Source organism: Micromonospora sp. NPDC048842 (assembly GCF_040649935.1).
In the GTDB taxonomy this organism is placed as follows: Bacteria; Actinomycetota; Actinomycetes; order Mycobacteriales; family Micromonosporaceae; genus Micromonospora; species Micromonospora hortensis.
This window is the reverse complement of the sequence record NZ_JBEZGK010000015.1, coordinates 1-56,919: the sequence shown is the minus strand read 5'-3', so window position 1 is coordinate 56,919 and position 56,919 is coordinate 1. Positions and strand designations below refer to the sequence as shown.

Below are 56,919 nucleotides of genomic sequence, written 5' to 3'. Positions count from 1 at the left end.
GTTGCTTGTACCCAACTTACCGTGCGGCTAGTAAGGTGACTAGCCGGGCGGCAAGTAAGTACGGCAATCTTCGGGGGGAGCTTACCCATGACTCAGGCAACCCAGGCCGGCACGCGACCCAACAACATCAGGGTCGTGCTGTTCGGGCTGATGATCGCGATGATGCTCGCGATGCTCGACAATATGATCGTCAGCACCGCGTTACCGCGGATCGTCGGCGAGTTCGGCGGGCTCAACCACTTCACCTGGGTGGTTACCGCGTACGTCCTGGGCACCACCGTCTCCACCCCGATCTGGGGCAAGCTCGGTGACCTCTACGGCCGCAAGTCGGTGTTCCTGACCTCGGTCGTCGTCTTCCTGGTCGGCTCCGCCCTCTGTGGCATGGCCGGCTCCGGGATGCTCGGCGGCCCAGAGGACGGCATGGTCCAGCTCATCGCCTTCCGGGCCGTGCAGGGCCTCGGCGCCGGCGGCCTCATGGTCGGCGTGATGGCGATCATCGGTGACCTGGTCCCGCCCCGCGAGCGCGGGCGCTACCAGGGCATGATCGCCGGCATCATGGCCATCGCCATGGTCGCCGGCCCGCTGGCCGGCGGGTTCATCACCGACCACCTCTCGTGGCGCTGGGCGTTCTACGTGAACCTGCCGCTGGGCGGAATCGCGCTGCTCGTGCTGATCACCACCATGCACCTGCCGAAGTACCGCACCGAGCACCGGATCGACTGGCTCGGCGCCGGGCTGCTCTCGGTCGGCATCACAGCGATCGTGCTCATCACCACCTGGGGTGGCAACGAGTACGACTGGGTGTCACTGCCGATCCTCGGCCTGGCCGTGCTGGCTCTCCTCTCGTTGGCGGCGTTCGGCCTTGTGGAACGCCGTGTCCAGGAGCCGATCCTGCCGCTGGCGCTCTTCGCCAACCGCAACTTCGCGCTGATCTCGGTGATCGGCTTCCTGCTCGGCTTCGCGATGTTCGGCGCGATGAACTTCCTGCCGCTCTACCAGCAGACGGTGCAGGGGGCGTCGGCCACCAACAGTGGTCTGCTGCTGCTGCCGTTGATGTTCGGCATGCTTGTCGTCTCGCTGGTCATCGGCCGGGCGATCACCCGCAACGGCAGGTACCGGGCGTACCCGATCATCGGTGGCGTGACGATGACGGCGGGCATGGCGCTGCTGTCCATGCTCGACACCGACACCAGCAAGCTGATGTCCTCGCTCTACATGATCGTGCTCGGCGTCGGCATGGGCTTCCTCATGCAGACGTCGATGCTGATCGCGCAGAACAGCGTCGAGCAGAAGGACCTCGGCGCGGCCAGCGGCGCGGCCACCTTCTTCCGGTCGATCGGCGGCTCGTTCGGCATCTCGTTGTTCGGCGCGATCTTCGCCAGCCGGCTGGCCAGCTCCGAGGGCGGTCGGGCCTTCGGTGGCGAGTCCGGCGGCTCCGGGATGGACCTGGAGAAGCTCAAGGAACTGCCCGCCCAGGCGCGCGAGGCGGTGCTCGGTGGTCTGTCCGACGCCATCTCGCACGTCTTCCTCTGGGCGGTGCTGTTCACCATCGTGATCCCGGTGCTCGCCTGGTTCATCAAGGAGATCCCGCTGCGCACCGCGAACGAGGCGCCGCCGCAGGCCACCCCGGAGGAGGACGCCGAGGTCGCCCTCGGCAAGGCCCCGGTCGCCTGACCCACGAACCTCCGCGATCTTGCACTTTGTGCGCGTGCATAAGCACTGTTTCCGACAAAACGGCGACAGTAAGTGCAAGATCGCGGGGTGGTGGGAGTCAGCGGCGGAGCAGGCGTTGCCAGAGCCGGCGTAGAGGGTTGCGGGGGCGGGGAAGCCGCGGGGAGTGAGTGGCCAGCAGTTCGGTGGCCAGTGCCGCCGTCGCCGGATCCAACTGCGGGGCGGCGAGTGCCAGGTGAGCGAGCGAGGCGGCGATCGGGACCGGTCGGCTCCGCGCCACGGCAGCCGCGTCGGCCAGCCGCTCCGCCACCACCCGGGCCACGTCCGACCGCACCGTCGGATCCACCCAGGCGGCGGTGACCAGGGCGAACAGCGCCGCCTCGGTGACCCAGTCCTCGACGCCCCAGATCAGATCGAGCAGCACCCGGCGCCGGGTCGAGCCCTCCCACGGCTCGTCGGTGCGGTGGTGCAGCAGCCCCAGACAGGCCCACACCTGCACTCCACGGACCCAGACCGACGGGTCGTGGGCCGCCAGCAGCCGACCCACCGCGTTGGCCGGTGCCGCCGGCGGGTGCACCAGCAGACCGAGCAGGTCGCCCAGGTCGAGGCCGGCCAGGCCCACCGCCGCGTCGTACGCCGCTGGTGGGTGCGCCCACGCCGGGTGGGCGATCTGCCCGATCCGTTCGACAGCCGTCGCCGAGGGCGCCGCCAGCGCGGGTGTGGGGACTGCGTCCGCGTAGTGCCACAACCGCTGAGCGGTCTCCCGCCGGGGCTCGCGCGGGTCGGGCTCCAGCGTGCCGACGACCTCGATCCGCAGCCCGGGGGCGGTGGAGATCGCCGTCCCGACCGCGCTCGGCGGGGCGGCGGCGGGCAGGCGTACGGCACCGCCGAGACCAAGTTCGTCATCGGCCACCGCCTGGCGCATCGCGTCGACCAGGGGCCCACCGGCCGGGGTGAGTTGGCCGAGCCAGGGACGGCCTCGGCAGCACTGGGCCAGGTCGCCGTGCTCGTGGCTGTCGTCCGGGTGGTCCCGCACGAAGTCGGCGAGCGCGACAAGGTGGGCGAGGTCACCGTCGCGCAGGTGCCGTAGGCGGTGGGCGGTGTGCACCGCGCAGTCGAACGACGGATCGCGCGCCAGCGCCCGCTCGGTCCACTCCAACGCCTCGTCCAGCCGGCCGATCTCGGCCAGGGTGCCGGCGATGTCCGCGTAGATCGCCAGGTCGTCGGGGTCCAGCTCGACGGCCCGACCGAGTGCCGCGAGGCCGTCGCGGGTCCGGCCCGAGCTGCGGTACGCGTACCCGAGCCACACCTCGCCCATCTTCGAGGGCTGTGCGCGTACCCCTCGGGTGGCCCAGCGGACCGCCAGCTCGACCTCGCCGAGGCGCCGGGCCAGCGCGGACGCCGCGCCCAGCAGCAGGCCGTGTTCGGGGTGCACCGTGGCCGCGTTGCGGGCGAGCGTGAGGTACGGGGTCAGCGGGGCCCGGCCGATCCTCGGCACCGGGTCGGGCAGTGCGGCACAGACCTGCATGAGGACGCGGGCGATGTGCTCCGGTTCCAGTCGTTCGGCCAGCTCGGGCGCGGTGACCCAGGGCACGCCGGCCCACTCGGTGCCGGGCGCGTACGACGTCGCCGCGGCCAGCAGCTCCAGCCCTTCGGCGGGGCGCCCGGCCGTGGCGAGGAGGTGGGCGCGGGCGACGACAGCACCGACGAACGTGTGGTGGTTGATCGGGAAGAGGTCGAGGCCGCCGCCGCTCGACACGGCGAGCCGGGCCAGCGTCTCGTGCACCTCCGGCAGTGTGGGGGCCCGCGCCAACGCGCCGGCGAGGTGGCCGGCGGCGTGGTGCAGGTCGCCCTCGTCGAGTGCCAGCCGGGCCAGCGCCAGCTCCTCCGTCGCGGAGAGCGCGGGATCGTCCGTTCCCTCGGGCACGTCGTCCTCTCGTGGCAGTTAGACCGGGTGTAACGGGTAAAGCGTAGTTGATGTTGAGATCAACTGGTGATCACGTGCGCAGTCCTGCTCGTTCGATTGCTGAGATACGCTTAAAAGTGCAAGACTGAGCAAGAATCGCGCGGCAACCGCGCAGGGGGAGGGGTTTCCGTGACACGTGCAGGGGCTGGAATGGCCGCCGACATCGACGAGCAGCCGGCTGGCTACGCGCGCCTACTCTCGGCTGCCAACGCCGCCGAGATCGCCCGGGTGGCGGCGGTCATCGCGGAACGTCGGCCACGGCACGTGGTCTTCACCGCGCGGGGCACCTCCGATCACGCGGCGCTCTACGGGGCCTACCTGACCGAGATCCGGCTCGGCCTGCCCGCCGGGCTCGCCTCGCCCAGCGTCGTCACCCTGTTCGGTGCCCGCCCCGACCTCTCCGACGCGCTTGTCGTCGGGGTCAGCCAGAGCGGCGGCTCGCCCGACCTGGCCGAGGTGCTGCGCGCCGCCCGGGCCTCCGGTGCGCTGACCCTCGCGGTGACAAACGCCCCCGACTCGCCGCTGGTCGACGTGGCCGAGCTGAGCGTCGACATCGCCGCCGGGCACGAGCGGGCTGTGGCTGCCACCAAGACGTACACCGCCGAGCTGCTCGCCCTGCTGATGCTGGTGGAGGGCATCCGGGCCGGCGACGGCGTGCTCCCGAAGGCCGAACGGGAGGCGCTCGACGCACTGCCCGAGCTGGCCGCCCGCACCCTGGCCGACGGCACCCCGGCCCAGCTCGCCCCGCGCTACCGGTTCGCCCGTCAGCTTGTCACCACCGGCCGGGGCTACGCCTACCCCACCGCCCGGGAGGCCGCGCTGAAGCTGATGGAAACCTCGTACCTGCCGGCGCTCGCCTTCTCCGGCGCCGACCTGCTGCACGGCCCGCTCGCGATGACCGACCCGGAGGTCCCGGTGCTCGCCGTGGTCGGCTCCGGTCCCGGCGGCCGGTCGATGGGTGAGGTGCTGCCCCGCCTCGGCGAACGCCGCGCCGACGTCGTGGTGGTCGGCTCCGCCGACGTGCCGGGCGCCACCCGGCTGGCCGTCCCCGAGGTCGACGAGCGGTACGCCCCGCTGCTGGACATCCTGCCGATGCAGCGGTTGGCGCTGGCCCTGGCGCTCACCCGAGGCGAGGACCCGGACGCGCCGCGCGGGTTGAAGAAGGTCACCGCGACGATGTGAGGCGCGGCGTGGCACCCTGGTCACCGTGTCCACGCTGCGCGACCTCGCCGAGGAGCACACCCATCTCCGTCCGGCCGACATCGACCACCTGCACCGGATCGCCGGCGACTGGCAACTGCTCTCCGATCTGTCCTTCGCCGACCTGCTGCTCTGGGTGCCGGTCGACGCCGACGGCACGTTCCTCTGCGTCGCCCAGGTGCGCCCGACCACCGCACCGACCGCCTACCAGGACGACCAGGTGGGTCGGATCGTCGGCGGGCCGGAGGTGGCCCACCTGGGAGTGGCGTACTCCCAGGGTCGGATCTGGCGCGAGGGTGACCCGGTCTGGTACGGCGACGTGCCGGCCCGGCACGAGGCGATCCCTGTTCGGCTGCGTACCGCCGAGGGGGAGGCCGGCGAGGTGATCGCCGTGGTCGGGCGGGACACCAACCTCTCCACCGCGCGTACGCCCAGCCAACTGGAGCTCAACTACCTCACCACCGCCGACGACCTGGCGCAGATGATCGCGGACGGCACCTTCCCGCCGCCGCGGCATCCGGGCGAGACCACCTCGGCGCCCCGGGTAGGCGACGGCCTGGTCCGGCTCGACGCCGGCGGCAAGGTCACCTACGCCAGCCCGAACGCGCAGTCCGCGTACCGCCGACTGGGCTACGCCTCCCACCTGGTGGGGGAGGACCTGGCCGCGTTGCACCGCCGGTTGGCCGGTGACCCGCTGGACGGCACCGAGGCCTCGAACGGCATCCTGGCCGCGCTGCGCGGTGAGGCGCCACCCCGCCGTGAGATCGACGCACGAGGTGCCACGATGCTCACCCGGGCGCTGCCGCTGATGCCGGCCGGGGTGCCGATCGGAGCGTTGGTGCTGGTCCGGGACATCACCGAGGTCCGCCGCCGGGACCGGGCACTGATCACCAAGGACGCCACCATCCGGGAGATCCACCACCGGGTGAAGAACAATCTCCAGACGGTGGCCGCGCTGCTGCGGTTGCAGGCCCGCCGGGTGGCGATGCCGGAGGCCCGGGTCGCGCTGGAGGAATCGGTCCGTCGGGTCGCCTCGATCGCCCTGGTACACGAGACGCTCTCGATGTCCAGCGACGAGGCGGTGGAGTTCGACGGCATCGTCGACCGGGTGGCCAGCGCGGCGACCGAGGTCGCGGCGACCGAGGTGAGCGTCGGCATGCGGCGGCGGGGCAGCTTTGGCGTACTGCCGGCGGAGATCGCCACCTCGCTGGTGATGGTCCTCAACGAGTTGCTGCTCAACGCCGTCGAGCACGGCTTCCCGCCGGCCGACGAGGCGGAGGAGACCCCGGCGGCCGCGGCTTCCGGCATGGTGCCGGTCGCCCCTCCCGAGATCGACCCGTCACTGCGGCCCGAGGTGGTGGTCTCCGCGCACCGCTTCCGCAAGATGCTGCACGTCTCGGTGACCGACAACGGACGCGGCCTGCCCCCGGACTTCGACGCCGAACGCGGCAGCCGGCTCGGCCTTCAGATCGTCCGAGCCCTGATCACCGGGGAGTTGCGCGGCACCATCGAACTGCGTGCCGGCGCCAACGGTGGCACCGAGGCAATGCTGGTCGTCCCGCTGGCCCGCAACACCCACGACGGCCGCTCGCAGACCTGAGCCGCCGCCCGCCGGCCTGCCCATGGACGGACCGGTCAGCGGTCGGGGCGGTTGGTCAACAGGGCGACTGTGAGGCCGGGGCGCTGCCAGACCTGGGCGACCGTGAAGTCCGTGCGTAGTGCGTCGCCCTTGGCGCCGGGCACGGCGGCCAGCGGCTCGGCGTGCCGGCCGGAGACGACGAGCCACACCCGTGTCGTACCGGCCAGGCACGGTGCTGGCTGGGGACACTCGGCGGCCCACAGGTCGCCGCGGCGGACCTCGTCCTCGGTGACCAGCACGTCTCGGGGTGGGTCGCTGATGTGGTACTCGATGCCGAGGTCGAGGAAGAGCCAACTGTGCCGGGGCGAGTAGACCACAGCGTCCCCCGGGCGTTGGCCGTCGGCGATCACCCGGGCCGCCCCCGCGTAGTCCACCGGCGCGCTGCGCGGCCACTCGTGGGTCCGTCGCAGCGCCGCCTGGTCGGGTAGCCCGAGCAGCCCGGCCAGGACCACCACGACGAGCGCGGCCGGAGCGGCCACGGCGGCCAGCGCCGCGCCCGCCAGCAGGCACGCGAAGGGCACCACGAAGACCAGGTACCGGGGCACCCACAGCGGTACGACAGTGCCGGCGGCGAAGAGCAGCAGTACGGGCAGCAGCACCGCGCCGACCGGCAGCAGAGAGCGCCGCCCGAGCCGGGCCGCGCCCAGCGCGGCGACCCCGAGCAGCAGGCCACCGACCACACTGCTCTGGGCCACGCCGCCGGGCAGCGCGGTCAGGTCGTCCAGCCGGGCCAGGTGGACCCAGTTCAACTGCCGGGACTGCTGGGTGCGGGCCTTGACCAGCAGCGGGCCGGCCAGCAACGCGACCGGCACCACGGCGACCAGCCACCGCCACACCCGCCGGTCCCGCTCGGCGTCGGGCTGGGCCGGGGTGGCGATGCCGGCCGGGGCCGGGCCGCGCCACCAGACGATGAGGACGACCAGCGCGTGGGCGGCGAGCAGTGTGAGCGCGATCAGGTGGATGAGACCGAGAGCAGCGACGGCGGCGGCGTAACCGGCCCAACGGGCCCAACTCGGTCGACGCAGCGCGACCACCAGCAGCACTGTGGCGAGCACGGCGAGCATGGTGGCCAGCGCGTAGGGGCGAGCCTCCTGCCCGTAGCGGGAGGTGCCGGGGAGCACCGCGAACAGCAGCCCGGCGAAGAGGCCGGCGCGTCGGTCGACGAGCAGCGCGCCGAGCACGGCGAGCAGCCCGGCGGCCACTGTCATCGCCAACACCGCCGGTACGCGCAGGGCGATGGTGGAGTCGCCGAAGACCCCCGTCCAGAGATGCATCAGCAGGTAGTACGGCCCGGTGGCGGCGTCGATGGTGCCGGCCAGTCGGGCCAGGTCGCCGAGCGACCGCGTGGCAGCGCTCCACGTCGCCAGTTCGTCGCGCCAGAGCTGGGCGGAGCCCAGCCCGGTCACTGTCACCGCCACTGTCAACAGCGCCGGCGCGAGCCAGACCGGCAGGCGGCGCAGGTGCTCCCACGCCGCGCCGGCCGACCTCTCGGACAATTGCCGCACGGTCCGAGCCTGCCACGACCACCCCCTCCGTGGGCGTCACCGGCGCTCTCCCCGTTATGCCCGAACTGTCCTTGGTGACCAGCTGGTCGGCTGAGCTCCGGCCCGTGATGTGGGATCCAGCACGCGGACATTGGCCGGCCCCCATGGGGTGTGGCAGCATGGGCCCATGACCGCCGCAGTCGTCCGCCGCTTCGTGGCACGTCGCCACGTCGATTACGGCCGCGTGCGCAGCGCGATCTGTCCGGCCTACTGACGACGCCCGACCATTCTGTCTCGGGCGCGCTCCGCGCCGGCTGTCTGAAGACACCGTTGTCCCGCCCGCTTCGCCGGGCCGGCCGCCGCGCCCCGCGTATCCCGAGGCACAGCAGACAACGGAGGACGCCGCGATGGCGGTCAGCAGCATCCCGGCCCGTTCCGAGGACCCGACGGCTCGCCCGACCCGAGCGCCGCGCCGGCCACGGGGTGAGGGCCAGTGGGCGCTCGGCCACCGCGAGCCGCTCAACCCCAACGAGCGGATCAAGAAGGACGACGACCCGCTCAACGTCCGGGCCCGCATCGAGACCATCTACGCGCACCGCGGCTTCGCCTCGATCGACCCACAGGATCTGCGGGGGCGGTTCCGCTGGTGGGGCCTCTACACCCAGCGCAAGGCGGGCATCGACGGCGGGCGTACCGCAGTGCTGGAGCCGCACGAGCTGGAGGACGAGTTCTTCATGCTCCGGGTCCGCATCGACGGCGGGCAGCTCAGCCTTGCCCAGCTGCGGGTGATCGCGGACATCTCCCGGGAGTTCGCGCGGGACACCGCCGACATCACCGACCGGCAGAACATCCAGTACCACTGGATCCGGGTCGAGGACATGCCGGAGATCTGGCGCCGGCTGGAGTCGGTCGGCCTTCAGACCACCGAGGCGTGCGGCGACTGCCCGCGGATCGTGCTGGGCAGCCCGGTCGCCGGGGTGGCCCGCGACGAACTGCTCGACCCGACACCGGCGATCGACGAGATCGTCTCCCGGTACGTCGGCGACAAGCAGTTCTCCAACCTGCCCCGCAAGTTCAAGACGTCGATCTCCTGGCTGGTGGACACCCCGTACGAGTCGAACGACATCGCATTGCTCGGTGTCGACCACCCGGAGCACGGGCCCGGCTTCGACGTGTGGGTCGGCGGGGGCCTCTCCACCAACCCGATGCTCGCGAAGCGGCTCGGCGTCTGGGTGCCGCTGGCCGAGGTGCCGGACGTGTGGGCCGGGGTGGTCGGGATCTTCCGCGACTACGGCTACCGCCGACTGCGCAACCGGGCCCGGTTGAAGTTCCTGGTGGCCGACTGGGGCGTGGAGCGCTTCCGCGAGGTCCTGGAGAAGGACTACCTCGGTCGTACGCTGCTCGACGGCCCGGCACCGGTCCTGCCGTCGAAGCCGGTCGACCACGTGGGCGTGCACGAGCAGGCCGACGGGCGGTACTACGTGGGCGCCGCTCCGGTGGTCGGGCGGGTCTCCGGCGCGCAGCTCAGCCAGTTGGCCGACGTGGTCGAGGCGCACGGCAGCGACCGGGTGCGGCTCACCCCGTACCAGAAGCTGCTGGTGCTCGACGTGCCGTCGGAGCGGACGGAGTCGCTGATCGACGCGCTGCGCGGGATCGGTCTGGAGGCCCGGCCGTCGGCCTGGCGGCGCGGCACGATGGCGTGCACCGGCATCGAGTACTGCAAGCTCGCCATCGTCGAGACGAAGGCCCGCGGCGAGGAGTTGGTGGCCCGGCTGGAGCAGCGGCTGCGCGACTTCGACGCGGACATCTCGATCCACATCAACGGCTGCCCGAACGCGTGCGCACGCACCCAGGTGGCCGACATCGGGCTCAAGGGTCAACTGGTGGTCGGCCCGGACGGCCGGCAGGTCGAGGGTTTCCAGGTGCACCTGGGCGGCGGGCTGGGCATGGCCCAGGGGCAGACCGCCGGTTTCGGCCGCAAGCTTCGCGGCCTGAAGACCACCGCCGACGAACTTCCGGAGTACGTGGAACGGCTGGCCCGTCGCTACCTGGCCGGTCGGAGCGAGGGCGAGACGTTCGCCAACTGGGTGATCAGAGTCGACGAGGAGGAACTGCGGTGAGCAGCGAGAACCGAGCGGCACCTCTGTACTGCCCGTACTGCGGCGAGGAGGACCTACGGCCGCACGAGGCGGGTCACGGCGCCTGGGAGTGCCACGCCTGCACCCGGGTCTTCTCGGTGAAGTTCACCGGGTTGCTGAGTCGGGCGGTGACCTCATGAGTCTCGTCTCGGCCGCGAGCCTGCGCCTGGTGGGCCCGGGCGGCTCGACGCCGGCCGACCCGGCCCGGCGCGACCCCGCCGAGCTGCGGGCCCTGGCCGAGCAGGCCGCTCGGGACCTGGAGGGCGCCCCGGCACTGGAGATCGCCCGCTGGGCGGCGCAGACCTTCGGTGACCGGTTCTGCGTCACCAGCTCGATGGCCGACGCCGTGCTGGCGCACCTGGTCTCCCGGGTGGCCCCCGGGGTGGACGTGGTCTTCCTCGACACCGGCCTGCACTTCCCGGAGACGCTGCGGGTACGCGACGAGGTCGCCCGGACGCTGCCGGTGAACGTCAGGTCGATCCGGCCCCGGCTCACAGTCGGCCAGCAGGACGGCCAGTACGGCCCTCGGCTGTTCAACAAGTCGCCGGACGACTGCTGCCAGTTGCGCAAGGTGGAGCCACTGGAGCGGGCGCTGACCGGGTACGACGCCTGGGCTGCCGGTCTGCGCCGGGACGAGTCGCCGAGCCGGGCCAACACACCTGTGGTCACCTTCGACGCGCGTCGGGGCAAGGTCAAGGTCAACCCGATCGCGGCCTGGTCGCAGAAGGATGTGGACTCCTACATCGCCCGCTTCAACGTGCCTGTCAACGAGCTGTTCAAGCAGGGTTACGGCTCGATCGGCTGCTGGCCGTGCACCCGCCGTACGAAGGCCGGCGAGGACGCGCGAGCCGGCCGGTGGGCCATGTTCGAGAAGACCGAGTGCGGGCTGCACGTCTGACCTCCCCGGCGGCGCCCCTGATCGGTCCCGGTGCGGCCGGCGGGGCGGACCCGGTGGTGCTTGTCGCGCACGGCAGCCGTGACCCACGAGCCGCCGATGCCACCCGGGCGCTGGCTCGGGCGGTGTCGGCGGCCCGGCCGGGCACACCGGTGTGGGCGAGTTGGCTGGACCACACCGCGCCGGGGCCGACCGAGGTGCTGCGCGACCTGGCCGTGGCCGGCCACCGCCGGGCTGTGCTGGTGCCTCTGCTGCTGACCGCCGCGTACCACAATCGGGTGGACATTCCGGCGGCGGTCGCCGCGGCGGCGCGGTCCGGGCCACCCCTGTCGGTACGGGTGACCGATGTGCTCGGGCCGGCGGGGGGCACACCCGACCCTGGACTGCTGGCCGGGCTGTGCCGACGGCTGGGCGAGACGCGTCCCGGTCGCTTCGACGCGTTGGTGCTGGCCGCGGCGGGCACTCGGGACGCGCGGGCGCGACGATCGGTGGGCCGGGTCGCCGACGCGCTCGGCGTGGAGTTCGGGGTGCCCTGCCGGGTGGCGTACGCCTCGGCGGCTCCACCGGCGGCCGGTGTGGCGGTGTCCCGGTTGCGGGCGGCCGGCGCGCGCCGGGTCGCGGTGTCCGCGTACTTCCTGGCGCCGGGGCTGTTCCACGACGCGGTGACCGAGGCGGCCGGGGTGGCGGGTGCGGTGGCGGTAGCCGCGCCGCTTACCGACGCACCGGAGCTGGTCGAGTTGGTGCTACGTCGGGTCGACGACCGGCCCGTGCTGGCGCCTACGGGCTGACCCGTGCCGGCACTGTCTGATCGGTGCCGTGACAGCAGAACGCCCCGGTGGGCGAACCCACCGGGGCGTACAGCTGTGTGTTGGGAATCAGGCGGAGTGAGCGCGCAACACCCGGAGACCGCCGCGCCGCTTGACGGCGCGCCGCTCCTCCTCGCTCATTCCGCCCCAGACGCCGGCGTCCTGACCTGACTCGAGTGCCCACTGCAGGCACTGGTCGGTCACGGAGCAGCGCCTGCAGACGGCCTTGGCCTGCTCGACCTGCAGGAGAGCCGGACCGGACGTCCCGATCGGGAAGAACAGCTCCGGGTCCTCGTCACGGCAGACACTATGGTGACGCCAGTCCATGGCGGCAACACTCCTCATTCTGGATGGGTGGCAACAATTGCTTGGTCGTGCTTTTCCTATATGCATCCGCGTGCCGATGGTGACAGTTAGCGTCCGTCCATTCGGCAGTGCGTGAGCAGGCAGTTAGCCCCGGGGGCCTGCTGGAACAGCTCAACCTGACGAGCGTATCCAGGCAATGTCCCGGTAACTCAAGTTCGCTTGTGAATACTTTCACGAACAAACGCGATGTCAAGGGTGACGCTCGGAAAAACTCCGGGCGGTGAGCAAGCCCACAACCCATTTGTCCGGGTTCCAGTGCTTTCCTGGTTACCCGCCGTGCCACAGTCGAGGATCAATATAGTACAGTCCGCGTGACATTGCTGACATTTCCGGCACCTGCCCCTCGGTGTGGCGGCGACCAAGTCGATCGGTTGTGGCCACCGTGTCGACCAAGGGCAGTACCCGAGACCTAGCAGATTACTCTCAGTGCGGCCGGAACGGAGGTGAATCTGACTTTCTCCCGCTCGCCGAGATAGTCCCCGTCCAGCTGGAACGCCTGCGGACGGCTGGAGACCAGCGTGAACTCCGCCGTGTCATGGAGTCGTAACACCTGTCGGCCACGTGGATCCGGTTGCCGGGACAGGAACTGCGTCACTGTCCGTGTTGTGCTAGCCACCCGGAGCTGACGCAACGCCAGCACATCCAGCCCGAGATCGAACGACGCCGCCGGGTTCGGGTTGACCTCCCGGTCGCCCAGGTACGTCCACGGCGCCGTGTTCTGGATGATGACGGTCGCCAGCTCGGCCTCCGCCGGCTCGCCGGGACGCTCCAGGACGATCGCCGGGTGCCGCCGGTCCGAGGCGAAGAAGTACTGATTCATGATCGAACGCAGATAGAGCGACGGTGTGGAGACCCGCCCCTTCCGCCGGGCCTGCTCCACCCGGTGGATCACAGCGGCGTCCAGGCCGAAGCCAGCGCAGAAGGTGAAGTAGCGGTCGTCGGCGAGGCCCAGCCCCACCGTCCGGCTCCGGCCCAGCCGCAGCCCTTCCAGGATCATGCTGGTCGCCTCCGGCCACTCCCGGGGCAGACCCACAGCGCGGGCGAACACGTTTGTCGAGCCACCGGGGACGGTCGCCAGCGCGGGCAGTCGCTCGGCCATCGGCGCGTCGTCGGCGCGAGTCGGCGGCTCGGCCGTCATCAGACCGTTCACCACCTCGTTCACAGTGCCATCGCCACCCAGGGTGACGACCAGGTCGACGCCCTCGGCGGCTGCCTCCCGGGCCAGCGCCACGGCGTGTCCACGCCGACGTGTGTAGCGCACGCTGAGATCGACTTCGCTGCGCAGCGCCCGGACGAGCACGTCCCGGCTGCGTTCGCTGGTGGTGGTGGCCTTCGGATTGACCACCAGGACGGCCCGCATGGGCGGCACTGTACCTTCCGGCAGCCCGGGTATCGTGGCGCGCGTGACCATCGACTCGGACCCGATCCCCGTCACGCTCCGCTGGGCGGTCCGGCTGCTGTGGGCGGAGGCGGCCGTCGTCGGGCTGATCGCCGTCTGGCTGGTCTGGGCCGACCTCACGGCTACCCGCACCGACCTGCTGGTGGCATTGCTGGTGACAGTGTTCGCCATCGGGGCGGCCGTCGTGCTCTGGGCCCTGGGCCGCGCGCTGCTGCGCCGTCAGGCGGGCGCACGAGCCCCCGCGATAGTGCTTCAGCTGATGCTGCTGCCGATCGGGTGGTTCATGATCCAGGCCGGCCTGGGCTGGCTGGGCGTGCCGCTGATGGCCCTCGGCCTGGGCGTGGCCTGGCTGCTGATCTGCCCACCGACGACCCGGGCCCTCGGCTTCGAGTGACCGCGCCGGTGCGTCGAACCGGTCAGTAGCCGCCGGAGCGGCGGGTGAGCAGCGCGATAGTGGCCCGATTGTCGGCGGAGGTGGCGGACGCCGAGGTGGTCAGTGCGGTGAGCACCTTCCAGGCGAAGGACGACTCGGCGGGCAGGGTGGCACCGCGCACGGTCGGCACCGTCACCTCGACGGTCAGCGCGTCCTCGGTGACCGCGAAGCGGCACTCCAACTCGGCGTCGCGGGTGGCGATGGCGAGCAGCATGGCGCACGCCTCGTCGACAGCGATCCGCAGATCCTCGATCTCGTCGAGCGCGAACTGCAACCGGGCCGCGAGACCGGCGGTGGCGGTGCGGAGCACGCCGAGGTAACCGCCGTCGGCAGGCACCGTGAGGTGCACCACGTCGTCGTCGGTCGCTGGCTGGCCAGTCAGTTGAGTCACGCCTCATCCCCCCGGTCGGGGACTCTACCCGGTCAGTCGCCCATACGCGTGCCGGCGGTGGTGGCGTGCTCGGCCAGCTCGCGGAGCGCGGCGCCGCTGAGTCGGTAGGGAACCCACTCGCTCATCTGTTCGGCACCGATCGAGGCGTAGAAGCCGGCGGCCGGATTCCAGTCGATCATCCACCACTCCAGCCGCTGGTAGCCGCGTCGCACGCAGATGTCGGCCAGCGCGGCGAGCAGCAGTCGACCGGCTCCGGTGCCCCGGACGGCCGGCCGGACGTAGAGGTCCTCCAGGTGGATGCCGTGCACGCCGGCCCAGGTGGAGAAGTTGAGGAACCACAGCGCGAAGCCGACCGGCTCGTCGTGCGCGTCCACAGCGACGTGACCGTAGAGCGCCGGAGCGGTCGTACGACCGCTCCAGCTTGGCGCGTCTGACGCCACGCCGCGACCTGGAGCAGTCGTAAAGAGCGCCGAGGTCAGCTGCTCGGTGGTGAGGTGGCACTGCTCCGGGGCGCGCTCGTACTCGGCCAACTCGTGCACCATGGCGACGACGGCCGGCACGTCCTCGGGACGTGCCGGCCGGATCGTCGGGATGACCGGGGAGGTCACGCCTTCTTGGTCTCCCAGAAGATCTTCGAGATCTCGTCGATCTTCGCGAGGAGCTTGTCGGCGGTGGCCGGGTCGAGGCTGCCCTTGACGCCACCGGCGCCGGCGAGCTTGGTGGCCTCGTTGAACAGGCTGTGCAGGTTCGGGTACTTCTCGAAGTGCGGCGGCTTGAAGTAGTCGGTCCACAGCACCCAGAGGTGGTGCTTGACCAGCTCGGCGCGCTGCTCCTTGATGATGATGGCGCGGGTACGGAACTCCGGGTCGGTGTTCGCCTGGTACTTCTCGCAGATCATTTTGACCGATTCGGCCTCGATCCGGGCCTGAGCCGGGTCGTAGACACCACACGGCAGGTCGCAGTGAGCGCTCGCGCTGACGCGGGGCGCAAGGATGCGCGGAAGTCGCATCGGGATCCTCCATGGGAAGTTTGCGATGATCAAAGGCGACATTACTCCTGGGAATGCTCCCCGAACGGGGTGGAGGTGAAACCAGTGGCCGCCGATCACCCGGCTGAGGTGCCCCGGTTGCGCAGGCCGCTGACCGCCGTTCTGGTGACCGGCCCGTCCATGGCCCCGACCCTGCGGCACGGCGACGCGGTGCTGGTTCGTCCCGGTGGTCGCCCGATCCGTGCCGGTGACGTGGTGGTCGCGGTCTTCCGGACCCGGCCCGATCTGCTGGTGGTGAAGCGTGCGGTCCGGCCGCAGGACGGCGGCTGGTGGCTGCGCGGCGACAACGACCTGATCACCGATGACTCCCGAGCGTACGGCGTGGCCGACGTACGAGGACGGGTGGTGGCCCGCTACTGGCCCCGCCCCGGACGGGTACCTCGACGTCAGTTATGACCCTGCTCACATCCGGGGGGTGGTGCCGACACTATGCTCGGAAAGTGCCCGGGTGACCCCCCGCACCGCGTGCCACAGCTCGCCGCCCACCTCGCGGCGGGGCCGGCCGCCTCACATCTGCTCGACAGATCCTGGAGTCACCACCATGTCTTCGTCCACCGTGGACCCCGCTGATCCCGTCTTCCTACTGCACCGGGGCGGCAAGATGGCCGTCACCTCGACAGTGCCCCTCACCAGCCGGGAGGACCTCTCCCTGGCGTACACCCCGGGGGTGGCCCGGGTGTGTGAGGCGATCGCCGCCGACCCCGCCCTGGTGGACGACTACACCTGGGTGTCGCACACGGTAGCGGTGGTCACCGACGGCTCGGCGGTGCTCGGGCTGGGCAACATCGGCCCCCGGGCCGCGCTGCCGGTGATGGAGGGCAAGGCGGTGCTGTTCAAGCAGTTCGCCGGGGTGGACGCGGTGCCTGTGTGCCTGGACACCCAGGACGTGGACGAGATCGTCGCGGTGGTGCGGGCGCTGGCGCCCTCGTTCGGTGGGATCAACCTGGAGGACATCAGCGCGCCGCGTTGCTTCGAGATCGAGCGTCGGCTCGACGAGGCACTGGACATCCCGGTCTTCCACGACGACCAGCACGGCACCGCCATCGTGGTGCTGGCCGCGCTGCGCAACGCCGCGATGTTGCTCGACCGCAAGCTCGGTGACCTGCGGGTGGCGGTGAGCGGCGCGGGCGCGGCCGGCGTGGCAGTGACGAAGATGCTGATCGCCGGGGGCGTCAACCCCGACCAGGTGGTGGTCTGCGACTCCAAGGGGATCATCGGCCGGCACCGCACCGAGCTGACCGGCACCAAGGCCGAGCTGGCGGCGAGCACCAACGCCGACGGCCGCCACGGCGACATCACCGAGGCGTTGCGCGACGCGGACGTGCTGGTCGGGGTCTCCGGCGGGCAGATCCCCGAGGCCGCGGTGGCCGGGATGGCGCCCGGCGGGATCGTGTTCGCGCTGGCGAACCCGACCCCCGAGGTGCACCCCGAGGTGGCCGCCCGGCACGTCGCTGTGGTCGCCACCGGGCGCAGCGACTACCCCAACCAGATCAACAACGTGTTGGCCTTCCCCGGTGTGTTCCGCGGCGCGCTGGATGCCGGCGCCACCCGGATCACCGAGGCGATGAAGGTCGCCGCCGCGGACGCCATCGCCGGTGTGGTGGCGGAGTCCCTGACCGCCGACGCGATCGTTCCGTCCCCGCTCGACCCGCGCGTCGCGCCGGCCGTGGCCGAGGCCGTCGCCGAAGCCGCCCGCCGCGACGGCGTCGCCCGCCGCTGAGCGCACGCGTGGGCCGGGGGCGCCCCGGCGCAGCATGCGCCGCTGGTGTGCGCGCACGCGTGGGCCGGGGGCGCTCCGGCGCAGCATGCGCCGCCGGCCTGCGCGCACGGCTTCTTAACGAGCGCTCAGCTTGTTACCGTGCCGATCATGCGTGCTGCCTTTGCCTCCCGTTTCGACGACGCCGATCCGCTCGCCGCGCTCACCGTCGGCGAGCGGCCCGAGCCGACCCCTCCGGCCGACGACTGGGTGACCGTGCAGTTGCGGGCCACCTCGCTCAACCACCACGACCTCTGGTCGCTGCGCGGGGTGGGTCTCACCGAGCCCCAGCTGCCGATGATCCTCGGCTGCGACGCGGTCGGGCTGGACCCGGAGGGGCGCCCGGTGGTCGTGTACCCGGTGGTCGTCACGCCTGGTGACCCGCGCGGGGTCTCCATCCTCTCCGAGCACTTTGCCGGGACGCTCGCCGAGCGGGTGGTCGTACCCCGATCGAATCTGATCCCGCTGCCCGACGGCATGGCGGCTACCGACGCGGCGTGCCTGCCCACGGCCTGGCTGACCGCGTGGCGGATGCTGACCACAAAGGGCCGCGTCGCGGACGCCGACAGCGTGCTGGTCCAGGGCGCGGGCGGCGGCGTGGCCACAGCGGCCGTCGCGCTCGCCGTCGCGATGGGCAAGCGGGTGTACGCGACCAGCCGCGACGCCGTCAAGCGGGACCGGATCTCGGCGCTCGGCGCCATCGCAGTGGAGCCCGGTGCCCGACTGCCGGAGCGGGTGGACGTGGTGATCGAGACGGTCGGCGCGGCGACCTTCGACCACTCGCTGAAGTCGGCCGCGCCGATGGCCCGGATCGTGGTCTCCGGCGCGACCGCCGGGCACGAGCCGTCGGTCAATCTGCGCCGGGTCTTCGCCATGCAGTTGGAGATCCTGGGCACCTCGATGGGCACGCCCGGCGAGCTGTACGAGCTGCTGGCGTTCTGCTCCGACAACGAGGTCCGCCCGGTGGTGGACAGCGTGATCCCGTTCAGCCGGGTCGAGGACGCCTTCGCCCGACTGCATTCCGGCGACGCCTTCGGCAAGGTCGTCATCGACCACACCGCCTGACGCGCACCGCATCGCTGCGGCAAGATCCGCACAACATCAGGTAAACTGCTGCCTCTCGCCGTGCCGAGGCAGCAACATCCCCGATGTTGCGCGGATCTTCGCTTGGTCGGCGGCGGGCCTCAGAGGTGGTCGTCGAAGGTGGCGATGTCCCCGCGCGTCGCGTCGGTGGGAATGCGCTTCTTGGCGTCCGCGTCGCCGTAGAGCGACCAGCGCAGGAACTCGACAGACGTGTCCGAGACGACCCGCAGCGTCGCGCCGTCGCTGAGCAGCGCCCGCCCGTGGTCGCCCTTGGGCAGGCTCAGCATCGCCTTCGGCCAGGGCACCTTGTCGTACGCGGCCCTGCCCGCCGCGTACTCGACCACCTCGTCCAACTCGCCGTGCACGAACAGTTGCGGTGCGGCCGCACCGGCGAACGCGGTGCCCACGCCGAGCGCCGTGCCCGCGAACACCACACCCGCGTCCAGCCGCTCGTCCCGGCTCGCGGTGAACAGGCCGATGGTGGTCACCCCGCCCGCGGAGTGCCCGGCGGCGGCCACCCGCTCGCCGTCCAACCGGCCGCGCAACGCGTCGCCGGCCTTGCCGTCCAACGCCAGCACCTGGTCCAACGCGTACGACACGTCGGCGGGTTGGTTGAGCACGTCGAGGACGTTGTTGTCAGCGCCCCGCGAGGTGTGCGGGAACGTCGGCGCGGCCACCACGAAACCCGCCGCCGCCCAGCGGGTCAGCAGCGTGGCGTAGTCGTCCGGTCGCCCACCCAGGCCGTGACTGAACATCACCACCGGGAACCGGCCCTGCGCCGCAGTCGCCGACCGCTTGGCCGCGCCGCCGGACTGCCCGGCCGCCGGGTACCAGAGCGTCGTCGGCAGCGCACGGCCGTCCCGGTTCAGCTTGAGCTGGCGTACGCCGACCGCGAAGGCGCGTTGCGGGGCCTTGCCGGCGGGGACCTGCGGTGTCGGCGTGGCGGCGGGCGGTGGTTCGACGGGCGCCTGCTGGCTCTCGGTCTTCCTGGCGTCCGCCGAGCAGCCGACCAGACCGGCCATGAGTACGGCGCTGGCCAGCAGGGCGGGGGTGACGCGACGTGGCATGAATCCGATTGTGCCTTGCCCGACGGACGTGCCCGGTGGACTTCGACGCGGTGTGCCCGTCGACTCACCTAGCGCTGCGCGGCCGGTGTCAGGCCGCAGCACGTTCGGCGAGCGGGCGTCGCCGCCGTGCGGTGTCGGTCAGCGCGCGCGGAGGGAAGGCGGCGTTGGGGTTGTACCGGTTCGTTCCGGGCGGAACGATCTCGTCGATCCGGTCGAGGGTCGCGTCGTCCAGGATGAGCGTGGCGCCCTTGAGCAGGTCTTCCAGTTGCGGCATGGTTCGCGGTCCGATGATCGCCGAGCTGACGGCCGGATGGGCCACTGTGAAGGCGATGGCGAGCTGCGGGAGCGTGCAACCGATGCTCGTGGCGAGGTCGACGAGCTGTTCCACGATGTCGAGCTTGGCGGCGTTCTCGGCGATCGTGGGGTCGAACTGTGCCGGCCGGAGCACGGCCCGCCCGGTCGACAGGTCGATCGGCTGGTCCCTGCGGTACTTGCCGCTGAGGAACCCGAAGGCGAGCGGGCTCCAGACCAGCACCCCCATGCCGTAGCGCTGGCAGACCGGGAGGGTCGACGCCTCGACGCCGCGGGCCAGGATCGAGTACGGCGGCTGCTCGGTGCGCAGGCGTCCGAGGCCACGACGCTCGGACACCTGGTGCGCCTCGACGATCTCCTCGGCCGGGAAGGTCGAGCAGCCGAAAGCGCGGATCTTCCCGTCGCGGACGAGGTCGGTGAGCACCGAAAGGGTCTCCTCGATGTCGGTCGAGGGGTCGGGACGGTGGATCTGGTAGAGGTCGATCCAGTCGGTGTTCAACCGCCGCAGGCTGCCCTCGACGGCCTTGAGGATCCACCGCCGCGAGTTGCCGCCCTGGTTGGGCCCCTCGCCCATCGGAAAGTGCACCTTGGTGGCCAGCACGACGTCGTCCCGGCGCCCCCGCAGCGCCTTGCCCACTATCTCCTCGGACTCGCCCCGGCCGTACATGTCGGCGGTGTCGACGACGTTGATGCCCTGGTCGAGAGCGGTGTGGATGATGCGGACACAGTCGTCGTAGTCGGGGTTGCCGACGGCGCCGAACATCATGGTCCCGAGGCAGTGGGTGCTGACCTCGATGCCGGTGCCGCCGAGCGTGCGATAGCGCATGTAAATGCTCCCTTGGGTGATTCACTAGCGATCACCGCGCACCCTAGGAGCTTGAGTCGGCTCTAGGTCAACCCCTCGTTACCCTGCTCGGCATGCCTGAGGTCACCGCGAGTCTGAGCATCGGACAGATCGCCGAACGCACCGGCTTGAGCGTGCACACCCTCCGCTTCTACGAGCAGGAGGGCCTCTTCGTCAGTCCCGTACGCCGGGGGCCGGGCGGGCGTCGCAGCTACACCCAGGACGACGTGGACTGGCTGACCGTCTGCATCATCCTCCGCGCCTCCGGCATGCCCCTGCCCGCGCTCCGCCGCTACACCGACCTCGTTCGGGAAGGCGCCGGCAACGAGGAGGAACGGCTCGCGCTCCTGCGCGAGCACCACTGTCGCGTCACCTCCCAGATCGACAGGCTCACCCAGAGCCTGGACCTGATCACCTTCAAGGTCGGGATTTACGAGGATCTGCTTGAGCAGGACCGGCGCGCAGCCGGGCCAGGTCGTCAGCGTCCTTCGGGCGGCGGGGACGTTCCGGCATCCAGACCGGGTACATCTGCTTGAACTCGATCTGGGCCGCCACCGAGATGGTCGGCGCGGTGAGCGGGCCGATCCGGCCGGGTGGGGCGTCCAGCATCCCGGCTGGCAGCGAGGTGCCGGCCCAGGACCCGGCACCCACCGTCGGTCGGCCGGCGGCATCACGACCCAGGTACGCGAAGCTGACCTCCACGTCGGCGGCGAACAGGTCGAGCTGCGACTCCACCGGCATCCGCGGATCGGGAAGCCAACCCCGGGCCAGCAACAGGGTGGCCAGCCGGTCGGCGTCGTCGCGCCAGCAGTACCAGTCGACGTCGACGTGCGGGCGGGTCACCGCGCCGAGCTGGAAGTCCATCGCCCAGCCGCCCCGCAGCCAGACCGGGATGCCGTCCGCCCCGGTCACCGCGATGACCTCGGCGATGCTCGCCAACTGCCGGCGCGCAAGCTCGTCCACCGGAAGACCGTACCGGTGTCGGTCGGGTCAGTGGGCCGGGCGGAATTCAGGGGGCGCGCCGAGCGCGGATCGAGGGTGAGCGTACGCACGCCGACGGCGTACGACCCCTCGGGCGCCCGACGCGCCGACACCGGCCCGGTGGCCCCGCCAGCCACGGCGGTGGCCGGCGCAGAACCGGCCAGCAGCGCTGGCACCAGTACGGCCAACAGCCGGCCCGCCCCCATCGTTCCACGGTAGGTGCCCGCGCGGGCGTAGCGGCCCCGCCGTCCGGCTCGGGTGCACCCGCCACCCGGTCGGGTCCCCTCCGCCGGCCGGGTCCACCAGTGGGACGCCGCGGGCCGGGGACGGTGCCGTGTGGCGAGCTTCGCTAGGGTCACCGACATGCCTGAGAACTACACGGACCCCAGCGGCAACACCGAGGCGTTCCGCGCCTTCAATCAGACGCCGGAGACTGCGGCGTCGACGGAGGCCCCGTCCCGCCTGCCGCTCATCATCGGTGCGGCAGTGGTCGTCGTGGTGCTGGTGGCACTCGTCGCCTGGCTGGCGACCGGCTGATCGAGTCGCCTGGCTGGCGACCGGCTGATCGAACGCGCACCCTCGGGCCTCCCGGGGGTGCGCGCCTCAGTGGCGTCAGGCCGCCCCGACCACGTCCCGGGTCTGCCGGGCGATTTCCCGCTCCTCGTCGGTGCGGATGACGCAGACGCTCACCTCGGCGCCGTCGGGCGAGATCAACCGGTCGCCCTCGCCGTCGTTGCGGGCGTCGTCCACTGTGATTCCGAGCCGGCCCAGGCCGGCCAGCGCGGCGGCCCGCACCGGCGCGGCGTGCTCGCCGACCCCGGCGGTGAAGGCGATCGCGTCGACCCGACCGAGCAGTGCGTAGTACGCCCCGACGTACTCGGTGATGCGCCGGCAGTACACGTCGAAGGCCAACGCCGCCGCCCGGTCACCGGCAGCCCGGCGTTCGAGCACCTCGCGCATGTCGTTGACTCCGGTCAGCCCGAGCAGGCCGCTGCGGTGGTTGAGCAGGTCGTCGATGTCGTCCACCGACAGCCCGCCCTCGCGGCGCAGGTGGAAGATCACGGTCGGGTCCACGTCGCCGCTGCGGGTGCCCATCACCAGCCCCTGCAACGGGGACATGCCCATCGAGGTGGCAACGCTACGACCGTTCGCCACCGCGCAGGCGCTGGCCCCGTTGCCCAGGTGCAGGGTGATCGTGTTGACCTGCTCGTACGGGCGGCCCAGCAGTTCGGCGGTGCGCCGGGACACGTACGCGTGCGAGGTGCCGTGGAAGCCGTACCGGCGGATGTCGTACCGCTCGGCGGTGTGCCGGTCGATCGCGTACGTCGCGGCGGCCTCCGGCAGGGTGTGGTGGAACGCGGTGTCGAAGACGGCGACCTGCGGGACGTCCGGCAGCGCCGCGCGGGCCACCTCGATGCCGGCCAGGTTGGCCGGGTTGTGCAGCGGGGCGAGCGGCACCAGATCCTTGATCGCGGCCAGCACCGCGTCGTCGACGAGCACCGGCGCGCTGAACGTCCGGCCGCCGTGCACCACCCGGTGTCCGACCGCCGTCAGCCCGGTCAGGTCCAGCCCGTCCAGGATCTGCCGGACCGCCTCGGCGTGGTCCGCCGGGCCGCCGCCGGGCTCACCGATCCGCTCGACGGTGCCGTGGTCGAGTGCCCGGTCACCGTCGTAGCGGCGCCACTTCACCGACGACGACCCGCAGTTGAGCACAAGCACCCGACTCACGACGCCTCCTCGGTGGCCGCCTGGATGGCGGTGATCGCCACGGTGTTGACGATGTCCGGCACCGTGGCGCCCCGCGACAGGTCGTTCACCGGCCGCCGCAGGCCCTGCATGACCGGGCCGACGGCGACCGCCCCGGCCGAGCGCTGCACCGCCTTGTACGTGTTGTTGCCGGTGTTCAGGTCCGGGAAGATGAAGACCGTTGCGTGCCCTGCCACGGGGCTGTCGGGCAGCTTCGTGGCCGCCACCGCCGGGTCGATCGCCGCGTCGTACTGGATGGGCCCCTCGACCAGCAGGTCGGGCCGGCGCTCCCGGACCAGCGCGGTGGCCGCGGCGACCTTCTCCACGTCGGCGCCCGCGCCGGAGCTGCCTGTCGAGTACGACAGCATGGCCACCCGGGGTTCGATGCCGAACCGGGCGGCGGTGTCGGCCGACGAGATCGCGATGTCGGCGAGCTGGGCCGCGTCCGGGTCGCGGTTGACAGCGCAGTCGCCGTAGACCAGCACCCGGTCGGCGAGCAGCATGAAGAAGACGCTGGAGGCCACCGAGACGTCCGGCAGCGTACGGATGATCTCGAACGCCGGCCGGATGGTCGCTGCGGTGGTGTGCGTGGCGCCGGAGACCATGCCGTCGGCGCGGCCGGTGGCCACCATCAGCGTGCCGAAGTAGTTGGGCTGCGCGACGATGTCGTGCGCCAACTCGGCGGTGACGCCCCGGTGGGCGCGCAGCCGGGCGTACTCGGCGGCGAAGTCGTCGCGCCACTCGCTGGCGCCCGGGTCGACCACCTGCACGTCGCCGAGGTCGATGCCCAGCTCCCGGGTACGTCGGGAGATGTCGTCCGGCCGGCCGAGCACGGTCAGCTCGGCCACTCCACGGCGAAGCAGGATCTCCGCCGCGCGCAGGATCCGCTCGTCGGTGCCCTCCGGCAACACCAGGTGCCGGGGCTTCGAGCGGGCTCTGTCGATCAGCTCGTTCTCGAACATCAGTGGGGTGACCCGCGCCGACCGGCTGACCCGCAGCCGACGAGCCAGGTCGTCGGTGTCCACACAGCGTTCGAACGCGCCGAGCGCGGCCTCCACCTTGCGGGGATTTGTCGCGCTGGGCCGGCCCTCGATGCGACTGGACGCGGCCACCGTGTCGTAGCTGTCGAGACGCACGGAGAGCACCGCCAACCCGGTGTTGAGCCCCTCCACCAGCCGCATGACCCTGGGGTCGGGCTGCTCGCCGAGGGTGAGTACCAGCCCGGCCACCGACACCTGCCCGGCCACGTGCGCGGCGCTCGCGGCGACGAGCAGGTCGGCCCGATCCCCGGGGGTGATCACCAGGGCGCCCTCGGTGAGGTGGCCCAACAGTGTCGGCACGTGCGCCGCGCCGACCACGAAATCCAGCACGTCGCGACCGAGCGCGGCGTCGTCCCCGGCCAGCAGGGTGGCGCCGAGCGCCGTCGCCACCTCGGCCACCGTCGGCGCGGACACGCTCGGCACCTCCGGGATGGCGTACGCGGGGACCGGCAGGTCGGGCAGCGTCATCGGCTCGGTCACCCGGTTGGCGATCACCGCGAGCACCGTCGCGCCGAGGTCGGCCAAGTCGTGGTACGCCCCCCGCATCGCCGACGCGACAGCCGCCGGCTCCTGCCCGAAGCCGTCCACCACCGGCACCACCACGCTGCCGAACTCGGTGGCCAGCCGGGCGTTGAAGGCAAGCTCCCGGGGGTGGGCCGGGTCGCCCGGCTCGTCGAAGTCACTGCCCACCACTACCACCGCCGGGCACTGCCGCTCCACCGCCCGGTAGCGCTCGACGATGGCGGAGATGAGCTGCTCCCGTCGACCGTCGGCGACCAGCGCCGAAGCCTCGGCGTAGCTCGCCCCGGCCAGCTCGGACAGCGGCACCTCGACCCGGTAGCGCTCGCTCAGCAGGGCGAGGATCGGGTCCTGGCCGGTGTCGGCCACCAACGGCCGGAACACGCCGATCCGCCCGACCTGGCGGGACAGCAACTCCGCCAACCCGAGGGCAATCGTCGACTTGCCCCCGCCGGACCCCACGCTGGTGAGGTAAACACTCCGAGCCACGTTCCCACCCCCTGCCCGTTGATCAAGAAGTTTGCGTCAGCTCCGGCCCCCATCGTGACCGAAACTTCTTGATCACCGGGTGGGGAACGGGGTTAGGGGTTAGGCGTCTTCGTCGTCGGGGTCGTCCAGGCGGGCCAGGTAGGTTGCCAGGCGCTCGATGGGGGTTTCGAAGTCGGGGTTGAGGTCGACGAAGTCGCGCAGACGCTCGCCGAGCCACTCCAGGGTCACCTGCTCTTCGCCCCGGCGCTCGACCAGCTCCTCGATGCCACGGTCGGTGAAGTACATGGGTACGTCCTTGTGCTCGGCCCGGTCCGGCTCGGGCGGCCGGGCGGGTGCTGGGTGGATGGTCAACCGGCCGGCGGGTGGGCGAGCCGGCGGACCTACGAGAGCCGGGGCAGGACCGTGGTGAAACGGCCCTGCCCCGGCTTCCGTGCTCAGGTCAGGTCACGGGCGGGGGAGAGCCGCCTCGATCAGCGCGTTCTGCTCGACCTCGTGGGTCTTGGCCGAGCCGACCGCCGGGGCGGCCGCGGCCGGACGGGAGATCCGCCGCAGCCGAACGTCAGTGAGGTGCTCCAGCAGGTTGAGCGCGACGAACGACCAGCCACCCTGGTTGGCCGGCTCCTCCTGCACCCAGGCGAAGTCCTCCGCGTTCGGGAACTGCGCGAGGGCGGCCCGGATCTCCTCCACCGGCAGCGGGTACAGCTGCTCCAACCGGAGGATCGCGGTGTCGGTGACGCCGCGCTCCTGCCGGGCCTGGAAGAGGTCGTAGTAGACCTTGCCGGAGCAGAGCAGCACCCGCTTCACGGCCTCCGGCGCCGGGGCGGCCGTGTCGCGCAGCACCGGCTGGAAGGTGCCGGTGGTGAAGTCCTCCACCGACGAGACGCAGAGCTTGTGCCGCAGCAGCGACTTCGGCGTGAACACCACCAGCGGCTTGCGCTTGGGCGACAGGGCCTGGCGGCGCAGCAGGTGGAAGTAGTTCGCCGGGGTCGTCGGGATGGACACCCGCATGTTGTCCTCGGCGCACATCTGCAGGAACCGCTCCGGCCGGCCGGAGGTGTGGTCCGGGCCCTGACCCTCGTGGCCGTGCGGCAGCAGCAGGGTGATGGCGGAGCGCTGGCCCCACTTCACCTCACCGGACGAGATGAACTCGTCGATCACCGACTGGGCGCCGTTGACGAAGTCGCCGAACTGGGCCTCCCAGGCGACGAGGGCGTTGATGTTCTCCACCGAGTAGCCGTACTCGAAGCCCATCGCCGCGTACTCGCTGAGCAGCGAGTCGTGCACGAAGAACCGGGAGCGGTCGCCGTCGCCGGTCAGCGACTTCAGCGGCAGGTAGTCGTCGCCGGTGCGGGAGTCGACGACGGAGGCGTGCCGCTGGACGAACGTGCCGCGACGAGAGTCCTGCCCGGCGAGCCGGACGGTGACCCCGTCGTGCAGCAGCGCCCCGAGCGCGATGATCTCGCCGAAGCCCCAGTCGATGTTGCCCTCGACCGACATCTTGGCCCGCCGGTCCAGTAGCTGCTGGATCCGCTTGTGCGGGGTGAAGCCCTCCGGCAGGTTGATGTGCGCCTCGCCGATGGCCTTGACCACCGACGCGTCGGTGGCGGTGTCGACCTGCGGCTCCGGCTCCTCCTCGCGGCGCGGCCGGTTGAGCTGGCGCGGCGCCGAGGCGGCGTCCCGGGTGGCCTTGAAGACCTTCTCCAGCTGCGCCTGGTAGTCGCGCAGCAGCTCCTCCGCGTCCTCCACGGTGATGTCACCGCGACCGATCAGCTCCTCGGTGTAGAGCTTGCGGACCGAGCGCTTCGAGTCGATGATCTTGTACATCTGGGGGTTGGACATCGACGGGTCGTCGCCCTCGTTGTGCCCGCGCCGGCGGTAGCAGACCATGTCGATCACGACGTCCTTGTTGAACGTCTGCCGGTATTCGAAGGCCAGCCGGGCCACCCGGACCACTGCCTCCGGGTCGTCGCCGTTGACGTGGAAGATCGGCGCCTGGATCATCCGGGCCACGTCGGTGCTGTAGAGGCTGGACCGGCTGTACTCCGGGGCGGTGGTGAAGCCGACCTGGTTGTTCACCACCACGTGCACGGTGCCGCCGGTGCGGTAGCCGCGCAGCTGGGACAGGTTGAGCGTCTCGGCGACCACGCCCTGCCCGGCGAAGGCGGCGTCACCGTGCACCGCCAGCGGCAGCACGGTGTAGCCCTCGAGCTTGAGGTCGATCCGGTCCTGCTTGGCCCGGACGATGCCCTCCAGCACCGGGTCGACGGCCTCCAGGTGCGACGGGTTGGCCACCACCGACACCTTGACCGCGTGCTCGCCGTCGGGGGTGGTGAACTTGCCGTTCTGACCCAGGTGGTACTTCACGTCGCCGGAGCCCTGCGTCGAGCGCGGGTCCAGGTGACCCTCGAACTCCGAGAAGATCTTCTCGTAGGGCTTGCCGACGATGTTGGCCAGCACGTTGAGCCGACCCCGGTGGGCCATGCCGATGACGACCTCGTCCAGCCCGTTCTCGGCGGAGGACTCCAGCACCTCGCCGAGCAGCGGGATCAACGACTCGCCACCCTCCAGCGAGAAGCGCTTCTGGCCGACGTACTTGGTCTGCAGGAAGGTCTCGAACGCCTCGGCGGCGTTGAGTCGGTTGAGCACGTGCTTCTGCTCGTCGGCGGACGGCTTCTCGTACTTGCGCTCGATCCGTTCCTGGACCCAGCGCCGCTCCTCCGGGTCCTGGATGTGCATGTACTCGATGCCGACCCGGCGGCAGTACGAGTCGCGCAGCACGCCGAGGATCTCGCGGAGCTTCATCCGCTGCCGGCCGGCGAAGCCGTTGACCGGGAACTCGCGGTCCAGGTCCCACAGGGTGAGCCCGTGCTGGAGGACGTCCAGGTCGGGGTGCTTGCGGATCTTGAATTCCAGTGGGTCGGTGTCGGCCATCAGGTGACCGCGCACCCGGTACGCGTGGATCAGCTCGTGCACCCGGGCGGTCTTGTTGATCTGACCCTCGGAGTTGACAGCGACGTCGCGCATCCAGCGCACCGGCTCGTACGGGATGCGCAGCGCGGTGAAGATCTGGTCGTAGAAACCGTGCTCGCCCAGGATCAGCTCGTGCATCACCTTGAGGAACTCGCCGGACTGCGCGCCCTGGATGATCCGGTGGTCGTACGTGCTGGTCAGCGTGATGATCTTGCTGACCGCCAGCTCGGCCAGGGTCGCCTCGGACATCCCCTGGTAGGGGGCCGGGTACTCCATCGCGCCGACGCCGATGATCGCGCTCTGCCCCTGCATGAGCCGCGGCATCGAGTGCACGGTGCCGATGCCGCCCGGGTTGGTCAGCGAGATCGTGGTGCCGGAGTAGTCCTCCATGGTCAGCTCGTTGCGCCGCGCCCGTCGGACCACGTCCTCGTACGCCTGCCAGAACTGCCGGAAGTCCATCTGCTCGCAGCCCTTGATGGAGGGGACCACCAGGTTGCGGCTGCCGTCCGGCTTGGCGAGGTCGATCGCGATGCCGAGGTTGACGTGTGCCGGGCGGAGCACCGCCGGCTTGCCGTTGGCCTCGGCGAAGGAGTTGTTCATCTCGGGGTGCTGGACCAGCGCGCGCACCATCGCGTAGCCGACCAGGTGGGTGAAGCTGACCTTGCCGCCCCGCCCACGGGCGAGGTGGTTGTTGATCACGATGCGGTTGTCCACCAGCAGCTTGGCCGGGACCGCGCGCACGCTGGTAGCGGTCGGCACGCTCAGCGAGGCGTCCATGTTCTGGACGATCTTCGCCGCGACGCCCCGCAACGGCGTGGTCTGCGGGCCGTCGGCGCTCGGCGCGGCGGCCTTGGCGGCCGGCTTGGCCGGCGCGGCCTTCTCCGGCGCGGCCTTCGGCGTGGCCGGAGCGGCGGTCTTGGCCGGCGCCGGCTGGGCGGCGGCCGGCTTGCTCGCGGTCGCCGGCTTGGCCGGGGCGCTCGGCTGGGCGACGGTGGCGGCTGCCTCCGGCTGACCGTCCGGCTCCGGGGCGGCGGCCGGCTTGTCCGATGATTCGGCGCCGCGCGGGGTGCCCGCTCCCGGTGCCGGTCGGTAGTCGGCGAAGAAGTCGTGCCAGGCCGAATCGACGCTCGATGGGTCGGCGAGGTAGCGCTGGTACATCTCCTCGACGATCCACTCATTCGGGCCGAAACCCGCCAGTGGGTTCTCCTGCGAAGTCTGCTGGGTCGACACGGCCGGTAATCGCCTCTTTCACGCGGGTTTGTGTGGCACGCGGTGGGTCCGTCGCGCCCGATTAGGAGCACGGACGGATGGCTCCCAGGCTACGCCGTACCGATCCCGCAGGCATTTCCGCCTCGGTCCCGTGGCCGGTTTCACAGAAGATGCCAGAAGTTCAGCAACGCCTGCGCGCACAGTGTCGAACTGGTAACACCCGGCCCTCGCGCGGCCGGTGACGTCGACCCCGGAGCGGCCAGCGTGTCGTTGCCGCTCCGGGGTCGCAGACGCCATCAGGCGATGTCGCGCCGCCGGGTCAGCAGGATTCCGGCGATTCCGCTGACCAGCGCGTAGCCGATCAGCACCAGGGCGCCGACCCACCAGGACGGTGTGAACTCCGAGGTGCCCTCCGTGATCATGACCTGGGATGCCACAGCGGGCCAGACCACCTGCCACTTGAGCACCGCCTGGCTGTCGAGCACGTTCGACAGGAGCAGGAACAGCAGACCCACCACCTGGGTGCCGATCAGATAGAGCACCGCCGCCGTGATCACCGCTCCGAGCTGGTTGGTGATCAGCGTGCCGATGCCCACCCCGAGGATCGTCCAGATGGCGTAGGCCAGCAGGTTGAACAGCAGCGCCCGCTGCACCGGCCACTCGCCGAGCTGAGTGCCGTAGTCGTTCGCGGACAGGAAGATCGCGCCGGCGGCCAGGTCGATGAGCGTGGTCGCCAGCCAGAACATGAAGCCGAGCAGGCTGGCGGCGACGAGCTTGCTGACGATGACCGACGTACGCCGGGGAGTCGTCAGGAACGTCGTGGTCGCGGTCTGGTGGAAGAACTCGTTGGTGACCATCAGGATGCCGATGAGCATCACGAACATCAGCCCGAGGTACTGCCCCGAGGTGTAGAGGTTCGCCGCCTGCGCCGGCGCGGTCGCCTGCTCGGCGCTGACGCCGATCTCTTCGGCGTCGCCGCCGAGCGTCGTGACCGCCAACCACGCGTTGATCGCGAACGCCAGGGCGATCGAGAGGAACGCCCCGAGGGCCAGCCACCACCAGGTGCTGGTGGTACGGATCTTGAGTAGCTCGGATCGGACCAGGTTCATCGGATGCCCGCCTTTCCGGCCGTCAGCTCCAGGAAGACCCGTTCCAGATCGGGCCGTTCGGTGGTCAGTTCGTGCAGCTCGACCCCGGCCGCGAGAGCGGACCGGCCGATCGTCGGGGCGTCCACCCCGCCGACCAGCAGCACACCCTGCTCGTCGGTCTCGATGGTCGCCGACTGCGCCTTGAGGGCGGCGGCCAACACCTCGGCCTGCGGGGTGCGGACACGGACCCGGGCGCTCTGGGCCATCGACCCGAGCACCTGGTCGACCGGACCCTGCCGGACCAACTGCCCGGCCGCGATGATCACCACATCGTCGGCGAGTAGCTGCATCTCCGACAGCAGGTGGCTGGAGACCAGGACCGTACGACCCTCGTGGGCGAGGTTCTTGAGGAACCCACGCATCCACCGGATGCCCTCCGGGTCCAGCCCGTTGGCCGGCTCGTCGAGGATCAGCACGCGGGGGTCACCGAGCATCGCGGCGGCGATGCCGAGCCGCTGCTTCATGCCCAGCGAGTAACCCTTGAACTTGCGCTTCGCCGCCGGGGTCAACCCGACCAGTGCCAACGCCTCGTCGGCCCGCTGCTTGGGCAGCCCTGCCGCCGCGCAGATGACCCGGAGGTGGTTGATGCCGGTGCGGCCCTTGTGCGCGCTGGACGCCTCCAGCACCGCGCCGACCTGCCGCAGCGGGGTGGCGAGGTCGGCGTAGCGGTGGCCGCTGATGGTGGCCGTGCCGGCGGTCGGCGTGACCAGATTCAGCAGCATGCGCAGCGTGGTGGTCTTGCCTGCGCCGTTCGGGCCGAGGAAGCCGGTCACCCGTCCCGGCGCCACGGTGAAGGACAGGTTGTTCACCGCCCGGACGTTCTTGTACTGCTTCGTCAGACCGGACACCACGATCTGACCGTCGCTGGTGGGGCTTCGCTGCCCGTCAGTCATCGTTCTCCTCCCGTGTGTGGCGTCGAGGTACGCCGTGGCACAGCGTGACGGTCCGTGGCAACAAGGTCAATCAGGCGCGGTCAGTACGTTTGCCTCCGTCGCGGGACGGAGGCGACTCATCCCTACGGACTACGGCATGGGTTCAGCGGGCGATCCAGGTTGCCCGCGCCGCGCCGAGCAGCGACCCGTCCGGGCCGTACAGGCTGGTGTGCACGAGCGCCTTGCGCCCATCGACGCGGAGCAACGCCCCGGTCACCACGCATTCGTCGCCCGGCTCGGGCAGCGTCGCGACCTCGGCGGCGATCCGGCCCAGCAGGTACGGGCGGCCCGGCGCGAGCACAGCCCAACCACCGGGGCAGTCCAGCGCGGCCCAGACCGTGGCAGCGCTGACCTGTGCGGGCGCGCGGAACGGCGCGGCGGTCCGGCCATCGGGAAGCCGGCCGGGGAAGATCCGCAGCCCGTCGGCCCGCTGGGGCCCGCAGACGTAACAGCTGGGAAACGGATGCTCGACCAGGCCGGGGTAGCGGGCCGCGGCAGCCACCGCCGTCTCCAGGTCGACACTGGGTACGACGGCATCGATCACCCCGGCCGGGCGCACCTCGGCCACCAGTTCGCCGGCCGGGTCCCGGACCTCGCCGTCGACCAGTGTCAGCTCGGTGTCCAGCGGTGGTGGCCGGCGCAGTGTCACCTCCACCGGCCCGCTGCCGTCCGCCCCGGCAGCGAAGATCCCCGCGCTCCAGCCGCCGTTGCCGGAACCGGTGGGCCCGTTGTAGCGGGTTTCGATGCGCATCGTCGACCTCCGGTGGTGCGTGTCGGCGCCGTCGCCGGCCTGGTCCGGCAGCCTCGCACGGTCTGCGCCGGGCGTCGCTAGCGGTCTCGCCTGCCGGCGTTCATCCGATCGACACCGGTGGTCCCCGTGGATGGCAACCCGGGCACCTACACAGATCCCATGGCCGTTCTGCATGCCGCTGGCGCACCCCTGAAGACCAGCGGATACACCCTGCTGATCGCCGACGACCCTACCCAGGTCGCGGCCGCGCAACGCCTGCGCCACGAGGTGTTCGCCACCGAGCTCGGCGCCACCCTCCTTCCCGGCGAGGCCGGATTGGACGTGGACCCCTTCGACGCGTACTGCGATCACCTGATCGTCCGCGAGGACAGCACCGGCGAGGTGGTCGGCACGTACCGGCTGCTGCCGCCGGGGCGTACGACCCGGCGCTACGCCGAGGACGAGTTCGACCTGAGGCCGCTCGACCCGCTCCGCGACGACCTGGTCGAGGCGGGTCGGTCCTGCGTGCACCCGGACCACCGCTCCGGCGCGGTGATCAACCTGATGTGGGCCGGCATCGTCCGGTACCTGCACCTGCGTGGCTCCCGTTGGCTCGGCGGCTGCGCGTCGGTGCCGGTGGCTGACGGCGGGCGGACGGTGGCCGAGGTGTGGACCCAGGCCCGGGCCCGGCACCTGCCGCCGCCGCCGCTGCGGGTCCGCCCGTTGCGGCCCTGGTTCACCGAGGCGGCTGCCGCCGGCCCGGTCGCCGCCGCCGCGACCGGGCGGGTGGCGGTTCCGCCGCTGTTGCGCGGCTATCTCCGGCTCGGCGCGTGGATCTGCGGCGAGCCGTCGTACGACAGCGACTTCGGGTGCGCGGACTTCTACGTCCTCTTTTCCCTGGACCGGATGAACCCGCGCTACCTGCGGCACTTCCTCGGCGGTGAGCAGCGGTGACCGCCGTGCCGCGCGACCTGTGGCGGCCCTCCTCGGGCTGCGGCGACGACTGCCTGCCAGCGGCCGGCGAGGTGCCCACGGTGCCGGTGGCCCGCCGGGTGCTTCGGCTGGTCGCCGCGCTCGGCATGCTGCTGGCCGGGATCCCGGTGGTGGCGCTGCTGCCAGTGCTCCCCACTCGGGAACGGCAGGCGCTGCTCAGCGGCTGGGCCCGGGCCACCGCGCGCGCCTTCGGCGTCCGCCTCGTGGTCCGGGGTCGGTTGCCCCGGCGGCGCGCGCTGCTGGTCGCGAACCATGTCTCCTGGCTGGACATCCTCGCGGTGCTGGCGGTCGCGCCCACCCGGATGGTGGCGAAACGGGAGATCCGTTCCTGGCCGGTGGTCGGTCTGCTGGCAGCGGCGGCGGGCACTGTCTTCGTGGACCGCGCCCGGCCGCTGGCCCTGCCGAGGACCGTCGCCCGGGTCGCCGACGCGCTGCGCGCCGGGCGGTCGGTGGCGGTCTTTCCGGAGGGTACGACGTGGTGTGCCGGGAACGGTTCCACCGACTGCCGCCCCGGCGGTGGGTTCCGGCCCGCGACGTTCCAGGCGGCCATCGACACGGGCAGCCCGGTGGTCCCGTTGCGGCTCGGCTATCGCTGTGCGGCCACCGGGTCGACCACCACGGTCGCCGCCTTCCTCGGTGCGGACACCCTGCTGCGTTCGGTGGCACGGGTGGTCGCGGCGCGGGAGCTGGTGGTCTCGGTGACGATCGCCGCCGCGCTGCACCCGGCCCGTGACGCCGACCGGCGGTTGCTGGCTCGGGCCGCCGAGTCGGCCGTACACCTGGTGCCGACGGCGGGTGCCGTGGCGCGGGCCCGGCTGCGGCCGGTGCCGACGGTGACCCCGGCCGTTCCCGCGCGGGCTCCGCTTGCTGATCGGGAGCTCGACCTGGCGGCCTGAGGGAACAAGCCGACGCCGAGCGGCGACCAACTCGCGACCCTGTCTTGTGGTGTCGCGATGTATCGCGTTACATTCTCCTCCTGTTCGGCGTGCCTCCCGCGCGTCGTCGAGAGGGGGACGCCATGGCCGGATGGACTGTCGAGAGCCCGCAACGGCTCACACTGGACGCTCCGGTCGTCCGGCTGGACGTGCGACTGATCAGTGGGCGGCTCAACGTGGTCGCCACCGACGGGCCGACCCGGATCGACGTGACCCAGGTCGGCCGTCGGCCGATCCTGATCGACCACACCGACGGTCGGCTCAGCATCCGCCAGGAGCGCGGTCGGGGCTGGTCGGACGTCCTGCGCTGGTTCCGGATGATCCACCGCTATCCCCGGGTGGACGTCTCCATCGCCGTGCCCGCCGACGTCCTCGCCGACCTGGGCCTCGTCGCGGGCTCGCTGGTCGCCTCCGGCCTGCGCCGGCAGACCACCGCCAACGTCGTCGCCGGCCAGATCACCCTGATGGGGCTGCGCGGCAGCACCTCCGCGAAGCTCACCTCGGGGCCGGTGGAGGCACTCGGCGTCCGCGGTGACCTCACAGTGGAGACGGTCTCCGGGGAGGTGATCCTCGCCGACAGCGCCGCCGACCGGGTACGGGCACAGACCGTCTCCGGCACCATAACCTGCGACCTGGACAACCCGAGGCGCAGCGAGATCCGGTTGACCACCATCTCGGGCAGCATCACCGTCCGGGTCCGTGCGGACAGCGACCTCGCCGTCCAGCTGAACACCGCCTCCGGCCGGATCACCAGCGGTTTTCCGCAGCTGCGCACCTCGACGTTCCCACTGCCCAGCAGCGAGGGAGTGCTCGGAGCCGGCGACGGTAAGCTCTGGGCTTCCGCGACCTCGGGGAGCATCGCCCTGCTCGCCCGAGCCGTCGACGACGATGGTGAGGAGCTGCCGTGACCGCCGTGTTCAGCCACGGGCGACTCCGGCTCTACCTGCTCAAGCTCCTCGACGACGGCCCGAAGCACGGCTACGAGCTGATCCGCCTGCTGGAGGACCGCTTCCTCGGGCTGTACGCGCCCAGCGCCGGCACCATCTACCCCCGCCTGCAACGGCTGGAGACCGAGGGTCTGGTCAGCCACACCGCAGCCGGCGGCCGCAAGACGTACGACATCACCGACGCCGGCCGGGCCGAGCTGCGCCAGCGGGCCGGTGAGCTGGCCGCGTTGGAAACGGACATCGCGGCCTCCGTGGCGGACCTCTCCAGCCTGGCCGGCGAGATCCGCAGCGAGGTACGCGGATCGGCACGCGACCTCAAGCGGGAGTTGAGCGAGGCCACCCGGCAGACTCGGCGGGCCCGCTGGGAGGCGCCCGCACCGCCGCCCCGGCCGGCGTCGACCACCGGGCCGCAGGCCGAGCTGCTCGACGAACTCGACAAGCGGCTGGCCGCGTTCACCGCCGAGGTGGGCCGACTGATGCGCGCCCGAGAGTTCAGCGACAACCAGCTGCGCACCGCGATCCGGCTGCTCGACGGTGCCCTGGACGGGCTGCGTCGCCTGCTGCGCTGACCGGCGTCGCCGGATGGTCAGCGACTCACAGCCTTTTTGCAGGAAGCGTCCAGCGCTGGCGCAGTGACGTCACCGATGATGGGCGCATGCCCGCTACCCAGACCGAGGCGCGACTGCTCGTCGTCGAGGACGACCCCAACATCCTCGAACTGCTCTCCGCGAGCCTGCGGTTCGCGGGCTTCGACGTGGCCACCGCGACAAGTGGAAGCGCGGCGCTCAACGCCGCCAAGGACCACCGGCCCGACCTGGTGGTGCTCGACGTGATGCTCCCCGACCTGGACGGCTTCGAGGTCATCCGGATGCTCCGCGAGGGCGGCACACGTACCCCGGTGGTGTTCCTGACCGCCCGGGACGCCACCGACGACAAGATCCGTGGGCTGACCCTGGGTGGCGACGACTACGTCACGAAGCCGTTCAGCCTGGAGGAGCTGACCGCCCGGATCCGCGCCGTGCTGCGCCGCACCACCACCGGCGAGCAGGCCCCGTCCCGGCTCACCTTCGCCGACCTGGAGCTGGACGAGGAGACCCACGAGGTGCACCGTGCCGGCCAGCGGGTGCAGCTCTCGCCGACCGAGTTCAAGCTGCTGCGGTACCTGATGCTCAACGCCAACCGGGTGCTCTCCAAGGCGCAGATCCTCGACCACGTCTGGAACTACGACTTCCGGGGCGACGACAACATCGTCGAGTCCTACATCTCGTACCTGCGGCGCAAGGTCGACACCACCCAACCCCGGCTGATCCACACTCTTCGCGGCGTCGGGTACGTCCTGCGCAAGCCGGCGGCGTGAACGCGGTCCAGCAGGCGAAGGGACGGGTGCGCAGCGTTCCACTGCGGGTGAAGCTGGTCACCTCGGTGCTCGCGCTGGTCGCCGTCGCGCTTCTGGTGATCAGCTCGCTGACCGCGTACTTCCTTCGCAACTACCTGGAGGGCCAGGTCGACGGGCAGGTCCGGTCGACCGCCCAGGGCCTCGGCAAGGTGCTTCTGAACCTGCGCAGCGGTGAGGTCGGCGCGGTGCTGCCCAGCGACTACGTCGTGATCGTGGCCGACGACCGGCAGGTGTACGACCCCCAGTACGACAAGCGCAACTTCGACCCTGAACAGCTGCCAACGTTTCCCGCCAGCCGTAAGGACTTCGAGGCGGCGGAGGGCGAGCCGCACACGGTGGTCTCACACGATCGACTCACCCGGTGGCGGGTCTACTACGCGGCTCAACCGGACGGCTCGGTGCTGGCGGTGGGTCAGCCGCTGACCGAGGTGGACCGGGCGGTGAAGCAGCTCGTCTGGATAGACCTCCTGGTCGGTGGCGCAGTGCTGATCATGCTGGCCTCGGTCGGCGCGGCGATCGTCCGGACCAGCCTCAAGCCCCTCGTCGAGATCGAACAGACCGCTGCGGCGATCGCCGGCGGTGACCTGACCCGCCGGGTGCCCGACCCGGAGGAGGGCCAGGCCGAGCCGACCTCGGAGCTGGGCCGGCTCTCCCGTGCGCTGAACGCGATGCTCACCCAGATCGAGGCCGCGTTCACCGCCCGAGCCGCCTCGGAGACCTCGGCCCGGTGGGCGGAGAGCGCCGCCCGGGACGCCGCCGCCGCCGCTCAGGCGTCCGAGGCGCGGGCCATCCGGTCCGAGGAGCGGATGCGGCAGTTCGTCGCCGACGCCTCGCACGAGCTACGGACTCCGCTCACCACCATTCGTGGCTTCGCCGAGCTGTACCGGCAGGGTGCGGCAAGTGCGCCGGAGCAGACCGCTGGCCTGCTGCGCCGGATCGAGGACGAGGCGGCCCGGATGGGGCTGCTTGTTGAAGACCTGCTGCTGCTCGCCCGGTTGGACATGGAACGACCGCTCTCGCTGACCCCGGTGGAGCTGCCGGTGCTCGCCTCCGACGCGGTGCAGGCGGCGCGGGCGATGGCACCGGACCGGCGGATCGAGCTGGAGATCGCGCCCGAATCCGGCCCGCTCGTCGTCTCCGCCGACGACGCGCGGCTGCGGCAGGTGATCGGCAACCTGGTCACCAACGCGCTCACCCACACCCCGACAGAGGCCGAGATCCGGGTACGGCTGCGCGCCGAACCGGGTGGCTTCGCCGTCGTGGAGGTGGCCGACACCGGTCCCGGCCTCTCGGCAGAGCAGGCGGAACGCGTTTTCGAACGGTTCTACCGGGCCGACGCGGCCCGTACCCGGCGGGCCGACGGCAACACCGGCACCGGCCTCGGCCTGGCCATCGTGGCGGCGCTGGTCGCCGCCCACCACGGCTCGGTCGAGGTGGCCGAGACGCCCGGCGGCGGTGCCACCTTCCGGGTTCGGCTGCCGCTGCTGCCGCAGGTCGACGGAGCGGGCGAGTGACTTTCAGCCAACTTCCAGGACGGTTCCAGGTTGATTGCAGTGCGGAGGGAGAAGGTAGTCCCATGACCGAGTTCGAGTCCGACCCGCAGCGCCGGCCGGCCCCCACCGACGCCGAGCCGTCGCACCCCACCGCCGAGCTGCCGCGCGACGAGCGCGCGCAGTCCGACTCCCCGACCACTCCCGTACCGGTCGTCTCGACCGGCGGCGACCCGACTGTCGCCTCCACCACCGGTGACGCGGAGACCACCGCCGCCACCCCGGCCGCCGCGCCGGTCGGGTACCCCGGCTCCGGCGTGCCCGGCGGCCAGCCGGCCGCCGCTCAGCCGACCGGATACGAGCCGTCGACAGGCTACGAGCGCCCGGCCGCCGCGTCCGCGCCGCCGTACCCGGTCTCCGGTCACCCGGCGCCCGGCCAGCCCGGCTACCCGCAGCCGGCCGCCGGCCACTACCCCGGTGCCCAGTGGTACCCGGGCCAGCAGTCCGGCTGGGCCGGCGGGGGCCAGCCGGGCATGCCGTACGCCCAGCACCAGCAGCACCCCGGGCAGCACGCCCAGCACCCCGGACAGCACCCGCACCACCCGGGCCAGCCGGTCCCGCCGTGGGGCCCGCAGGTCGCGCCGCCCGGCAGCGGCCCCCGGCCGGGCCGGATCGCCAAGTTCGCCGGCGCCGGTGTCGCGGTGTTCGCCCTGATGCTCGGTTCCGGTGTTGCCGGTGGGGCGCTCGCGCTCGCCCTCGACGGCGACGGTGGCGGCATCACCCGCACCTACTCCGCGGCTCCCGTGATCAATGGCGCCGACCTGCCGAAGATCGCCGCGTCGGTGCAGGACAGCGTCGTCTCGATCACCACCGGCAGCGGTGAGGGCTCCGGGGTGGTGCTCAGCGCCGACGGGTACGTGCTGACGAACAACCACGTTGTCGCGTCCGCCGCCGGCGACGCCGTGCGGGTGGTCTTCGCCGACGGCAAGACCGCCGACGCGAAGATCATTGGCACCGACCCGAAGACCGACCTGGCCGTGGTGAAGGCCAACGGGGTGAGCGACCTCAAGCCGGCCAAGTTCGGCGACAGCGACGCCATGCAGGTCGGCGACCAGGTGCTCGCTTTGGGCAGCCCGCTCGGTCTGCAGGGTTCGGTGACCTCGGGCATCCTCAGCGCCCGGGACCGCACCATCCGGGCCGGTGAGGGTCAGCCGCAGGACCCGACCCAGCAGCAGGGCCAGCCGGTCAGCTCGATCTCCGGCCTGCTCCAGACGGACGCCCCGATCAACCCCGGCAACTCCGGTGGCGCGCTGGTCAACACCCGGGGCGAGGTGATCGGCGTCAACACCGCCATCGCGACCTCCGGGCAGAGCACCGGCAACATCGGTGTCGGGTTCGCCATCCCCAGCAACAAGGCCAAGGACGTCGCGGGCAAGCTCCAGCGTGGCGAGAAGGTCAGCCACCCGTCGCTCGGAGTCGGCGTCAACCAGGCCGAGGGCGGCGGCGCCCTCGTCGCGTCGGTCACCCCGGGCAGCCCGGCGGAGAAGGCCGGCCTCCAGCGCGGCGACGTCGTCACCCGGTTCGGCGACAAGCCCGTCAACGACTCGGACGACCTGGTCGGCGCGGTGCAGGCCGGCAAGGTCGGCGACCGGGTCGAGGTGCAGTTCAAGCGCAACGGTGTCGAGAAGACGGAGACCGTGACGCTCGCCGAGACGTCCTAACCAGCTATGTGAAACCTGCTTCCTCCCTCCGGCGGCGGGTGGCGGGGCCGAGGGGGTCGGCTCCGTCACCCGCCGCTTTTTCCGCCCGGACGGCGGTTCACCCGGATTGGGTGAACCGCCGTCACCCGTTTGCCCGGCAGGTTCGGAGGGCGACGACCGGAACCGGGGGTGGGGTGCCATGACCGAGGTGGTGGGTGTCCGCGACGACCAGCGGATCCAACGCGACGTTCTGGCCGAGCTGGCCTGGGACGCCCGGCTGCGACCGAACGAGATCGGGGTGACAGTCGACCAGGGCGTTGTCACCCTGACCGGATTCGTGGACGGTGCCGCCCGCGGCTGGGCCGCGACGCGGTGCGCGCAGCGGGTTCGCGGCGTACGGGCGGTGGCCGACGAGATGGAGGTGCGGCTGCCCGGCACGCCGGGGCGTACCGACGCCGAGGTCGCCAACGCCGCCACCCGCGCCCTCGAGTGGGACAGCTTCGTGCCCGCCGAACGGCTGGACGTGACAGTGGCGAACGGCTGGCTGATGCTGCGCGGTGAGGTCGAGTTCGGATGGCAGCGGCGGGCCGCCGAGGGCGAGGTGCGCCGGCTCGACGGCGTACGCGGGATCACCAACCTGATCGAGGTACGACCCGCGACGCCACCGGATGCCGAGCGGCTGCGGCGCGACGTCCAGCGGGCGTTGTTGCGCACGCTCGGCGGCGAGCGGGTGAGCGTCGAGGTGGACGGCGACACGCTGGTCCTCGCGGGCGTGGTCCGTTCCTGGTGGGAACGCGATCAGGTCGAGCGGGTGGCGTGGTCCGCGCCCGGGGTGCGGGTGGTCCACGACCAACTCCTGGTGGGCGGGTGATCGTCCGCCATGTCCGGTTTACCTGGGACGCCACCGGGAAACCGCCGCCGACCGGCGGTGCCGCCGCACCGGGGAGCAACGGGGAGGACTCGTGGCCGTGAACCACTCGCCTGCGGGCCGCCCCGAGGAGCGGTCGCTGCGCATCGCGATGGTGGTTCCGCCGTGGTTGTCCGTGCCGCCGCCCGGCTACGGCGGCCTCGAACAGGTCGTCGCCGCCCTGGTGGACGCGCTCTGCGGGCAGGGACACTCGGTGACGCTGTTCGGCGCCGGAGGTGACCACGGCACGGCGGCCGACGGCTTCGTCTCCACAGTGGCCGAGGTGCAGTACGAGCGGCTCGGCGAGTCACTGCCCGAGCTGGCCCACCTGGCCCGGGTAAACCGGCTGATCAGCCCCGCCGACTTCGACGTGATCCACGATCACACCACCATCGGTCCGCTGGTCGCCGGCCGTCGGGCCGTGCCGACTGTCGCGACGGTGCACGGCAACCCCGTCGGGGAGTACGGCGACGTGCTGAGCGACATCGACGCGGGCGTCGCACTGGTGGCCATCTCGCACGCCCAGCGCCGGCTGAACCCGAACCTGCCCTGGGCCGGCACTGTGCACAACGCGCTCGACATCCGCGGCTTCCCGCGCAAGCACACGCCCGGCGCGGGGCCGGTGCTGTGGCTGGCCCGGTTCAGCCCGGACAAGGGCCCGGACACCGCCATCCGGGCGTGCCGGGCGGCCGGACTGCCCCTGCTGTTGGCCGGCAAGTGCAACGAGCCGGCCGAGCGCCGCTACTACGAGCAGGTCGTCGCGCCGATGGTCGACGAGGACGTGACAGTCGTGCTCAACGCGGACCGCGCGACGACGCTGCGGATGCTTGTCGACGCCCGCTGCCTGATCATGCCGATCCAGTGGGACGAGCCGTTCGGCATGGTGATGTTGGAGGCGATGGCCACCGGCACCCCGGTGGTGGCGCTCAACCGGGGTGCGGTGCCGGAGCTGGTGCGGCCGGGGCTGACCGGGCTCGTCGTCGAGCGGTCGGAGGAGCTACCCGCGGCGTTGCTCGAAGCGGAGCGACTCGACCCGGAGGACTGCGTGACGCACGTCGCTCAGAACTTCTCGGTCGAGCGGATGGCGAGCGGCTACGCGGACGTCTATCGGCGCTTCGCCCTCGGCCGGCACGGCGTCCGTGAACCGGCCCGGGTGCCGATGCGCTGACCCGCCGGTGTCGCCGGGTCAGGCCCCGGTCGCGCCCAGCTCGGCGATGGCGGCGTCGAGCCGAGAGGCGTACGCCGGGCTGATGCCGCCCTCACCGAGACGGACGGCGACCTTCGCGCGCAGCCGGGCCACCGGCGGTGCCAGCTCTTCGCGGCCGGAGCTGACCGCCACTGTCAGGTTGCGCAGCTCGTTGCGCAGGTCGAGGGCCACGTCGTCGCGGATCTCGCCGGCGCTCAGGCCGGTGCCGATCAACCTGTCGACGCGGTTCGCGACAGCGGTCAGGGTGCCCGGGTTCGAGGTGGGTGCCCCGGTGGTCGGCTTCGTCGGGGGTGCCGCGGTCGGCGGGGTCGATGTGATCGGCGCGGACGACTCGGGGGCCGGCGGGTCGGTCGACGCTGTCGTCACCGGCGCGGCGGAGGGCTGCGCCCGGCGGGTCGGCTGCTGTTCGGGCAGCAGGGCCACCCCGGCCAGCGTCACCCCGACGGCCAGCACCAGCAGCAACACCAGCCGCCGCCGCGACCAGCCCGACCCGGTCGCCGGCTCGCCCGCGCTGGAGGACGTTCCGCCGTCCGACGTGTCTCCGTCCAGTCGTGCCGCCGCCGGGACGCTGGCCGTCGCGACGGCGGGCGACTGCTGTGGCAGGGGCTGGGTGGGCACCCGGATGGTCGCCGTCGGGGGATCGGCGGGCAGCGCGTGGTCGCGGAGCGCGGTGGCGACCTGCCGGGCGGTCGGCCGATCGGCCGGGTTCCGAGCGAGGCTGCGCAGGCAGATCTGGGCCACCGGTGCGGGCAGGTCCGGTAGGTCGGCCAGCGTCGGCGGCGGACCACTGGCCAGCGCGGCGCTGAGCTGCTCCCAGGTGTCCGCCGGATACGGGACCCGACCGGTGAGCGCCTCGTGCAGCAGCACTCCGAGCGAGTAGACGTCGGTGGACGGTTGGGCAGGCGCACCGTCAAGACGTTCCGGGGCGACGTACGCCGGGGTGCCGAAGGTCTCGCCGTCCTCGTCCTCGTCGGGCGCGCCGATCCGGGTGGCGATGCCGAAGTCGAGCACCTTGACGCCCGTCCCGGTCATCATCACGTTGGCCGGGGTGATGTCCCGGTGCACGATGCCGAGCCGGTGCGCGGCGGCCAGCGCCTCCGCCACCTGCGCGCCCACCTGGACCGCCTCGGTCCACGGCAACGGCCCCTCGGTGAGCCGCAGCTTCAACTCCTCGCCGGTGAGCAGCTCCATCACCACGAACGAGGTGATCGAGCCGTCCGGGTCGACCGTCTCGCCGTAGTCGTGCACGGAGGTCAGGTGCGGGTGCACCAGTTGGGCGGCGGCCCGTGCCTCCTCGCGCACCATGCCCCGGAACCGCGCGTCGGCGGCAAGTGACGGGGCGAGCACCTTCAGCGCGACCACCCGGTCCAGTACCTCGTCCCGGGCACGCCAGATGACCGACATGCCACCGGCGCCGATCTGGTCCAGAAGTCGGTATCTGCGAGCCAGCAATCGGCCCGGATGCAGCGCTGCCTTCACGGATCGCACCTGCCTCAGGGGTGGGAGCGGTATCAGGTTGCGCGAATGCGTCCTGCCTGTCAACGCCGTCGCCACCGGCCGTCGACGGACGGTGCCTGCCGTGCGCCGACCGCCGGTCGACAGCGGCCCACCGGGCGGCTGCGGGCCCGTGCCAGGATGAGAGACATGGCGGGGGGACCGGTGGCGTTCGTGCTCGGCGGCGGTGGAGTGCTCGGCGCGGTCGAGGTCGGCATGTTGCGTGCCCTGTTCCGGGCCGGTATCCAACCCGACATGGTCCTCGGCACCTCGATCGGCGCGGTCAACGGCGCGCTGGTCGCCGCCGACCCGTCCGAGGCGGTGACCGACCGGCTGGTCCGGCTCTGGGCCTCGCCGGAGGCGAGCGAGGTGTACGGCGACTCGGTCGCCCGGCAGCTGCGCCGCTTCGCCGCCCGTACCCACCTGCACTCACCCCGGCCCCTGCGCCGCCTGCTCGAGACCGAGCTGGGGGTGGACACCACCTTCGCCGACCTGCGGGTGCCGTTCCGGTGCTGCGCCGCCCACATCGAGCGGGCCGCCGAGCACTGGTTCGACAGCGGTCCGGTGGTGCCGGCGGTGATGGCGTCGGCCTCGGTGCCGGGCCTGCTTCCGCCGATGGAGATCGACGGCGCGCACTACGTGGACGGCGGCATCGTCAACTCCATTCCGATCGGCGAGGCGGTGGCCGTCGGCGCCCGCCGGATCTACGTCCTGCAGGTGGGCCGGATCGAACGGGAGCTGACCCCACCCCGTCGGCCGTGGGAGATCGCGCAGGTCGCGTTCGAGATCTCCCGCCGGCACCGGTTCTTCCGGGAGATGGCGGCTCTGCCCGAGGGGGTGGAGGTGCACGTCCTGCCGACCGGCGGGCTCAACCCACGCGACGACACGCCGTGGGCGTACCGGGACATGGCTGCGGTGGGCCGGCGGATCAGCCGCGCGTACACCGCCTCCCGGCGCTATCTCGCCACCCACCTGGAGCGTTGATGCCGCTGCCTCCTCGATGGCTGCGTCGGTTGCTGATCGCCCCCGCCGTCGTGCTGCTCGCCTTCCTCGTGGTCACCACGTTGCCGATCTGGGCGCTGCTCGCCGCGGCCGCGTCCCCGCTGGTCCCCGGCCGGTTGCGCCCGCTTCGACTGCTCTGGATCGGCTGCTTCTACCTGGTCTGGGACGCCGCCGCGCTGCTCGCGCTCTTCCTGCTCTGGATCGTCTCCGGCTTCGGCTGGCGCACCCGGTCGCCGGCCTTCCAGCGCGCGCACTACGTGCTGGCCGGCTGGTTCCTGCGGGTGCTGTTCTGGCAGGCACGATGGACACTGCGCCTGAGTATCGACGTGGTGGGCACCGACCCGGACACCGCGCTGCCCGGCCGGCCCGAGCTGGTGCTCTGTCGGCACGCCGGGCCGGGCGACTCGTTCATCCTGATCCATGGGCTGGTCAACTGGTTCCACCGCGAGCCTCGGATCGTCCTCAAGGACAGCCTCCAGTGGGATCCGGCGATCGACGTGCTGCTCAACCGGCTGCCCAACCGGTTCATCGCGCCGACCCCGGAGCGCGGCGAGGAGACGGTACGCCAGGTCGGGCACCTCGCCACCGGCCTGGACGACAACGACGCGTTCGTGATCTTTCCCGAGGGCGGCAACTTCACCCCCAGGCGACGGCTGCGCGCCATCGCCCGGCTGCGCTCCCTCGGCCTGGAACGGATGGCCCTGCGCGCCGAGCGGATGCGCCACGTGCTCGCTCCGCAGCCCGGTGGAATGCTCGCCGCGCTGGACGCCGCACCGGACGCCGGGGTCATCTTCGTCGCCCACACCGGTCTGGACCGGATGCTCACCGTCGCCGACGTGTGGCGGGAACTGCCGATGGACAAGCGGATCGTGATGCGGTTCTGGTCCGTGCCGCCGGAGGACGTACCGACCGGACGGCAGGAACGCATCGACTGGCTCTTCGATTGGTGGGCGCAGATTGATGCCTGGATCGCCGCTAATCGGTAAATGTCCGCGTAGGGTGCGGGCGTGGACGAGATCTGCGTGGTGACAACGGTGGTGGACGCGCGTTCGGTCGCCGACGTGCTGGCGGCTGCGGCCGTCGCCGGCAGGCTCGCCGCCTGCGCCCAGGTGGGTGGTCAGGTGGACAGCACCTACTGGTGGCGGTCCGGGATGGAGACGAGCACCGAGTGGTCGGTGCAGTTCAAGACCGCACCGGATCGGCTCACCGCGTTGCTGGACCAGATCCGGGTCAGCCACCCGTACGAGGTGCCGGAGATCCTGGTGTCCAGGGTGGAGAGCGGCAATCCCGACTACGCCACCTGGGTGTACGAACACACCCGATCCTGAGTACGCGCACTCTGGGTCGTACCCCGGTCGGTTGTCGATGATGACCGGGTGGACGACACCCGTTACCCCTGCCCCGCCTGCGGTGCACCGGCCGATCTGAGCGCCGGTTGCTCCGGCTGCCGACGCGCGCCCGACCCGATCGCCGCTGAGGTGGTTCGGCTGAGCCGGGAGGTCGCCGAGCTTGAGCCCCAGGTGGAGCGGGCTCGCCGCACGTACACCGAGCTGGCCGGACGGCTGTCGACAGTGTCCGGGCGGCGGGCCGAACTGGCTGCTGTCGTCCGCGCCGGGTTGGCGGCCTCGGTCGTGGCGCGCCCGGCGCCTGTCGTCGGCCCGGCGCCGTTCATCGGCCCGGGCCCCGGCGTCGCGACGGGTTCGCGCCCGGGTGCGGCGGAGACCTCGACCCGGACGGTCCAGGGTCTGCTCTTCGTCCTCGGTGGACTCCTGCTGGGGACCGCGGCGGTGGTGTTCACAGCTGTCGCCTGGGCGGCGGTGGGGGTCGCCGGACGGGCGTTGATCCTGGTGGCGTTCACGGCGCTCGCGCTGGGCGTACCGCTGCTGGCGGTCCGGCGAGGGCTGCGCGGTACGGCGGAGACGTTCGCCGCGGTGGGATTGCTGCTGGTGGTGCTGGACGGTTACGCGGCCTGGTCGGTGGACCTGGCCGGCGTGACCGGCTGGCCGGGCAGCCGGTACGCCGCGCTGGTCGGGGGGGCCAGCGCGGCGGTCGCCGTGGCGTACGGCCGGTGGAGCGGGTTGACGGGGCCCTGGTTCGCCGCCCTGCTGGCCGCGCAGCCGGTGTTGCCGCTGCTCGCCGGGGCGGGGATGGGTGCGGCCGGCTGGGCGTTGGTCCTGCTCGGGGTCGCGCTGCTGAACCTGGCCGTGCTGGCCGCCCTGCGCGGCCGGCAGGGGTCGGCGCAGCTCGCCGGCCGGGTGGTGGCCGGAGTCGGTCATGGTGCCGCGCTGGTGGGCGCCGCGGCCTGCGCGATGGTTCCGCTGGTCGGCGGGCGGGCGGGGGGCTCGCCGCTGCTGGCCGGGGTGCCGCTGTTGCTGGTCGCGCTGACCGGGTTCGGTGCGGCCTGGCTCGTCGGGGGGCGGGCGCTGCGGGCGGTGGCGGCCGGGCTGCTGGTGCCGGTGCTCGCAGCGGCCCTGCTGCGTCCGGTGGCGGAGCTGCGGCCGTCAATGCTGCTGCTCGCGGCGGCGACGGTGGCGCTGGGGATGGCCGCCGCCGTGCGGCTCCTGCCGGCGGCGGCCGGAGCGGCAACGGACGGTGGTGGCGGTTGGCGGACCGGTCCGCGGGCCGGGGCGCTGGTCGTCGCGGCGGGCACGGCGCAGGTCACCGTGTTGATCACCATCGGGCTGGCGGTCGCCGCCGTCGGCCGGTCGCTGCCGCCCTGGGGCGGGGCTGGGACTGGGCCGGACCTGAGCTGGGGTTGGCAGCTGGCGCCCGCTGTGGCGCTGGCGATCGGGGCCACTGTGCTGTTGCTCCCTCGGAACACGCGGGCGGTGCTCGCCACCGCCGGCGCGGTGGCGGTGCTGTTCGCCGTACCCGCCGGCTGGACGGCCTCCTGGCCTCAGGTGGTCGCCGTCGACCTGGTCGGCGGGGTCGCGCTGCTGCTCGCCGTGCTGGCCCGCCCGAGCACGCCACCGGTCGCCCTGCGCACCCGTGCGCTCGGCGGTGCCGTCCTGCTCGGGCACGGGCTGCTGGTCGCCCTGGCAGCTCCGACCGGTGCCCTGGTGGCGCTCGGCGTGCTCGCCGTGGTCGGGCTGGCACTGGCCGTCCGACGGGGGGTCGGCGCGTACCGGGAGGTGGCCGGTGCGGGTCTGCTGGTCGGGCAGCTCACGCTGCCCGGGATCGCTGCGGTGGCGACGTTCGCCGCGGGCGGGCCGCCCTGGTGGCAGGCCCGGCTCGCGCTGGCCGCCGCCGGGCTGTCGCTGGTCGCGGCGCTCGCGGCCCGCCGCCACCGGTTGGAGCTGATCGGGTACGCGGTGACCGGCGCCGCCGCAGCGGTGACCGTGCCCGGCCTCGCGCCGCTGGTCGGGGCGGGTGACGAGCCGCTCGTGCTGTACGCGGCGCTGGCCGCGCTGGGTGTCACGTTCGTCGCCTGCTGGCTGCCGTCGGCGAGCGCCTCCGGCCAGGCGGTCCTGGGGGACCGGTCGGCGGCCGACGGGCGCGAGTCGGCCTGGTCGGCGCTGGTGCTGGCGGCCGGCGGAACGCTGGCAGTGGTCGCCGTCCTGGCGGCCCTGCCGACGGTGCTGACCGCGCTCGGGTCGCCCTACGGCGGCGGGAACCGGGTGTGGTCGGGGGTGCCCACCGTCGTCGCCGACCCGACGGTGCTCCCGGTCGGGTTCGCATTGGTAGTGCTGGCGGTGGCCGGCGCGCTGGCCGGTCGGCGGGTCGGCCTGCCGGTGCCGCCCGCGCTGCCGTTCGTCGCGGCGGCGCTGCCGGTGCTGCTCATCGCGATCGGCGCGCCGTGGCCTGTGCTGCCGGCCGCCGTCCTGCTCGCCGGCCTGGCGGCGCTGCTGTTCACCGCGCTGGCGGCGGCCCGCCCGGCGCTCACACCGGTCGCAGTGCCGGTGGGCGTGGTGCTGGTGGCCTCCGGTGTGCTCGGTCTGCTGGCCACCCGGGCCGGGACGCTTGCCGCCGAGGGGGCGCTGCTGGTGGCGGCGGTCGCGGTCGCCGCCGGGGCGCGCCGGTTCGAGGTACGGGTCGCCGGTTGTCTCGCCGCAGTGGGCGCGGCGTCCGCGTTGGCGGTGACCGCCCCGCTCGCCTCTGGGCTGCCCTTGCGGGCTGCCGCGTACCCACTGCTGGCGGTGGCCGCGTTGGTGCTGGCCGCCGCGGCGGTCATCCCGGCGCGGGTCCGGCTGGGACTGGTGCTGGACGCCACCGCGCAGGCAGTCGCGCTGGTGGCGGCGGTGCTCGCCGTCGAGGCGGCGCGGCACCTCGCCACCGTCTGCGTCCTCTGGGGTGTCGCCGTCGCGCTGCGGCTGCTGCGCCGGGGTGAACCCGCCGGTCGGCGGTGGGCGTTCGCCGGGATCGCCGCCGGCAGCGAGTTGCTCGGAGCCTGGGTGCTGCTGGCCGCCGGTGGGGTGACAGTGCTGGAGGCGTACACCCTGCCGGCCGCGGCGCTCGCCGTCGGAGCGGGTCTGTTGGCGCTGCGCACCCGGCCGGGGCTGACCAGTTGGCCGGCCCTCGGCCCGGGGCTGGTCGCGGCGTTGCTGCCCAGCCTCGTGTCGGTTCTGGCCGGGTCGGACCCGCAGCCGTGGCGGCGACTGCTCCTCGGTGTGGCGGCGACCGGCGCGGTGCTGGCCGGCGCGACCCGCCGGTGGCAGGCGCCGGTGCTGCTCGGCGGCGGGGTGCTGACGCTGTTGGCGCTGCACGAGCTGGCCCGGGGGTGGGATCTGCTGCCCCGGTGGATCTACCTGGGGATCGGCGGGCTGGCGTTGGTCGGGCTCGCCGCCACCTACGAGCGGCGTCGACGTGACCTGGCTCGACTGCGCGCCGCGGTGGGCCGACTGAGCTGAGTCGAACCAGTAGGGGTAGGGCCTGCCCTACCCCCCATTCGGGGGTTGTCGGGGTTACTCAGCGCTACCGCGATTGGGAGACTTGACATTAAGCCCGAACCACCCCGGTACGGGCGCAAGCGGAACGGGAGCAGCGATGGCGCTCGGAGCGGTGGCGGAACCGCCGGTACGACGGCGAGGCAGTGACTACGCACAGTTGTCCCGACGGATCAGCCAGGCGGGCCTGCTGGAGCGGCGCCCCGGCTGGTACGTCACCCGCATCGTGCTCACCCTCGGTGCCTTCGTGGCCGGCTGGGTGGCCGTGTTCCTGCTCGGCGACTCCTGGTGGCAGCTCCCGCTCGCGGCACTGATGGCCGTGGCCACCACCCAGGTCGCGTTCCTCGGCCACGACGCTGGGCACCGCCAGATGTTCCGTCGGCGTGGCCCCAGCGAGTTGGTGGGGCTGCTCGCCGGCAACGTGGCGGTCGGGATCAGCTACGGCTGGTGGGTCGACAAGCACAACCGGCACCACGCCAACCCGAACCACGAGGACGAGGACCCGGACGTCGGCGCGGGGGCCCTGGTGTGGACGCCCGAGCAGGCGTTGGAGACCCGGGGGTTCGGCCGTTGGATGGCTCAGCGGCAGGCGTACTTCTTCTTCCCGATGCTGCTGCTCGAGGGCCTGAACCTGCACGTGGCGAGCATCCGGGCGATCGTCGGCCGGGAGGACGGCAAGTACGCCGTCCCGATGCGGCACCGGGCTGTCGAGGCGGCGTTGCTCGTCGCGCACACCGCCGCTTACGTGGCGCTGCTGTTGGCGGTCATGTCCCCGGTCAAGGCGCTGCTCTTCGCCGTCGTGCACCAGGCGCTGTGGGGCCTCTACATGGGCTGCGCGTTCGCGCCGAACCACAAGGGCATGCCGATGCCGACCGCCGAGGACGAGCTGGACTTCCTGCGTAAGCAGGTGCTGACCTCCCGCAACGTGCGCGGCAGCCGACTGGTGGACACCACTCTCGGTGGCCTCAACTACCAGATCGAGCACCACCTCTTCCCGAACATGCCCCGCGCGAACCTGCGCCGGGCCCAGCCGATCGTTCGCGCCTACTGCGTCGAGCAGGGCATCCCGTACGCGGAGACCGGGCTGGTCGAGTCGTACCGGCAGGCGCTCGGTCACCTGCACGAGGTGGGTCGGCCGCTGCGCGGCTGAACGGAACTGCCGCTTCGCGGCTGACACGATATTGATCGGCGGGGCGGCATCTGGTGATGCGGCCCCGCCGTCGCGTCTCTGGCCGACACCGCTTGGGGCTCGAGGGAGCGCGTCCGCTGAGCCAGCCGCCCCACCGGTAGGGTCTGGTCATGGCAGACCTGCTCACCGCGGACGCGGTGCGAGAAGAGCTGAGCCGGTTGCCCGACTGGTCGGGTGACCCGACCGGCATCGGTCGTACCGTCCAGCTCGGCAGTTTCCCGGCGGCCATCGCTGTGGTGGACCGGGTGGCGACGGTGGCAGAGGAGTTCGACCACCATCCCGACATCGACATCCGATGGCGGACCCTGACCTTCCGCTGTGTCACGCACTCGGCCGGTGGGGTCACCCACCGGGATGTCGAGCTGGCCCGGCGAATTGACGACATCGTCCGGAGTGCGGCATGAGATTCGAGATCAGCAAGGTTCTGGATGCCATCGAGGGTCGGGTCTGCACGGACCCGTCACTGGCCCGAGCCGTTGTCGACCTGGCCGAGGTGATCCGCTACCAGGACATCGACGGTGGTCGGCCGGCCAGCCTGCTACGTCTCGGCATGGTCATCGACGCGCTCTCCCGCGAGTTGGAAGAGGACAGCGTCCAGGTCTACGCGGTGGTGCACAGGGCGTTGCTCTCCGACGCCGACCTCACCTCGAACGAGCGGATGGTCGTCCGCCGCTGGGCCGACGACGGGCTCGTCGAGGTGCTCGACAACCCGGGTGACCGGATGTTGGAGGTCGCCGACCTGCTCGGTCTACCGGTGCTCAGCCGAGTCCGCTTCGACGGGCTGCGCGGTCGGTTCCCCTGGCTGGTCGAGCAGCCCGGTCGGGTGGTCGCGCCGGTGCCGGGTGCCGGCGGTCCGGTGTTCATCGCGCACGTCGGTGGTGGCCACTCGCCGGTGGCCGGGAAGCGGTCGCCGACCGGTGCCAAGCTGCTGGCCCGCCAGTGGCGCTGCCCGGAGTCGGGCTGCGCGCTGTTCGGCGGCGGCGGTGGGGGTGGCGCGTTCGCCGACCTGGCCGGGGGTGCCGACCGCAGCCCCGCCGCGCAGCCGCCGCCCGCGCTGCGCAACGGCGTGCCGACCTGCCCCCGGCACGGCGTACGGCTCGGTGACGGCGGCCCGCGTCCGCGTACCGAGGTGCTCGCGGTGCGCGTCGGTGGTCTGGTCCGACGGCGGTTCGTGCTCAGCGAGGAGCAGCCGATCGTGGCCGGTCGGGCCCCCGAGCAGGACGGCGGGATCATGCTCGGGCAGTGGCTCAACGACGAGGCCCGGCGCTGGATCAGCCGTGGTCACGTCCGCTTCGAGTTGCGGGTCGGCGAGGTCATCGTGACCGACGTCAGCACCAACGGCTCTGGCATCCGCCCGGCCGGTTCGATGACCGAGTCCGACCGGATCCCGCTGGCGCCGCAGCAGTCCCGGGTGCTGGGCGAGAACGACATGGTGGAGCTGTACCCGGGGGTGCAGATCGGTCGGGCCGAGGAGTTGCCCACCGGTGCCCCGTTCACCCCCACCTCGGTGATGGCCGAGGCCCCGACGATGGCCATGCGCCTGCCCCGCCCCTGACGCGAAAGGCGGGCGCCGGAACCCCGACGCCCGCCTTTCACCATGTCTCTGGGTCAGCCGGCCAGCACCTCGGCCAGCTGGGTCACCGCCAGATCGATCTCCTCCTCGGTGATCACCAGCGGCGGGGCGAGCCGGATGGTGGAGCCGTGGGTGTCCTTGGCGAGTACTCCGCGCGCGGCAAGCCGCTCGCACGCCTCCCGACCGCTCATCAGCGCCGGGTCGATGTCCAGCCCGGCCCACAGGCCACGGACGCGGACCCCGACGAGCCCCTTGCCGAGCAGCCCTTCCAGGCCAGCCCGCAGCCGCTCACCCAGCTCGGCCGAGCGGCGTTGGAACTCGCCGGTGGCCAGCAGCCGGACCACCTCGATCGCCACCGCGCAGGCGAGCGGGTTACCGCCGAAGGTGGAGCCGTGCTGGCCGGGCTTGAGCACGCCGAGCACGTCGGCGTTCGCGGCCACCGCGGAGACCGGCACGATGCCGCCGCCGAGCGCCTTGCCGAGCAGGTACATGTCCGGCACGACGCCCTCGTGGTCACAGGCGAAGGTCGCGCCGGTACGCCCCAGACCCGACTGGATCTCGTCGGCGATGAACAGCACGTTGCGCTCGGTGCAGACCTGGCGTACGCCCGGCAGGTAACCCTCCGGCGGCACCACCACACCCTGCTCACCCTGGATCGGCTCCAGCAGCACGGCCACCGTGTTCTCGTCGATCGCGGCGGTCAGCGCGGCCAGGTCGCCGTACGGCACGACAGTGAACCCCGGGGTGTACGGCCCGAAGTCGGCGCGGGCGTCCTCGTCGGTGGAGAAGCTCACGATGGTGGTGGTCCGGCCGTGGAAGTTGCCCTCGGCGACCACGATGTTGGCCTGCCCGGCGGCCACGCCCTTGACCTGGTAGCCCCACTTGCGGGCCACCTTGATCCCGGTCTCCACCGCCTCGGCGCCGGTGTTCATCGGCAGCACGAGGTCCTTGCCGCACAGCTCGGCCAGCTCCCGGCAGAAGTCGGCGAACTGGTCGTGGATGAACGCCCGGCTGGTCAGCGTCAGCCGGTCCAGTTGGGCGTGCGCGGCGGCGATCAGCTGCGGGTGCCGGTGACCGAAGTTCAGCGCCGAGTAGCCGGCGAGGCAGTCCAGGTAGCGGCGGCCGTCCACGTCGGTGAGCCAGGCGCCCTCGGCGGACGAGATCACCACCGGCAGCGGGTGGTAGTTGTGCGCGGTCCAGCGCTCGGCGTCCCGGACCGCTCCCGGCGTACGCAGCTTGTCATCCACTATCACTTGCTTGCCTTTCCCTGACGGAGTCGCAGCGTGCAGCACTTCGGTCCGCCGCCGGCCTTACGTAGCTCGGACAGGTCGACCCCGATGGTTTCGTAACCCCGGTCGCGCAGCTTGGCGGCCAGGTCGGTGGCCTGCGCGGGCAGCACCACGTGCCGCCCGTCGCTGACCGCGTTCAGCCCCAGCACCTCGGCGTCGGCCATCGTGGCGTGCACCGCGTCGGGGAAGAGCCGGCGCAGCACAGCCTGGCTGCCCGGGGAGAACGCCTCCGGCAGGTACGCCACGGTCCGCTCGTCCAGCACTGTCAACGCGGTGTCCAGGTGGTAGAAGCGCGGGTCGACGAGTTGCATGGTGATCACCGGGTAGCCGAAGACCTCCTGCAACTGGGCGTGTGCGGCGTGCGCCGTGCGGAAGCCGGTGCCGGCCAGCAGGTGGTCACCGGCCAGCAGGACGTCGCCCTCGCCCTCGTTGACGTGCTTCGGGTCGTACATCTCGAAGCCGGCGGCTTCGAACCAGGCCCGGTACGCCGGCGCCTCGTCGGCTCGCTGCGGGTCCCGGAACTGCACTGCCATGGCCTTGCCGTCGATCACGGTGCCGCCGTTGGCGGCGAAGACCATGTCGGGCAGGCCGGGCACCGGAGTGATCTCCTCGACGGTGTGGCCCAGGTCAAGGTACGTCTGGCGCAGTTGCTCCCACTGCCGGACGGCCAGCGCGGCGTCGACCGGCGCGCTCGGGTCCATCCAGGGGTTGATCGCGTAATCGACGGCGAAGTACGTCGGCCGGCACATCAACAGGCGCTGGCTGGTGGCGTCCATCGTCATTGTCCTGCTCCCAGGGGTCGGGCGCGCCCGGCCACCGTGGCCCACGGGCTGGCGCCGTTGCTCAACGGTATGCGGCGTCAGCGGCAGGATCCACCATCGAGAGTTGCGCAGACCGAAGATTCGTTGCGTCTGGGCGCTCTGCTCCTGCGAATCGTTGCGTCGGGGCCCACCTGGTCGGGAGTCGTGTTTCGGGCCAGGCCCCGGACACACTTCAGGGGCGGCGAACCGCCGCCCCTGAAAGGGTGTCGCCCGGCCGGTGAACCACCGGATGAGATCGGGCTGCCGGCGAACCGCCGGCTGTTCGCCGGTGCATCACCGGCGAGCGGAACAGTGCCCGCTAGAAACGATCCACAAACTGTGAGTCAAGCCACTCTCGGAAGCGCGACACCCAGTCGCCGTCGGTGGTCGGCCAGTCGAACTGGCCGGTCATCGCGAGCACCCCGATCACGACCGCGGCCAGCCCGATCAGCACGCCGAAGAGCGCGTCGGTCTTGCCGGCGACGTGCCGGCGACGGGTGGCCATCAGGCCGAGCACCGCGAGCACCGCGCCGAACGCGCCGAGCCCGATGCCGTAACCGGCCAGGGTCCCGGTCAGCACGAACATCGCGCCGGCGACCGAGACGATCAGGCCGAGGGTGGCGAGCAGGCTGGCCCGCGGCTTCGGGCCACGCGTCACCGGCGGCTCGGGCGTGTCCACGCCCGGGGTCGGGTCGACCGGCCGGTCCGTGGTGACCCGGTCCGTGGTGTCGGGCCGACGGGTGGTGCTGTCGAGGTCGGCGGTGCGAGCCGTGGTCGGGGCGACGGTGGGCCGGGACTCGGTCCCCACCTTGTCGGTGGTGTGGGGCTCGGGTGCCACCGGGCTGGTCGTGCCGGTCACGGGCTTGGGTGCGACAGGGCGGGTCGTGCCGTTCACGGGCTCGGGTGCGACAGGGCGGGAGGCGGTGCCCCGGGAATCGGTCTCCACCGGTCGCGCGGTGGCGGCTCGGGCCACTGCCGCCCGCTCGTTGGCCCGCCGCTCGGCCTCGCTGGTCTGGCCGCCGGTCGCGCCGGCGCTGCGGTACGTCGTCTGGTCGGCGTCCCGGTCGGTGACCACCGGGCGGCCGACGCCGTCGTCGGACTGACCGGTCTCGGTGACCGGGGTGTCGCGGCCGTCCACGCGGCCGTCGAGGTTCTCGTCCCGCGTCGGTGCCGGCTCGGACCGGCGGGACAGCGAAGGAATCCTGACCACTACACACCTCCTGATGAATGCGTGGTGGCCGACGGAAAGGGTGGCACCCACGCGGTGTCGGCCCTCAAATACCCACCTGGGCGTTTCCTGACACCAATCCTGGGTACGGTCGCCGAGAACGGCCTCGACCGGCCTCGCCGCCTGGCCCTACCTCGGCTCGCCCTCGGCTCGGCTTGGCCCCGTCAGCCAGACCCACCCGTGCTAGGTCGGGCGCGGGTCCACGCTCACCAGTCGAAAGCGCAGCGCCAGGTCACTGGCGAACTGTGCTGAGCACGCTTCGCCGATCAGCAGCAGGTCGCCGGGCCTGAGTCCGGTCACGTCGGCCAGTGCCCGCGGTTGATCGGGATGCGGTGCCGCGCCCGGCAGGGCAGGTCCGCGCCGCAACGGCACACCGTGCGCCAGCGTGTCCAACTCCAGACCGGACGGTGCCGACGGGCAAGGGTCAGCGCGGTGACCAGCCTCCCCGGCGTCGTGGGCGTACGGGACAGCAAGGACCCGACCGGCCCGGCGCTGACCTTCGCCTTTGCCACCTGGGCCGCGTTCGTGAGCGGCGTCAAGGAGCAGCGTCAGGGCTGACCGTCCCGCCCACCTCGATCGACTCGCCTTCCTGACAGTTGGGGTGTCCCGCTCATCGCAACACCCCGGTCTCCTGAAACCCGAGTCGATCAGCATGGCGGGGCGGGCCGGGTCGATCAGCGCGCGGCCGGTCGGGCGGGGCTGGCTATCCTTGGCACCTGTGCCAGAGGGACACACGATCCATCGCCTGGCGGCCCGGCACGCCGAGCTGTTCGCCGGGGACAAGCTGCACGCCGCCAGCCCGCAGGGCCGCTTTGCCGAGGGTGCCGCCCGGCTCTCCGGGACAGTGCTGGAGGGCACCGAGGCGTACGGGAAGCATCTGCTGCACCACTACGCCGGCGAGCTGACGTTGCACGTACACCTCGGGTTGTACGGCAAGTTCACCGACGGGCCGGGGGAGCCGCCGGAGCCGGTCGGGCAGGTGCGACTACGACTGGCCAGCGATCGGCACTGGCTCGACCTGCGCGGGCCGACGGCCTGTGAGCTGCTCACCCCACCCGAGGTGGCCGCGCTGCGCGACCGTCTCGGGCCGGACCCGTTGCGCGCCGACGCCGAGCCGGAGCGGGCGTACGCCCGGATCGCCCGCAGCCCCACTCCTCTCGCCGCGCTGTTGTTGGACCAGTCGGTGGTGGCCGGCACCGGTTTGATCTTCGTGACCGAGGCGCTGTTCCGGGCGGGCCTGCCGCCGAGGATGCCGGGCCGACAGTTGACCAGGACCGGCTGGAACGCGCTCTGGGCCGACCTGGTCGGGCTGATGCGGCTCGCTGTCGAGCACGGCCGGATCGACACGGTCCGCGACGCGCACCTGCCGGAGGCGATGGGCCGGTCGGCGCGGGTGGACCGGCACGGCGGCGAGGTGTACGTCTACCGCCGCCCGGGAGCACCCTGCCACGTCTGCGGCACCGAGGTCAGTCGCGGCGAACTGGCCGGCCGCAACCTGTACTGGTGCCGCACCTGCCAAACCGCCTAACCCCCGCGCCCCGCCCCCGCCCCCGCCCCCGCCCCCCCCCCCCCGCCCCCCCCCCCCCCCGGCCCCGGCCCGCCCCCCGGGCGCCCTAGGATGGAG

The 56,919-nt window shown here is 72.0% G+C and carries 52 protein-coding genes and 1 pseudogene; 31 read left to right on the top strand and 22 right to left on the bottom strand.

The genetic code is table 11. The annotated features are described in order from the left end of the window. Nucleotides 1–87: 87 nt before the first annotated feature. A complete protein-coding gene (locus tag AB0C19_RS21415) occupies nt 88–1,674 on the top strand; it encodes an MDR family MFS transporter (RefSeq protein ID WP_357187932.1) in 1,587 nt (528 codons plus the stop codon). 97 nt (nt 1,675–1,771) lie between these two features. Here the strand turns inward: AB0C19_RS21415 and AB0C19_RS21410 are convergent, their stop codons facing one another. Next, nucleotides 1,772–3,598: a tetratricopeptide repeat protein gene (locus AB0C19_RS21410; RefSeq protein ID WP_357187931.1), complete on the bottom strand. Its 1,827-nt coding sequence runs from the start codon at nt 3,596–3,598 to the stop codon at nt 1,772–1,774. 189 nt (nt 3,599–3,787) lie between these two features. Between AB0C19_RS21410 and AB0C19_RS21405 the strand changes: the two genes are divergently transcribed. Next, nucleotides 3,788–4,819 (top strand): SIS domain-containing protein, encoded by a 1,032-nt coding sequence (locus tag AB0C19_RS21405; protein WP_124776247.1) that lies wholly within the window; start codon nt 3,788–3,790, stop codon nt 4,817–4,819. A gap of 25 nt (nt 4,820–4,844) precedes the next feature. Beyond that, nucleotides 4,845–6,437, top strand: coding sequence for a histidine kinase N-terminal domain-containing protein (locus tag AB0C19_RS21400; RefSeq protein ID WP_357187929.1), 1,593 nt, complete (start codon nt 4,845–4,847; stop codon nt 6,435–6,437). A 35-nt stretch (nt 6,438–6,472) separates the two neighbouring features. Here the strand turns inward: AB0C19_RS21400 and AB0C19_RS21395 are convergent, their stop codons facing one another. Further along, a complete protein-coding gene (locus AB0C19_RS21395) occupies nt 6,473–7,981 on the bottom strand; it encodes a glycosyltransferase family 39 protein (RefSeq protein ID WP_357187927.1) in 1,509 nt (502 codons plus the stop codon). A 386-nt stretch (nt 7,982–8,367) separates the two neighbouring features. Here AB0C19_RS21395 and AB0C19_RS21390 point away from each other — a divergent pair, with 386 nt between their 5' ends. Genes AB0C19_RS21390 through AB0C19_RS21375 form a run of 4 tightly spaced genes read left to right on the top strand, consistent with a single transcriptional unit; the run spans nt 8,368 to nt 11,781 of the window. After that, on the top strand, nt 8,368–10,080 hold the full coding sequence (locus AB0C19_RS21390) for a nitrite/sulfite reductase (protein ID WP_357187925.1): 1,713 nt from the start codon (nt 8,368–8,370) through the stop codon (nt 10,078–10,080). Then, nucleotides 10,077–10,238, top strand: coding sequence for a hypothetical protein (locus AB0C19_RS21385; RefSeq protein ID WP_165435836.1), 162 nt, complete (start codon nt 10,077–10,079; stop codon nt 10,236–10,238). The genes AB0C19_RS21390 and AB0C19_RS21385 overlap by 4 nt, the downstream gene beginning before the upstream one ends. Next, nucleotides 10,235–10,996, top strand: a complete 762-nt coding sequence (locus tag AB0C19_RS21380; protein ID WP_357187923.1) for a phosphoadenylyl-sulfate reductase — start codon at nt 10,235–10,237, stop codon at nt 10,994–10,996. Before AB0C19_RS21385 ends, AB0C19_RS21380 begins: the two co-directional genes overlap by 4 nt. After that, nucleotides 10,993–11,781 carry a CbiX/SirB N-terminal domain-containing protein gene (locus tag AB0C19_RS21375; RefSeq protein WP_357188070.1) on the top strand — a complete coding sequence of 263 codons (789 nt, stop codon included), beginning with the start codon at nt 10,993–10,995 and terminating at the stop codon, nt 11,779–11,781. Before AB0C19_RS21380 ends, AB0C19_RS21375 begins: the two co-directional genes overlap by 4 nt. 87 nt (nt 11,782–11,868) lie before the next feature. Here AB0C19_RS21375 and AB0C19_RS21370 read toward each other — a convergent pair whose 3' ends face one another. Continuing rightward, the gene (locus AB0C19_RS21370) at nt 11,869–12,126 is read right to left on the bottom strand and encodes a WhiB family transcriptional regulator (RefSeq protein WP_088950012.1); all 258 of its coding nucleotides are present in this window, start codon (nt 12,124–12,126) and stop codon (nt 11,869–11,871) included. Nucleotides 12,127–12,574: 448 nt separating this feature from the next. Further along, on the bottom strand, nt 12,575–13,525 hold the full coding sequence (locus AB0C19_RS21365; RefSeq protein WP_357187922.1) for a diacylglycerol kinase family protein: 951 nt from the start codon (nt 13,523–13,525) through the stop codon (nt 12,575–12,577). Between the two features lie 43 nt (nt 13,526–13,568). On the opposite strand from AB0C19_RS21365, the gene AB0C19_RS21360 reads away from it, so the two are divergent. Further along, a complete protein-coding gene (locus tag AB0C19_RS21360) occupies nt 13,569–13,958 on the top strand; it encodes a hypothetical protein (RefSeq protein ID WP_357187920.1) in 390 nt (129 codons plus the stop codon). A gap of 22 nt (nt 13,959–13,980) precedes the next feature. Here AB0C19_RS21360 and AB0C19_RS21355 read toward each other — a convergent pair whose 3' ends face one another. The 3 genes from AB0C19_RS21355 to sodN are packed head-to-tail and all read right to left on the bottom strand — an operon-like array spanning nt 13,981 to nt 15,397. Further along, the gene (locus tag AB0C19_RS21355; RefSeq protein WP_357187918.1) at nt 13,981–14,388 is read right to left on the bottom strand and encodes an ATP-binding protein; all 408 of its coding nucleotides are present in this window, start codon (nt 14,386–14,388) and stop codon (nt 13,981–13,983) included. A gap of 32 nt (nt 14,389–14,420) precedes the next feature. Further along, on the bottom strand, nt 14,421–14,996 hold the full coding sequence (locus tag AB0C19_RS21350) for a GNAT family N-acetyltransferase (protein ID WP_357187916.1): 576 nt from the start codon (nt 14,994–14,996) through the stop codon (nt 14,421–14,423). Then, complete coding sequence (sodN, locus tag AB0C19_RS21345) at nt 14,993–15,397, bottom strand: superoxide dismutase, Ni (protein ID WP_357187914.1); 405 nt, start codon at nt 15,395–15,397, stop codon at nt 14,993–14,995. Before sodN ends, AB0C19_RS21350 begins: the two co-directional genes overlap by 4 nt. Before the next feature lie 84 nt (nt 15,398–15,481). Between sodN and AB0C19_RS21340 the strand changes: the two genes are divergently transcribed. The 3 genes from AB0C19_RS21340 to AB0C19_RS21330 all read left to right on the top strand — a co-directional run bounded on the left by AB0C19_RS21340 (nt 15,482) and on the right by AB0C19_RS21330 (nt 18,257). Then, nucleotides 15,482–15,832: a S24/S26 family peptidase gene (locus AB0C19_RS21340; RefSeq protein WP_220090464.1), complete on the top strand. Its 351-nt coding sequence runs from the start codon at nt 15,482–15,484 to the stop codon at nt 15,830–15,832. A 145-nt stretch (nt 15,833–15,977) separates the two neighbouring features. Beyond that, entirely contained in the window at nt 15,978–17,156 is a 1,179-nt protein-coding gene (locus AB0C19_RS21335) for an NADP-dependent malic enzyme (protein ID WP_238688479.1), read from the top strand. Nucleotides 17,157–17,294: 138 nt separating this feature from the next. Then, nucleotides 17,295–18,257, top strand: coding sequence for a zinc-binding dehydrogenase (locus AB0C19_RS21330; RefSeq protein WP_357187911.1), 963 nt, complete (start codon nt 17,295–17,297; stop codon nt 18,255–18,257). A 119-nt stretch (nt 18,258–18,376) separates the two neighbouring features. On the opposite strand, the gene AB0C19_RS21325 is transcribed toward AB0C19_RS21330, so the two are convergent. Next, nucleotides 18,377–19,342: a chlorophyllase gene (locus tag AB0C19_RS21325; protein ID WP_357187909.1), complete on the bottom strand. Its 966-nt coding sequence runs from the start codon at nt 19,340–19,342 to the stop codon at nt 18,377–18,379. 88 nt (nt 19,343–19,430) lie between these two features. Next, complete coding sequence (locus AB0C19_RS21320) at nt 19,431–20,480, bottom strand: aldo/keto reductase (RefSeq protein WP_357187907.1); 1,050 nt, start codon at nt 20,478–20,480, stop codon at nt 19,431–19,433. A gap of 92 nt (nt 20,481–20,572) precedes the next feature. Here AB0C19_RS21320 and AB0C19_RS21315 point away from each other — a divergent pair, with 92 nt between their 5' ends. Then, the gene (locus AB0C19_RS21315; RefSeq protein ID WP_357187905.1) at nt 20,573–21,034 is read left to right on the top strand and encodes a MerR family transcriptional regulator; all 462 of its coding nucleotides are present in this window, start codon (nt 20,573–20,575) and stop codon (nt 21,032–21,034) included. Here AB0C19_RS21315 and AB0C19_RS21310 read toward each other — a convergent pair. Beyond that, nucleotides 20,916–21,461, bottom strand: a complete 546-nt coding sequence (locus AB0C19_RS21310; RefSeq protein ID WP_357187903.1) for an aminoglycoside adenylyltransferase — start codon at nt 21,459–21,461, stop codon at nt 20,916–20,918. The two genes, AB0C19_RS21315 and AB0C19_RS21310, sit on opposite strands and share 119 nt — an antisense overlap. A gap of 381 nt (nt 21,462–21,842) precedes the next feature. Between AB0C19_RS21310 and AB0C19_RS21305 the strand changes: the two genes are divergently transcribed. After that, a complete protein-coding gene (locus AB0C19_RS21305; RefSeq protein WP_210784597.1) occupies nt 21,843–22,016 on the top strand; it encodes a hypothetical protein in 174 nt (57 codons plus the stop codon). 75 nt (nt 22,017–22,091) lie between these two features. Here AB0C19_RS21305 and AB0C19_RS21300 read toward each other — a convergent pair whose 3' ends face one another. From AB0C19_RS21300 to AB0C19_RS21270, 7 genes are all read right to left on the bottom strand, one after another. Continuing rightward, nucleotides 22,092–23,207 (bottom strand): acetate kinase, encoded by a 1,116-nt coding sequence (locus AB0C19_RS21300; RefSeq protein ID WP_357187902.1) that lies wholly within the window; start codon nt 23,205–23,207, stop codon nt 22,092–22,094. Continuing rightward, the gene (gene pta, locus AB0C19_RS21295) at nt 23,204–25,273 is read right to left on the bottom strand and encodes a phosphate acetyltransferase (protein WP_357187900.1); all 2,070 of its coding nucleotides are present in this window, start codon (nt 25,271–25,273) and stop codon (nt 23,204–23,206) included. Before pta ends, AB0C19_RS21300 begins: the two co-directional genes overlap by 4 nt. A gap of 99 nt (nt 25,274–25,372) precedes the next feature. Beyond that, complete coding sequence (locus AB0C19_RS21290; RefSeq protein ID WP_030490374.1) at nt 25,373–25,558, bottom strand: DUF6104 family protein; 186 nt, start codon at nt 25,556–25,558, stop codon at nt 25,373–25,375. A 159-nt stretch (nt 25,559–25,717) separates the two neighbouring features. Next, nucleotides 25,718–29,473 carry a multifunctional oxoglutarate decarboxylase/oxoglutarate dehydrogenase thiamine pyrophosphate-binding subunit/dihydrolipoyllysine-residue succinyltransferase subunit gene (locus tag AB0C19_RS21285; protein ID WP_357187898.1) on the bottom strand — a complete coding sequence of 1,252 codons (3,756 nt, stop codon included), beginning with the start codon at nt 29,471–29,473 and terminating at the stop codon, nt 25,718–25,720. A 275-nt stretch (nt 29,474–29,748) separates the two neighbouring features. Continuing rightward, the gene (locus AB0C19_RS21280; RefSeq protein WP_145789317.1) at nt 29,749–30,561 is read right to left on the bottom strand and encodes an ABC transporter permease; all 813 of its coding nucleotides are present in this window, start codon (nt 30,559–30,561) and stop codon (nt 29,749–29,751) included. Continuing rightward, complete coding sequence (locus AB0C19_RS21275) at nt 30,558–31,493, bottom strand: ATP-binding cassette domain-containing protein (RefSeq protein ID WP_357187896.1); 936 nt, start codon at nt 31,491–31,493, stop codon at nt 30,558–30,560. The genes AB0C19_RS21280 and AB0C19_RS21275 overlap by 4 nt, the downstream gene beginning before the upstream one ends. Before the next feature lie 142 nt (nt 31,494–31,635). Then, a complete protein-coding gene (locus AB0C19_RS21270; RefSeq protein WP_357187894.1) occupies nt 31,636–32,283 on the bottom strand; it encodes a hypothetical protein in 648 nt (215 codons plus the stop codon). Between the two features lie 159 nt (nt 32,284–32,442). Here AB0C19_RS21270 and AB0C19_RS21265 point away from each other — a divergent pair, with 159 nt between their 5' ends. The 9 genes from AB0C19_RS21265 (at nt 32,443) to AB0C19_RS21225 (ending at nt 41,798) form a co-directional block, all read left to right on the top strand. Then, nucleotides 32,443–33,216: a GNAT family N-acyltransferase gene (locus tag AB0C19_RS21265; RefSeq protein WP_357187892.1), complete on the top strand. Its 774-nt coding sequence runs from the start codon at nt 32,443–32,445 to the stop codon at nt 33,214–33,216. After that, nucleotides 33,213–34,151: a lysophospholipid acyltransferase family protein gene (locus tag AB0C19_RS21260; protein WP_357187890.1), complete on the top strand. Its 939-nt coding sequence runs from the start codon at nt 33,213–33,215 to the stop codon at nt 34,149–34,151. Before AB0C19_RS21265 ends, AB0C19_RS21260 begins: the two co-directional genes overlap by 4 nt. 122 nt (nt 34,152–34,273) lie before the next feature. After that, complete coding sequence (locus tag AB0C19_RS21255; protein ID WP_357187888.1) at nt 34,274–35,098, top strand: DUF4097 family beta strand repeat-containing protein; 825 nt, start codon at nt 34,274–34,276, stop codon at nt 35,096–35,098. Further along, nucleotides 35,095–35,706: a PadR family transcriptional regulator gene (locus AB0C19_RS21250; RefSeq protein ID WP_357187886.1), complete on the top strand. Its 612-nt coding sequence runs from the start codon at nt 35,095–35,097 to the stop codon at nt 35,704–35,706. Before AB0C19_RS21255 ends, AB0C19_RS21250 begins: the two co-directional genes overlap by 4 nt. Before the next feature lie 86 nt (nt 35,707–35,792). Beyond that, nucleotides 35,793–36,494: a response regulator transcription factor gene (locus AB0C19_RS21245; protein WP_030336721.1), complete on the top strand. Its 702-nt coding sequence runs from the start codon at nt 35,793–35,795 to the stop codon at nt 36,492–36,494. Beyond that, nucleotides 36,491–38,047 (top strand): HAMP domain-containing sensor histidine kinase, encoded by a 1,557-nt coding sequence (locus AB0C19_RS21240; RefSeq protein WP_357187884.1) that lies wholly within the window; start codon nt 36,491–36,493, stop codon nt 38,045–38,047. Before AB0C19_RS21245 ends, AB0C19_RS21240 begins: the two co-directional genes overlap by 4 nt. 62 nt (nt 38,048–38,109) lie before the next feature. Continuing rightward, entirely contained in the window at nt 38,110–39,744 is a 1,635-nt protein-coding gene (locus AB0C19_RS21235) for a trypsin-like peptidase domain-containing protein (protein WP_357187882.1), read from the top strand. 178 nt (nt 39,745–39,922) lie between these two features. Beyond that, nucleotides 39,923–40,594 (top strand): BON domain-containing protein, encoded by a 672-nt coding sequence (locus AB0C19_RS21230; protein ID WP_357187880.1) that lies wholly within the window; start codon nt 39,923–39,925, stop codon nt 40,592–40,594. A gap of 148 nt (nt 40,595–40,742) precedes the next feature. Next, nucleotides 40,743–41,798: a glycosyltransferase family 4 protein gene (locus tag AB0C19_RS21225; RefSeq protein ID WP_357188068.1), complete on the top strand. Its 1,056-nt coding sequence runs from the start codon at nt 40,743–40,745 to the stop codon at nt 41,796–41,798. 18 nt (nt 41,799–41,816) lie between these two features. Here the strand turns inward: AB0C19_RS21225 and AB0C19_RS21220 are convergent, their stop codons facing one another. Beyond that, complete coding sequence (locus AB0C19_RS21220) at nt 41,817–43,316, bottom strand: protein kinase (protein WP_357187878.1); 1,500 nt, start codon at nt 43,314–43,316, stop codon at nt 41,817–41,819. A 165-nt stretch (nt 43,317–43,481) separates the two neighbouring features. Between AB0C19_RS21220 and AB0C19_RS21215 the strand changes: the two genes are divergently transcribed. The 7 genes from AB0C19_RS21215 (at nt 43,482) to AB0C19_RS21185 (ending at nt 51,960) form a co-directional block, all read left to right on the top strand. Then, nucleotides 43,482–44,315 (top strand): patatin-like phospholipase family protein, encoded by an 834-nt coding sequence (locus AB0C19_RS21215; protein ID WP_238680595.1) that lies wholly within the window; start codon nt 43,482–43,484, stop codon nt 44,313–44,315. Next, nucleotides 44,315–45,319, top strand: a complete 1,005-nt coding sequence (locus AB0C19_RS21210; RefSeq protein ID WP_357187876.1) for a 1-acyl-sn-glycerol-3-phosphate acyltransferase — start codon at nt 44,315–44,317, stop codon at nt 45,317–45,319. Before AB0C19_RS21215 ends, AB0C19_RS21210 begins: the two co-directional genes overlap by 1 nt. Nucleotides 45,320–45,340: 21 nt before the next feature. Next, nucleotides 45,341–45,661: a divalent-cation tolerance protein CutA gene (gene cutA, locus AB0C19_RS21205; protein ID WP_091406014.1), complete on the top strand. Its 321-nt coding sequence runs from the start codon at nt 45,341–45,343 to the stop codon at nt 45,659–45,661. Between the two features lie 48 nt (nt 45,662–45,709). Further along, nucleotides 45,710–49,180, top strand: a complete 3,471-nt coding sequence (locus AB0C19_RS21200; RefSeq protein WP_357187874.1) for a hypothetical protein — start codon at nt 45,710–45,712, stop codon at nt 49,178–49,180. A gap of 136 nt (nt 49,181–49,316) precedes the next feature. After that, the gene (locus tag AB0C19_RS21195; protein ID WP_357187872.1) at nt 49,317–50,366 is read left to right on the top strand and encodes an acyl-CoA desaturase; all 1,050 of its coding nucleotides are present in this window, start codon (nt 49,317–49,319) and stop codon (nt 50,364–50,366) included. Nucleotides 50,367–50,515: 149 nt separating this feature from the next. Beyond that, nucleotides 50,516–50,809 carry a 4a-hydroxytetrahydrobiopterin dehydratase gene (locus AB0C19_RS21190; RefSeq protein WP_357187870.1) on the top strand — a complete coding sequence of 98 codons (294 nt, stop codon included), beginning with the start codon at nt 50,516–50,518 and terminating at the stop codon, nt 50,807–50,809. Next, nucleotides 50,806–51,960, top strand: a complete 1,155-nt coding sequence (locus AB0C19_RS21185; protein WP_196919560.1) for an FHA domain-containing protein — start codon at nt 50,806–50,808, stop codon at nt 51,958–51,960. The genes AB0C19_RS21190 and AB0C19_RS21185 overlap by 4 nt, the downstream gene beginning before the upstream one ends. A gap of 53 nt (nt 51,961–52,013) precedes the next feature. On the opposite strand, the gene rocD is transcribed toward AB0C19_RS21185, so the two are convergent. The 4 genes from rocD to AB0C19_RS21165 form a co-directional block, all read right to left on the bottom strand. Next, nucleotides 52,014–53,228, bottom strand: coding sequence for an ornithine--oxo-acid transaminase (gene rocD, locus AB0C19_RS21180; RefSeq protein WP_181539483.1), 1,215 nt, complete (start codon nt 53,226–53,228; stop codon nt 52,014–52,016). Further along, nucleotides 53,228–54,043 carry a dimethylargininase gene (gene ddaH / locus AB0C19_RS21175; RefSeq protein WP_181518433.1) on the bottom strand — a complete coding sequence of 272 codons (816 nt, stop codon included), beginning with the start codon at nt 54,041–54,043 and terminating at the stop codon, nt 53,228–53,230. The genes rocD and ddaH overlap by 1 nt, the downstream gene beginning before the upstream one ends. Nucleotides 54,044–54,386: 343 nt before the next feature. Then, nucleotides 54,387–55,277, bottom strand: coding sequence for a thrombospondin (locus AB0C19_RS21170; protein WP_357187869.1), 891 nt, complete (start codon nt 55,275–55,277; stop codon nt 54,387–54,389). 201 nt (nt 55,278–55,478) lie between these two features. Further along, nucleotides 55,479–55,688, bottom strand: a complete 210-nt coding sequence (locus AB0C19_RS21165) for a hypothetical protein (protein WP_357187867.1) — start codon at nt 55,686–55,688, stop codon at nt 55,479–55,481. 45 nt (nt 55,689–55,733) lie between these two features. Between AB0C19_RS21165 and AB0C19_RS21160 the strand changes: the two are divergent. Both AB0C19_RS21160 and AB0C19_RS21155 read left to right on the top strand, forming a co-directional pair. Then, a pseudogene (locus tag AB0C19_RS21160) lies at nt 55,734–55,853 on the top strand (DUF397 domain-containing protein); the annotation flags it as partial. A 160-nt stretch (nt 55,854–56,013) separates the two neighbouring features. Further along, nucleotides 56,014–56,823, top strand: a complete 810-nt coding sequence (locus AB0C19_RS21155; protein WP_357187866.1) for a DNA-formamidopyrimidine glycosylase family protein — start codon at nt 56,014–56,016, stop codon at nt 56,821–56,823. Nucleotides 56,824–56,919 lie beyond the last annotated feature (96 nt).

Bases quoted from the DNA above. Each gene is read 5' to 3' on its own strand.
- AB0C19_RS21210 (WP_357187876.1), top strand. From the start codon at position 44,315: ATGCCGCTGCCTCCTCGATGGCTGCGTCGGTTGCTGATCGCCCCCGCC.
- sodN (WP_357187914.1), bottom strand. From the start codon at position 15,397: ATGCGACTTCCGCGCATCCTTGCGCCCCGCGTCAGCGCGAGCGCTCAC.
- AB0C19_RS21320 (WP_357187907.1), bottom strand. From the start codon at position 20,480: ATGCGCTATCGCACGCTCGGCGGCACCGGCATCGAGGTCAGCACCCAC.
- AB0C19_RS21315 (WP_357187905.1), top strand. From the start codon at position 20,573: ATGCCTGAGGTCACCGCGAGTCTGAGCATCGGACAGATCGCCGAACGC.
- AB0C19_RS21275 (WP_357187896.1), bottom strand. From the start codon at position 31,493: ATGACTGACGGGCAGCGAAGCCCCACCAGCGACGGTCAGATCGTGGTG.
- AB0C19_RS21225 (WP_357188068.1), top strand. From the start codon at position 40,743: ATGGTGGTTCCGCCGTGGTTGTCCGTGCCGCCGCCCGGCTACGGCGGC.
- AB0C19_RS21235 (WP_357187882.1), top strand. From the start codon at position 38,110: ATGACCGAGTTCGAGTCCGACCCGCAGCGCCGGCCGGCCCCCACCGAC.
- AB0C19_RS21245 (WP_030336721.1), top strand. From the start codon at position 35,793: ATGCCCGCTACCCAGACCGAGGCGCGACTGCTCGTCGTCGAGGACGAC.
- AB0C19_RS21195 (WP_357187872.1), top strand. From the start codon at position 49,317: ATGGCGCTCGGAGCGGTGGCGGAACCGCCGGTACGACGGCGAGGCAGT.
- AB0C19_RS21190 (WP_357187870.1), top strand. From the start codon at position 50,516: ATGGCAGACCTGCTCACCGCGGACGCGGTGCGAGAAGAGCTGAGCCGG.
- AB0C19_RS21270 (WP_357187894.1), bottom strand. From the start codon at position 32,283: ATGCGCATCGAAACCCGCTACAACGGGCCCACCGGTTCCGGCAACGGC.
- AB0C19_RS21255 (WP_357187888.1), top strand. From the start codon at position 34,274: ATGGCCGGATGGACTGTCGAGAGCCCGCAACGGCTCACACTGGACGCT.
- AB0C19_RS21215 (WP_238680595.1), top strand. From the start codon at position 43,482: ATGGCGGGGGGACCGGTGGCGTTCGTGCTCGGCGGCGGTGGAGTGCTC.
- AB0C19_RS21305 (WP_210784597.1), top strand. From the start codon at position 21,843: ATGCCTGAGAACTACACGGACCCCAGCGGCAACACCGAGGCGTTCCGC.
- AB0C19_RS21405 (WP_124776247.1), top strand. From the start codon at position 3,788: ATGGCCGCCGACATCGACGAGCAGCCGGCTGGCTACGCGCGCCTACTC.
- AB0C19_RS21390 (WP_357187925.1), top strand. From the start codon at position 8,368: ATGGCGGTCAGCAGCATCCCGGCCCGTTCCGAGGACCCGACGGCTCGC.
- AB0C19_RS21365 (WP_357187922.1), bottom strand. From the start codon at position 13,525: ATGCGGGCCGTCCTGGTGGTCAATCCGAAGGCCACCACCACCAGCGAA.
- AB0C19_RS21415 (WP_357187932.1), top strand. From the start codon at position 88: ATGACTCAGGCAACCCAGGCCGGCACGCGACCCAACAACATCAGGGTC.
- AB0C19_RS21380 (WP_357187923.1), top strand. From the start codon at position 10,235: ATGAGTCTCGTCTCGGCCGCGAGCCTGCGCCTGGTGGGCCCGGGCGGC.
- AB0C19_RS21230 (WP_357187880.1), top strand. From the start codon at position 39,923: ATGACCGAGGTGGTGGGTGTCCGCGACGACCAGCGGATCCAACGCGAC.
- AB0C19_RS21185 (WP_196919560.1), top strand. From the start codon at position 50,806: ATGAGATTCGAGATCAGCAAGGTTCTGGATGCCATCGAGGGTCGGGTC.
- ddaH (WP_181518433.1), bottom strand. From the start codon at position 54,043: ATGGACGCCACCAGCCAGCGCCTGTTGATGTGCCGGCCGACGTACTTC.
- AB0C19_RS21325 (WP_357187909.1), bottom strand. From the start codon at position 19,342: ATGCCACGTCGCGTCACCCCCGCCCTGCTGGCCAGCGCCGTACTCATG.
- AB0C19_RS21290 (WP_030490374.1), bottom strand. From the start codon at position 25,558: ATGTACTTCACCGACCGTGGCATCGAGGAGCTGGTCGAGCGCCGGGGC.
- AB0C19_RS21370 (WP_088950012.1), bottom strand. From the start codon at position 12,126: ATGGACTGGCGTCACCATAGTGTCTGCCGTGACGAGGACCCGGAGCTG.
- AB0C19_RS21335 (WP_238688479.1), top strand. From the start codon at position 15,978: ATGTCTTCGTCCACCGTGGACCCCGCTGATCCCGTCTTCCTACTGCAC.
- AB0C19_RS21280 (WP_145789317.1), bottom strand. From the start codon at position 30,561: ATGAACCTGGTCCGATCCGAGCTACTCAAGATCCGTACCACCAGCACC.
- AB0C19_RS21265 (WP_357187892.1), top strand. From the start codon at position 32,443: ATGGCCGTTCTGCATGCCGCTGGCGCACCCCTGAAGACCAGCGGATAC.